Consider the following 56,843-nt stretch of genomic DNA (forward strand, 5'->3'; position numbering starts at 1 on the left):
TTCGTGCCCCGCCCGCGCATGATGGCCGCCGAGGCCATGGCTTTCAAGGCTGACGCCGCACCTGTGCCGGTCGAAGCCGGCAAGGCAACCGTGACCGTCACGGTGTCCGGGTCGGTCCAGTTGAAGTAATGACTCGCCGGGCCAGGGGCTCGCGGCCCCGCATGGCCTCGCTATTGCGCGGTCCAGCCGCCGTCCATTGCCCAGGCCACCCCTCGCACCTGGTCGGCTGCGGGTGAACACAGAAACACTGCGAGCCCGCCGAGTTGCTCGACCGTGGTGAACTGCAGCGACGGCTGCTTTTCCCCCAGCAGGTCTTTCTTGGCCTGCTCCACGCTGATGGCTTCGCGCGCGGCGCGGTCGTCGATCTGCTTTTGCACGAGCGGCGTCAACACCCACCCAGGACAGATGGCGTTACAGGTCACGCCCGTGGTCGCCGTCTCCAGCGCCACTGCCTTGGTCAGCCCGACGATGCCATGCTTGGCCGCCACATAGGCGGACTTCTGCGCCGAGGCCACGAGCCCATGCGCCGAGGCGATGTTGATGACGCGCCCCCAATTGGCTTCACGCATCGCAGGGATGGCCAGCCGGGTGGTGTGGAAGGCGCTGGTGAGATTGATGGCGATGATGGCGTCCCACTTTTCGGGCGGAAAGTCCTCGACCTTGGCCACGTGCTGAATGCCGGCGTTGTTGACGAGCACGTCTACACGACCGAACTTGCTCGCGGCAAAGGACATCATGTCCTCGATCTGCGCGGCCTTGCTCATGTCGGCGCCGTGGTACTCGGCTTTCACGCCGAGGGCACGGATCTCGGCCAGCGGGCCATCGGCATCGCCGAATCCATTGAGCACGAGGTTCGCACCTTGCTGCGCCAGGGTCTTGGCGATGCCGAGTCCGATGCCACTGGTCGAGCCTGTGACGAGCGCTGTTTTGCCTTGAAGCATGGTGGGCTGTTCTCCGCGATCAATTAGGATGGACGCGAGCATTATCCCCAGCGCCACGGAGACGTTTGCATGACAGAGCCCATCCTTGACTTCGTGGACTGCGCGGACGCGGGTGGTGGCCATCGCATGGCCTATTGGCAGTGGGGCGACCCGAGAGCGGAACATGTGGTGCTGTGCGTGCATGGCCTCACGCGCCAGGGGCGGGACTTCGACGCGCTGGCACAGGTGCTGCTGGCGAAGGCGTCGCGGCCGGTGCGCATCGTCTGCCCCGATGTGGTGGGACGCGGCCGCAGCGATTGGCTGCCCGAGCCATTGCACTACCAGTTTCCGCAGTACGTGGCAGACATGATGGCGCTGCTTGCGCAGTTGCATGCACGTGCACCTCTCACGCAGTTCGACCATGTGGGCACCAGCATGGGCGGCCTCATCGGCATCTTCCTTGCAGCCCAGCCGACGCTGGCGCCGGTCCCCGTACGACGTCTTGTGCTCAACGATGTGGGGCCTGCTGTTGAATTCGACGCCATTGCCCGCATCTCGAGCTACGTGGGACAGGCCGGTGTCTATGCCACTGTCGACGAGGCAGCGCAGATGCTGCTTGCGATCTCCGCGGGCTTCGGCCCCCACTCGCGCGAGCAGTGGCAGGCGTTGACGGTACCGATGCTGGTGCCGGCTCGTGAGCGCAGCGCCGATGGCCGGCAGCGGCTGGATATGGCCGCGGAGCGTGTCGACGTGGCATCTGGCCCCTACCGGTTGCATTACGACCCGGCCTTGTCGGTGGGCCTTCGTGCTTTGACGCGCGAGCAGGCCTTGCAGGGTGAAGCCGTGGTGTGGGCCGCCTACGATGCCGTGAAGGCGCCAACCCTGCTGCTGCGCGGTGCCGATTCCGATCTGCTGTCGCGCACCACGGCGCAGGCGATGACGCAGCGCGGGCCGAGGGCGTCGCTGGTCGAGTTTGCTGGTGTGGGCCATGCTCCGACGCTGGTCGATCCCGCACAGTCCTCGGTCGTGGCGTCCTTCCTGTTCGAGCGCTAGTGCCCATGAAGAATTTGCGAGTGAGAGTTGTCAGTGTCCGAGCCAGCCGTTGTTGAACATGCCTTGTCCGCCGCCACCGCCCAGGTGGCACCCGGGGTGGAGGACATGCTGGCCAGGGCCCGCGCATTCGCGGCGCCGCTGATCGAAGGCGAGACGCTCGATACGGGTGAGAACACGCTCGCCCATGCCGATGCAGTGGCTGCCATCGTGGCCTCGATGGGCGGCTCGGAGGCCATGCAGGCGGCCAGCTACCTTGTCTACGCATGCCCACACCTCAACCGCCCGCATGAGGTCATCGCCAAGGTATTCGGCGACAACTATGCGTCGCTTGCGCTGGAGACCACCAAGCTGGTCCAGGTCCAGAAGCAGACGCGCGGCGTGGTGCAGATGGCCGACGGCAGCGGCGCGCAGACCGAGACGGTGCGCAAGATGTTGCTCGCCTTCTCCCGTGATCTGCGAGTGGTGATGCTGCGCCTGGCGTCCCGTCTTCAGACCCTGCGCCATGCGGCGGCCGTCAAGCAGCCCGTGCCGGAAAGCATGGCGCGCGAATCATTGCAGGTGTTTGCGCCGCTGGCCAACCGGCTGGGCATCTGGCAGGTCAAATGGGAGATCGAGGACCTGTCCTTTCGCTTCCTGGAGCCGGACACCTACAAGCTCATCGCCCAGCTGCTCGACGAGAAGCGCGCCGAACGGGAGGTGTATGTCGAGCAGCTGCGTACCCGGCTCGAGCGCGATCTGGCCAGCCAGGGCATCGAGGCCAAGGTGCAAGGCCGGCCCAAGAACATCTACAGCATCGTCAAGAAGATGCGCGGCAAGTCGCTCGACTTTGGCCAGGTCTTCGACATCCTCGCCCTTCGAGTGATCGTGGGCGACGTGAAGGACTGCTATGCGGTACTGGCCTGGGTGCATTCGCATTTCCAGCCGATCGTGGAGGAGTTCGACGACTACATCGCTCGTCCCAAGCCCAATGGCTACCAATCGCTGCATACGGTGGTGCGCGACGTGGTCGGCGGCCGCCCGGACAAGCCGATCGAGATCCAGATCCGCACAGCGCAGATGCACGAGCATGCCGAACACGGCGTGGCTGCGCACTGGGCCTACAAGGAGGCAGGCCCGAAGGGCTACGCCGGCGTGTGGGCTGGGGGTGAGTACGACGCCAAGATTGCGGTGCTGCGCCAACTGCTGGCGTGGGAGCGCGATCTCTCGGGCGGCGAGCAAGGACGTGGACTCTTCGACGACCGCATCTACGTGCTGACGCCCGACGCAGCAATCGTCGAACTGCCGCAAGGCTCGACGCCGGTGGACTTCGCTTATACCGTGCACACCCAGCTGGGGCATCGGTGCCGTGGCGCAAGGGTGGACGGCGCCATGGTCCCGCTGAATACGCCTCTGCAGAATGGTCAGACCGTCGAGGTGATCGCCACCAAGGAAGGCGGCCCTTCTCGCGACTGGCTCAACACCGAACTAGGGTACCTGGCCAGCCATCGTGCACGGGCCAAGGTGCGCGCCTGGTTCAATGCCCAGGCTACCCACGAAACCGTGGCGCGAGGCCGGGAGGCGGTGGAGAAACTACTGCAGCGAGAAGGCAAGACGGCGCTTCGCCTGGAAGACCTGGCGTCGCAGCTCGGCTTCCGCAGCGCCGATCACCTGTTCGAAGTGGTGGGCAAGGATGAGTTCTCCCTGCGCAACATCGAGAACCTGTTGCGCCCGCAGGAGCCGCAGCCTCAGGTCGAAGAAGCGCCCTTGATCCGCAAGTCGCGTGCGACTGATGGCTCTGGCAAGGGTGGGGTGCTGGTGGTGGGCGTGTCATCGCTGATGACCCAGTTGGCCAAGTGCTGCCGACCTGCGCCGCCGGATGCCATCCGCGGCTTCGTGACGCGCGGCCACGGCGTCAGCGTTCACCGCGCGGACTGCAGCAACTTCCGGACGATGGCCACCAAGGATGCCGGTCGCGTGATCGAGGTGGAGTGGGGCGCCTCGCGTGCAGGCAGCGAGATCGTCTACGCGGTCGACGTGGCCGTGGAAGCGACTGATCGTCAGGGACTTCTGCGCGACATCTCGGATGTCTTTGCGCGCGAGAAGATGAATGTGATCGGCGTGCAGACGCAGTCCGTCCGGGGCACCGCATGGATGACCTTCACCATTGAAGTGGCCGATGCTGCGCGGCTCACTCATGTGCTGGGCATCGTCGCCTCGGTCCAGGGCGTGCGCTCGGCCCGACGTCGCTAGGGCCGGACGGTCCAGTGGTTGCCAAGATGAGGCCCGGTGTGGCCATGGCGTCGCGCCATCAGCGCGGTGCGTGACGGCTGCCCCGGACTTCTGTCCACCGCGGCGCCGCAGGCAAAAAAATAGCCCCTTGCGGGGCTATTTTTGGTGTGTGCCTGGTTGACACACTGCGTTTGGTAGGCGCGATTGGACTCGAACCAACGACCCCCACCATGTCAAGGTGGTGCTCTAACCAGCTGAGCTACGCGCCTGTGTTTGTTCGAGAGGGTAGAGTATAGCACGCAATTTTTGGCGCTGTGAAGCCCCTGTGCCATGCTGCCCGAATGCCAAAGAAAAGGTGGTTGGCGCGGCAGCGTCGAATCCTTCGCGCGCGGTAGGAGAAACAGCGCTCGACCAATCGCGCAAGACTTGCTTCCAAGCGCCACCATCCATCGCCCGCACGATTGATGCAATTTGTTGCGCTGTGTGATACCTTGCCGCGCACACAACACCACCCCGCTTCCGAGAGATCCTGATGAGCACGCCCCCTGTCCTGACCGATGACGTTGCTTCGCGCCGCCGGACCGCCATGCTCCTCCATCAGGCGCCACTCGAGTTTGCGCGGGCCGTGTATGGCATCAACGACCGGGCGAGTGGACGGGTCGGGACCATGGCGGCACAGGATGTCGCACGGGCGGAAGGGATGGGGGTGCTCGTTACACGGGAACGTGTCCAGCAGCGAGCGCGGTCGTATCTCCCGATGGAGGGGCGGGAGCATTGCCCCCGGTGCTGGGTATTTGCCAGCACCCGTACGCTGCTGTCTTTCCATCGTGCCGAAGAAGGTCACGAAACCGCTCGCTGCGCGAGCTGCGGTGCCGAGTACCCGAACGCCTGAGCGGCAGACCGGGCAGGGTAAACCTTGCGGGGCACTTCGGATGCCCTCCCTAGAATGGGTCGCTCGTTGATCGCGAGGTGTGTGGTTTGAAGGAATCTCCAGTGCAGGGCAAGAAGACAGCGGCCAAGCCGTCGTCTGAGCGGGTGATCAAGAAGTATCCCAATCGCCGTCTCTACGACACTGACTCTTCCGCCTACATCACGCTGGCGGACGTCAAACAGCTGGTGATGGACCAGGCGACGTTTGTGGTCCGCGATGCAAAGACGGGCGAGGACATCACCCGCAGCATCCTGTTGCAGATCATTCTTGAAGAAGAAGCCGGTGGCGCGCCGATGTTCACCGAGCAGGTGCTGGCCAGCATCATCCGCTTCTACGGACACGCCATGCAGGGTTTCATGGCGCCCTACCTCGAGAAGAACATCCAGGCCATGGCGGAGGTGCAGGCTCAGATGGCGGACAAGGCGCAGGGCTTCACACCGGAGATGTGGGCGCGCTTCATGACCATGCAGTCCCCCATGCTGCAAGGGTTGATGGGCAGCTACGCCGAGCAGTCCAAATCCGCGTTCCAACAAATGCAGGAGCAGATGCAGAAGAACGCCGACCAGGTGCTGGGCGCGTTTGGACTGAAGCGGCCCTGAGCGGTGCCGGGGGGCATGTGGCGAGTCAATCGCTGTTGTCTGACGCGGCGTGCGACGGCGCCGAGTTAACTTCGGCGGCATCCAAAAGCATCCCCGGGCAACCCGTGACGCGTCCAACTCCTTCTCGCCAGGCGCTCCGCCGCATTCTCATTTCTGGTGCCGTGGCATTCGCCGTCGTGGGGCTGGTGGGTTGCGCGACGACCAAGCCCAGCATCGACCGGATGGAGACCGTGGACCTGCGTCGCTTCATGGGCGATTGGTATGTCATTGGCAACATCCCGACCTTGCCCGAACGGGATGCGTACAACGCGGTGGAGTCCTATTCGCTTGATGGCGACGGCCGCATCCGTACACGCTTCCGCTACCGGGAAGGGGCGTTCGATGGCCCGTTGCGTACCATGAATCCCATCGGGACCGTCGTACCGGGTTCAGGCAATGCCGTGTGGGGAATGCAGTTCATCTGGCCTATCAAGGCCGAGTATGTGATCGTCGATGTCGACCCGGCCTATTCGCTGACCATCATCGGGCGCAGCGCACGGGACTATGCCTGGATCATGGCCAGAGATCCTTCGATTCCAGACCAGCGCTACGACGCTGCTGTCGCCCGTTTGCAGGCGCTGGGCTATGACGTTTCGAAGCTCCGTCGCGTGCCCCAGCGGTGGCCGGAGCGCTGAAGGTTCGACTCCTTTGGAACGATGGGGCCCAAAGGCCGACAATCGCTGCCTCTGCGAAAGTGCTCCCGATGAATGAAATTCAGTGGTTTGTCCGCATCTGCGAGATCGACGGTCTTGAAGCCGGCCTGCGTGAGCTCAACGCGCGTGTGCCGCACCGGTACACCGGCGTATATCGATTCGAGGGCAACCTGATGCGCAATCTCGCGCTCGTCGACAAAGCGGGCGAAGCGCGTCCCGAGCATCTGGCGGCAGTGCCTTTCCAGGACAGCTTCTGCCAGTATGTTCTGCGTGAAGGTGAGTTCCGCAGTGGCGACACCGCGACGGACCATCGCCTGGATGGGCACGTCTACCAAGGCGTGCTGCTCAGCTATCACGGCGTGCCCGTTCTCGACGACAGCGGCCAGTTGTTCGGCTCACTGTGCCATTTCGACCCAGCCAGCAAAGAACTCAACGACACGGAGTTCGCCACCATGCAGCGCGTCGCGCGGGTGATACCCGCCTTCCTGCGCTCGCGCTCGGCGGGCGTGCCGGTGCCCGCGGCCTGAATCAGCGCTGAAACGGCGGCGCGCCGCGCAGGCGCCGCCACATCAGCAAGGGCAGGCGGAGGACGAATTCGATCATCAGCCGCGTGTGCATCCACGTCAGCAGCACGTTGTCGCGGCCGTACCGGAAGTGGGAGACGCCGCCCTCGTCGGCGCTCAGATACTTCACCGGCGCATCCACATTGATCGGTTTGACGCCACGCCAGGCCAGGCGCACGACCGCCTCCGTGTCGAAATCGAAACGCCGCATCCAGGGTTGGCGTTCCATGATCACGAGCAGATCCGCGATGGGGTAGACCCGGAAGCCGTAGAGAGAGTCCCCGATGCCGGCGAACAGCGTCTCGAGCTGTGTCCAGCCATTCGAGATGCGTCTGCCGCGCACGCGCAAAAGCGGGGCGCTGGCGTCGAACACAGGCTTTCCCAGCACCATCGTCTCAGGTCGCCGGATCGATGAGTCCATGAAGGTGGGGATCAGCGAGGCCGGATGCTGACCGTCCGAATCCATGGTGAGCGCATGCGTGAATCCTTCCGCAGCTGCGGTGCGCAGCCCCTGCATCACGGCTGCGCCCTTGCCTTCGTTCTTCGGGAGCACCCAGACGCGCAAGCCGGTGTCCTGAGAGGCCATCTGCTTCAACACCTCTGCCGTGCCGTCGGTGCTGCCATCCACGACCACCCACACCGGGTTCCACTGGGCCCGAGCCTCGCGCACCGTGTCGAAGACTTTGGGGCCTGTGTTGTAGCTGGGAATCAGGACAAGGTGGGTGCGCGAGGACTCTGGCATTCGGCAGCAGCCGCCTCGGGGGTGGCCCCGGGCGTCAGGTGTTGTTGGAAGTATTGTTCGAGCCGTGCCGTCAAGGCATTGCTGTCCGCCATCGGTGAGAAGCGCTCGCCGAGCCGAAGATTGAACACGATGGGCAGTGGTGGCACGCGCCAGATGGGCCAACCCTTGCCGAGGTACGGGGAATCGGTGTCGATGAATACGGTCTGGATCGGGGCGTCGGCCAACCGCGCGATCAGCGTGACGCCCGGCCGGAAGGCATTGAGTCTTCCGCCCGTGGTGCGCGTGCCCTCAGGGAAGACGACCAGTTGACCTCCCGCCCGCAGGTCGTCGACCGCTAGCCGAACCATCGCACGAGCGGAATCATTCCGGATGTAGCGCGCCAGGCGCGCACCGGCGCCGAGGAATACGTTCTTCATCAGCGCCGCCTTCATGATGCACGCACTGCGCGGGAGGTGGGCCACCAGCAGCAGTGCGTCGAGCATCGTCGGGTGGTTGGCAATGATCACCAAGCCCCGTTCGTCGCGCAGTGCCGAGAGGCAGCGGGCGTCGATGCGCATCAGCCCGCATGCGCAGGCCACGGTCCAGAACAGACGGTAGCCATAGGCGATGGCTGCCCGACCCACCGCCCGGCCAGAACGCGCAGGCAGCAGCGGATACAACAGCATGGCCATCAGATTCCATGCGAGCGACATGAGACCCAACCCCAACAGCATCAGATAGAGCGGCGGCGCGAGCAACAACGCCTTGGCGAAGCGCAGGACCACTCTCATGACGGACAGTGGCAGGGTAGGGCGATCGGGCGGAAAGGGTCAGCGCTTGGTGTCATCCGGATGCGGGAGCTGCCCAGGCTGGGCGCCCGCGCCGGCCTCGAGGGGCAGCGTAGGAGGGGCGCAGCGATCGGCGATGCTCATGTGGGTTTCGATTTCTAGCAGCAGATCGCGACGACAGATGTCGGCATGCAGGAACACTGCGCGACGGACGAAGTGGCTGTCCGGACCGATGGCAACAGCGAGCCGATCGTGCAGTTCGGTCGCGTCGGCAGGGTGGCGAACGTACACCACGGCATCGCAATCGGCCAGAGCGAATCCACCGCCGCCATGCCGGTTGGCTTCGGCCATCACGGCGTCAAGATTGCGCAGCGTCTCCGCAAGTTGGGCGTGCAGGTCGTCCACATGGACAGTGGCGTGCCCAACGATGCTGGCGGTGCCCGAGACGAACAGCTGCTTCGTTCCCCCCGGCTGGTGCACCACGGCCGCGCGCGAAAAGGTGGGTGCGCGCGGACCGTAGTCGGCGGGGTAGCGCCAGGCGGGCGTTTGGCGTGGGTTCTCGATCGGCTGGGGTGGAAGCTTGCCGGCCAGGAAGCGCAGCACCAGTCCGCCGCGGTGCAGGCCCAGCGCACAGGCTGCGGGCGATCCTTCGAATGCAGGCTGCCTGGCATCCAGAAAAGCCTGCTGGCGGCCAGCGTTGAACTGACGGTAACGCTCCAGCCCGCCCCCATCGTCGTTGATGCGCGGAAGGTAGTTCCAGAGTCGATGCAGGTGCACAAAGCCCGTCTGGGCCAGACAGGCGAACAGATCGGCATAGGCGCGTCGGGCAAGCGCTTCGAGTCCGCTGCTGTCTTCGGCCAGATCGATGGTGCCGAACAGGTGCTGGCCATCATGACGCCAGCGGACGCAACCCGCGCGTCCGGACTCCACCGAGCCGGCTGCCAGCCACACGTCGGCAGACACCTGCCGGTGCAGCAACACCGCCGCTGGCACTGTGGCGAATCCCTTGGGCAGGGCGTCTGGTTCGTCGACGAGGCCGTAGACCAATCCCCCCAGCACGCGGCCGGGCTCAACGGCGGCCGCATCGCTGAGAGGCCAACGTTGAAAGCCCGGCGCTGGGGATGGTCCGAGTTCCGTGTCGGCGCCGAGGCTCCCCCGGGCGCCGGGGAGGGCGTCAGCAATGGGCAACGAAGCAGTGCTCATCGGCGCTCGAGTACGTTCTCACCCGCCAGCGGGCCCAGGTCGCGGATGTTGCGACGGCGTCGCTGCCAGGCATGCCATGTGCGTCGCGGGTGGGCAGCGGAGACGGCGTAGTACATGGTCTTGAGGATGCGCAGCGACCGCCAGATGGGCGTGCCTTTGTGGATGTCGCCCGCCAGCAGCGACATCAGTGCTTCCTTCACCCGGAAGGGGTTCTGCGGATACATGAAGAACTCCCGCATCGTCGGGTTGGTGACGCGGAAGATGAACCAGGAGAACTCCTTCGGGCCCTTGCGCATGTAGCGCTCGAAGGCCCGCCGCGCGGCAGGGGCGCGCTCCGGCTGGTCCAACGCGGTGGCCACGAGCCCGGCACCTTCGAAGGCGCTGTGCATCGCCAGATACACGCCTGACGAAAAGACCGGATCGATGAAGGTGAAAGCATCCCCCAGCATCAGGTAGCGCTCGCCGGTGCAATGGGTGCCGCTGTAGGAGTAGTTTCCGGTCGCGTAGACCGCGTCGTCGACCAGCTCTGCGTCCTTGAGCCGCTCGGAAAGCTCCGGGCTCATGGCGATGGTGTCGGCGAAGAACTCCTTGAGCGGCTTGTCCCTCGACTTGAGGTAGTAGGGCCAGCATACGGCCCCGACGCTGACGGTGCCGTCGGCCAGCGGGATGTACCAGAACCATCCGTGCTTGAACCAGAAGATGGTGATGTAGCCCTCGTACATGCCCTCGGCCCGCCAGGCATTGCGGAAGTGGCCGAACAGGGCCGAGCTGTTGTGGCGCGGGTTCTTGAGCTTGGACTTCAAGCGGTTGGCCATGAAGGTGTCGCGGCCGGATGCGTCGATCACGAAGCGAGCGCGCCATTGGCGCGAGCTGCCGTCGTCCAGCGTGGCCTGGACAGTGGCCCCCTGGTCGTCGAAGGCGACCTCCCGCACGCGGCATCCCTCCAGCGTCGTCGCGCCTTCCTTCGCTGCATGGCGGAACAGAATTTCGTCCAGGTCGGACCGGCGAACCTGCCAGGCGTGGGTGAGCTTCTTGTCCCATCCCTCGCCAAAACCGAGGCGGACGCTGCGCCCGTGCTCCTGCGAGACGAACTCCGCGCCCCACTTGGCCATGCCGACGCGCTCGACCTCTTCGCGCACGCCGAGTCGGTCGAACAGTTCCGCGTTGGCGGGCAGCAGCGATTCGCCGATGTGGAAGCGCGGGTGGTGCGCCTTCTCGGCCATCACCACCCGCCGGCCCTGGCGCGCCAGCAGCGCGGCGGCCGTGGCCCCGGCCGGGCCGCCGCCGATCACGAAGACGTCGCAGCTGTCCGAGTCTGCGGTCGCCATGCCGGCGCTGGAGGATTCGGTGCTCATGGAACGGTCGGTGTGTCGTGAAAAACGCGGAGTATGCCGTCCCGCCGGGGGGACGCTTCGTTGCGGACGGTAAAATTGCCCACCCGTAACGACAGACAAGAAACGCGAGCATCAGGTCATGGCCGGACACAGCAAGTGGGCAAACATTCAACACAGAAAAGGCCGGCAGGACGAGAAGCGCGGCAAGATCTGGACGCGCGTCATCCGCGAAATCATGGTGGCCGCGCGCACGGGCGGCGGTGACCTCACGGCCAATCCGCGGCTTCGCCTGGCTGTGGACAAGGCCAAGGCGGCGAACATGCCGGCGGACACCATCAAGCGCAACATCGACAAGGCCACGGGCAACCTCGAAGGCGTGCAGTACGAGGAAATCCGCTACGAAGGCTACGGCATCGGCGGTGCCGCCATCATCGTCGACACCATGACCGACAACCGTGTGCGCACCGTCGCCGAGGTCCGGCACGTGTTCTCCAAGTACGGCGGCAACATGGGCACCGAGGGCTCGGTGGCTTTCCAGTTCAAACACTGCGGAATGATTCTGTTCGCGCCGGGGACGGACGAGGACAAGGTCATGGAGGTGGCGCTGGAAGCCGGTGCCGAGGACGTGGTCAGCGACGACGAGGGTGCCATCGAGGTCATCACCGCGCCCGGCGAGTTCGAGGCAGTGAAGAATGCGCTCGAGGCCGCCGGCCTCAAGGCCGAACTGGCAGAAGTCACCATGCGTGCAGAGAACACCATCGAACTCGGTGGCGAGGACGGCGCCCGCATGCAGAAGCTGCTCGATATGATCGAAGACCTGGACGACGTCCAGGAGGTCTACCACAACGCGTCCATCGCGGAGGCGTCCTGATGAAGGTTCTGGTCATCGGCGCCGGCGGACGCGAGCATGCGCTGGCCTGGCGCCTTGCGCATTCCGAGCGCGTCACGCGGGTCTATGTGGCGCCCGGCAACGGCGGCACGGCCGTCGACAAGCGTTTCGTGCAGGTGCCGCACACCGATCCGGCCGCGCTGCGCGAATGGGCGCAGCAGGAAAAAATTGCATTGACGGTCGTCGGCCCGGAAGGTCCGCTGGCGGCTGGCGTGGTCGACGAATTCCGCGACCATGGCCTGCGCATCTTCGGCCCGACCAAGGCGGCGGCGCAGCTCGAAAGCTCCAAGGCCTTCTCCAAGGCCTTCATGAAGCGGCACAAGATTCCCACCGCGGAATACGACACCTTCACCGATGCCACGGCCGCCCATGCCTATGTGGACGCCAAGGGCGCGCCCATCGTCATCAAGGCCGACGGCCTGGCGGCGGGCAAGGGCGTGGTCGTGGCCACGTCGCTGGCCGAGGCGCACGAGGCCATCGACTTCATGCTGCTCGACAACAAGCTGGGCATCAGCCACAACGAGGGCGGGGCCCGCGTCGTCATCGAGGAGTTCCTGGCCGGCGAAGAGGCGAGCTTCATCGTGCTGTGCGATGGCAAGAACGTCGCGGCCCTTGCCACCAGCCAGGACCACAAGCGCCTGCTCGATGGCGACCAGGGCCCGAACACCGGCGGCATGGGCGCCTATTCGCCGGCGCCCGTGGTGACGGCCGAGGTGCATGCCCGCGTGATGCGCGAGATCATCCTGCCGACCATCCGCGGCATGGAGCGCGACGGCATTCCCTATACGGGTTTCCTCTACGCCGGGCTGATGATCGACGCCGCCGGCCATCCCAAGACGCTCGAATTCAACTGCCGCATGGGCGACCCCGAGACGCAGCCGATCATGATGCGCCTCAAGTCCGACCTGTTCGACCTGCTCTGGCATGCCACCGACGGCACGCTGGACCAGGTGGAACTGGAATGGGACCGCCGCACGGCGTTGGGTGTGGTCCTGGCCGCACACGGTTATCCGCTGGACCCGCGCAAGGGTGACGCCATCAGCGGCGTGCCGGCGGAGGCTGCCGATGCGGTGGTCTTCCATGCCGGCACCACGCTGGAGGACGGCAAATTGCTCACCAGCGGCGGTCGCGTGATGTGCGTGACGGTGCTGGCCGACAACGTCAAGCTGGCCCAGCAGCGCGCCTACGAGGTGGCGGCGCAGGTGCGGTTCGACGGGGTCCAGTACCGCAAGGACATCGGCCATCGCGCGATGCCTGCGCGCGGGCAGGGCGCCTGATGCAGGCCGAGCCGCAGGCGGTCGGCGACTGGCTACGCGGTCTGCAGGCTCGCATCATCGAGACCATCGAAAGGGCGGACGGCGGGCGTGCCGTCCGCGATGCCTGGCGCAAGCCGCCCGATGAGCCGCTGCAGGGTGATGGGCTGACCTGCATCCTGGAAGGCGGCGATCTGTTCGAGCGCGCGGGCTGCGGCTTCTCGCATGTGCGGGGCCCGCGGCTGCCGCCTTCTGCCACGCAGCATCGCCCCGAACTGGCCGGTGCGCCCTTCGAGGCCATGGGCGTCTCGCTGGTCTTCCATCCGCGCAACCCGTATGTCCCGACGGTGCACATGAACGTGCGCATGATCGCGGCGCTGCCTGGCGACGCTGATCCCGTGTGCTGGTTCGGCGGCGGCATGGACCTCACGCCCTATTACGGCTTCGAGGAGGACGCGGTCCACTTCCACCGCAGCTGCCGCGATGCCCTTGCGCCATTCGGCGAGGACAAATACCTCCGTTTCAAGGCCTGGTGCGACGAGTATTTCTGCCTCAAGCATCGGGGCGAGCAGCGCGGCATCGGCGGCATCTTCTTCGATGACTTCTCCGAGCTGGGCTTCGAGCACAGCTTCGGCATGCTGCAGGCGGTTGGCGATGCCTTCCTGCCTGCTTACATGCCCATCGTGGAGCGCCGGCGCGCCACGCCCTGGGGCTCGCGCGAGCGCGATTTCCAGCTCTACCGTCGGGGTCGCTACGTGGAATTCAACCTGGTGTGGGACCGCGGCACGCACTTCGGTCTGCAGTCGGGCGGTCGTACCGAGTCGATCCTGCTGTCGATGCCGCCGCAGGCCAGCTGGTCCTATCGCCGCGAGGAAGCACCCGATTCGGCCGAGGCGCGGCTCTACACCGACTTCCTGCCGCGCCGCGAATGGCTCTGAAACCCCGCGTGGGCGTGTTCGGCGGTGCCTTCGATCCACCGCACAACACGCATGTGGCGTTGGCGCGCGCAGCCCTCTCCCAGTTGCGTCTGCGCGAGCTCCGGGTGCTCCCCACCGGCCATGCCTGGCACAAGGCGCGCACGCTTAGCGATGCGGCGGACCGGGTGGCCATGGCACGGCTCGCTTTCGAGCCGCTGGGTGTCGTGAAGGTCGATGCGCGGGAGACCTTGCGCAGCGGTCCGACCTACACGCTCGATACCCTGCGAGAATTGCGGCTCGAACAGCCCGAAGTCGAGTGGGTGCTGATGCTCGGCACCGACCAGGCGGCGGCACTGCCCACCTGGCATGGCTGGCAGCAGATCCTGCAGATCGCCACGGTGGCGGTGGCCGAACGCATCGATGATGCGGGCCAGCCCATCGTCTTCGATCCGCGCAGTCTTCCCGGGCTGCCGGCCGAAGCCCGTTTCGAATCCCTTCGCATTGCGCCTGAGGACACCAGTGCCACCCTGATCCGCCAGCGCGCAGCGCAGGGGCTGGACGTGGCGGCGCTGGTTCCTCCTGCCGTTGCACGCTATATTGAACAACACCACCTCTACAGCCCGCCTGATGAGCACTGACGCCTCCGCCAAGAAAGACATCCAGAAACTCCAGCGGGCCATCGTCGATGGCCTGGAGGACGTCAAGGCACAGGACATCCAGGTCTTCAACACGGAGCACCTGTCCCCGCTGTTCGAGCGGGTGATCGTCGCCTCCGGTTCGTCCAACCGCCAGACCAAGGCCCTCGCCGCCAGCGTGCGCGAGGCCGTCAAGGAGGCCGGCTTCAACAAGCCGCGCATCGAAGGCGAAGACAACGGCGAATGGATCATCGTGGACTGCGGCCCCGCCGTGGCCCACATCATGCAGCCCAACATCCGCGCCTACTACCACCTCGAAGAGATCTGGGGCGACAAGCCGGTGCGCGTGAAGTTCGGCGCGCCCAAGCCGTCGGCGCGCGTCTCTTCGGACGAATCCCCGGCACCGGCCAAGAAGGCGCCGCGCAAGCGCGCTGGCGCCAGTGGCGGTGCCGAACCCGCCGCGTCGTCGGCCCGCAAGCCTGCGGCCAAGAAGGCCGCGTCCAGACCCGCAGCCCCCAAGGCGCCGGCATCCAAGGCGCCCGCACGCAAGAGCGCCGGGAGCGTGGCCGCAAAGTCAGCCCGGAAGCCGGCTGCCAAGAAGGTGGCCCCGAAGAAGGTCGTGGTCGGCGCACCGGGTGGCAAGGTGGCTTCCAAGAAGGTGCCGGCCCGCAAGAAGGCATGAAGTTGCTGGTGGTCGCCGTCGGGCAGCGCATGCCCGACTGGGCGCAGACCGCCTGGGACGATTACGCCAAACGCTTTCCGCCGGAGCTCAAGCTCGAGCTCAAGGCCGTCAAGACCGAGCCGCGCGGCTCCAAGTCGCTCGAGACGCTCTACGCGGCTGAGCGCGAGCGCATCGAGGCGGCCATTCCTCGGGGCACCCGCATCGTCGCGCTCGACGAGCGCGGCACCGCGCTCACCACCAAAGCCTTGGCTTCCCGCCTGTCGTTCTGGCAGGGGGAGGGCGACGACGTGGCGCTGGTCATCGGCGGGCCCGACGGGCTGGAGCCGGCCTTCAAGGCGGCCGCACACGAGCGCATCCGGCTTTCCGACCTGACTCTCCCCCATGCCATGGCGCGCGTGCTGTTGGTCGAACAGCTCTACAGGGCGTGGTCGGTCAACGCCGGCCATCCTTACCACCGTGAATAAACCTCGCACAGACTTCGTCTACCTGGCCTCTCAGAGCCCTCGCCGGGCCCAGTTGCTCGACTTGCTGCATGTCCGGCACGAGCCGCTGCTGGCCGACGCGGAAGAGGACGCCGAGGCGCTGGAGGCGATGCTGCCGCGTGAGGCTGCCACCGCCTATGTGCAGCGGGTGACCGGGCTCAAGCTGGACGCGGCCGTCGCCCGCCTGCGCCGGCGCGGATTGCCCATGGCGCCCGTGCTGTGCGCCGACACCACCGTGGCGTTGGGCGGCCGCATCCTGGGCAAGCCGGCCGATCCGGCCGATGCGCGTGCCACCCTTGCCGCACTCTCGGGCCGTACGCACCGTGTGATGACGGCCGTCGCCGTGCAGGCAGGGCGACGCCGGCTGCAGGCGCTGAACATTTCGCGGGTCCGCTTCGCCGAACTCACGCGATCTCAGATCGAGGCCTACGTGGCGACGGGCGAGCCCATGGGCAAGGCTGGCGCCTATGCCATCCAGGGACTGGGCAGTGCGCTGGTCGCGCACATCGCCGGCAGCCATTCGGGCATCATGGGCCTGCCGGTCTTCGAGACGGCCCAACTGCTGCGTCAGGCAGGCTGGCACATCCCCTGAACGGCCAAGTCCATGCAAGAAATCCTCATCAACTGGGCCCCCCAGGAGACCCGCGTCGCCGTGGTCGAGCATGGCGCCGTGCAGGAATTGCACGTGGAGCGTACGCTGGAGCGCGGCCTCGTCGGCAACGTGTACCTGGGCAAGGTCTCCCGCGTACTGCCCGGCATGCAGTCGGCGTTCATCGACATCGGGCTGGAGCGCACGGCCTTCCTGCACGTCGCCGACCTCGTGGCGCCGTTCACCCCGGGTTCGCGCACCGCACCGATGCCCGAAGCGCGTCCGGCCACCAGCGAAGGCGGCCGCCCGCAGCAACCCGTGGTGCCCATCGAGCGGCAGGTGTTCGAGGGTCAGTCGCTGCTGGTGCAGGTGATCAAGGATCCGATCGGCACGAAAGGCGCGCGGCTGTCCACGCAGATCAGTATTGCCGGACGCATGCTCGTGTTCCTGCCGCAGGACAACCACATCGGCGTTTCGCAGAAGATTCCGCCTGAGCAACGTGACACGCTGCGTCGCCGCGTGCAGACGCTGGCAGAGGCCGCCGTCCAGGCACCGGCCGGGCAGGGGACGCCGCCCCGCGACCATGGCGGCTACATCCTGCGCACCAATGGCGAAGACGCCAGCGACGCCGAACTGGCCGATGACATTGCCTACCTGCGAAAGACCTGGACCCGCATCCACGAGCGCGCTGGCAAGATGCCTCCGGTGTCGCTGCTGCACCAGGACCTGAGCCTCCTCCAGCGTGTGCTGCGGGACCTGGTGGACGATCACACGACCACCATCCGCATCGATTCACGGGAGCAGCACGACAAGCTGGTGCGCTTTGGCGCCGAGTTCATGCCCAAGGCGGTCGAGAAGCTGGCTCTCTACACCGGCGAGCGGCCGATCTTCGACCTGTTCAACATCGACGAGGACATCGTCCGTGCGCTCGGCCGACGGGTGGACCTCAAATCCGGCGGCTACTTGGTGATCGACCAGACCGAGGCACTCACCACCATCGACGTCAACACGGGCGCCTTCGTCGGCGCGCGCAACTTCGACGACACCGTCTTCAAGACCAATCTGGAGGCGGCGCTGGCCATTGCGCGGCAGCTGCGTCTTCGCAATCTCGGTGGCATCGTGATCGTCGACTTCATCGACATGAGCCGCAACGACCACCGCGAGCAGGTGCTGGCCGAACTGCGCAAGCAACTCGGCCGGGATCGGGTCAAGACGACCGCCAGCGGCTTCTCGCAACTGGGATTGGTGGAGATGACGCGCAAGCGGACGCGCGAGTCGCTGGCCCATATGCTGTGCGAGCCCTGCGTCGCCTGCGGGGGGCAGGGCATCGTCAAGACCGCACGTACGGTGGCTTACGAGGTGCTGCGCGAGATCCTGCGCGAGGCGCGGCAGTTCACGCCACGCGAGTTCCGCATCGTCTCTTCGCCGGCGGTGATCGAGCTTTTCCTCGACGAGGAAAGCCAGCATCTGGCAGGGCTGTCGGACTTCATCGGCAAGCCGATCTCCCTGCAGGCGGAGTCCGCGATGGGGCAGGGCCAGTACGACATCGTCCTGCTCTGATCCTGCAAGGCCCGGCAAGGGGGCTCGACAGAGACGCAGCCTAGTGCGTCATGCTGAAGGTCAGGGCGTCCTGCAGGGCCAGTGGTCTGGCCAGGAAGTAGCCCTGGGCGCAGTCCACATCCAGCCGCTGGAGCATCTCCAGTTCGGCCCCCGATTCCACCCCTTCGGCAATGACCAGACTGTCGATCTCGTGCGCGAAGCTGGTCAGGCCCTTGGCCAGAGCGCGGCGCTTGCCGTCCTCGTGGATGTTGCGCGTCAGGCTCATGTCGAGCTTGATGATGTCCGGGGCCAAGTTGAGGATGTGGCGCATGCTCGCGTAGCCCGCACCGGCGTCGTCGACGGCCACGCCGATGCCGAGAGCGCGCAATGGTGCGAGGGCGGCGGCCAAAGCCGCATAGTCCTGGACGATGGCGTGTTCTGTGATTTCCAGCGTCACCCGGGATGGCGTGTTGAGGGCCGACAGCACGGGCTCCAGACGTCCCGAGAGCACGAGGCTCGGTGAGCAGTTCACGCTGAGCGAACAGTGACCGGGGAAGTCATCCAGGCTTGTCAGGGCCTTCTCGATGGCATGGAGCTCCAGCGGCAGGCCGAAGCCTGATTCGTCGGCCACACGGAACCATTCGTCCGGCGGACGTTTGGGGGCGATGTCGAAGCGCGACAGACACTCGAACGCCCGCACTGCCCGCTGCGCGATGCTATAGACCGGCTGGAAGACGATGCGCGGCGCGCCCTGTGCCATGGCCTGCCGCACTTCGCGCGCAGCGCTCTCACGCGCCCGCTGAAGGGCAGAGCGCTCATCCATGCGCAAGGCGACCACCTCGGCAAAGGCATGCATCAGGCGCATCTCCCGCTCGCCGAGGGCCGGGTTGGGCAGGTAACTGAAACAGCAGAGGGTGCCGTAGATGCTGCCGTCCTTCAGCCGTACCGGCACGCTCAGGTGCGAGCCGATGGGCACTGCCGCGGTCTGCGGAATCTGGAGGGCGGCCTCGAGCTTGGAGGTGTCTGGGATGCACTCGGGCAATTCGCCGCGGACCACCTTGAGGCAATAGCCCTCCGAGAGCGGCATCCGCTGATTTGCACGCAGGGGGCCGTTGGGCGCACAGTCCACGTACTCGAACGCCCGCTCCTCGGTCTCGAAGTGCGAGATGAACGCCACATCCATGCCCAGATGCCGCCGCACGGCCGCAAGCACGCCATGGATTCCTTCTGCAGCGGGGTCCACTCTGCCGAATTCACCAGGAGCACCCAAGGCACCGGCAGGTGCTGCTGTCGGGAGCTGCATTGCCAATCCTTCGTATCTCGTCATCGTCTCCATGTGTCGGCCCGACCGGCACACCACTGAAGCGTCAGATTAACATTCTGTTAAGTTTCCGCCACTTCGTAGATCACCTGAGCCCTTTGGTCTGCTCCATTTGGTCGAGACGTAGGACAAACACCTGGACGCTGTGGCGCGTGCGCTGCGTATCGCGAAGTCCCGCATGGGTCGCGCAAGAAGACAGGCCGCGGCAGGCGGTCCTCAGGCTTCGGCAGGTGTCGAGGCGCGAGGCGCCTGAAGGCGCGCATAGAGGCCATCGCGCACCATCAGCTCCGCGTGGCTGCCCTGCTCGACGATGCGGCCACGGTCCATCACCACGATGCGGTCGGCATGCTGGATGGTGGACAGGCGGTGCGCCACGATCAGCGTCGTGCGTCCCTGCATGAGGCGCTGCAGGGCGTCCTGCACCAGCCGTTCGGATTCGGTATCGAGCGCGGAAGTGGCCTCGTCCAGCAGCAACACCGGCGCGTCGCGGTAGAGCGCACGGGCGATCGCCAGCCGCTGCCGCTGCCCGCCGGAGAGCTCCGTGGCGTTATGGCCCAGCACCGTGTCGATGCCTTGCGGCAGGCGCTCCACATGCGACGCGAGATTGGCCGCCTCGACGCATTGCAGTACGCGGGCCCGGTCGATCCGAGCGGCGCCCAGGGCCACGTTGGCGGCCAGCGTGTCGTTGAGCATGACCACATCCTGGCTCACCAGCGCAAACTGGCTGCGCAGGCTGCGCAGCGTCCATTCGGCCACGTCGTGGCCATCGAGCAGGACCTGGCCCGCACTCGGATGAACGAATCGCGGCAGGAGGTTGACCATCGTCGTCTTGCCGGAGCCTGAAGGCCCGACCAGCGCGACGATTTCGCCTGGGGCCACACTCAGGTCGATGCCGTCGAGCGCCATGCCGGCATCCTCGCGGTAGCGCACCTGGACGCCGCGCAGTTCGACGCGGCCCTCTGCCCGCGCCATCTCGAAGTGGCCGTCGGTCTCGACCGGGGTGCCGTCCATCAGCCCCAGGCCGCGCTCGAGCGCGGCGAGTCCCCGGGTGATGGGATTCGCCATGTCCGCAAGGCGACGGATCGGCGCAATCAACATCAGCATGGCCGTGATGTAGGCCACGAAACCGCCGACCGTCAGCCCGCGGTCGCCGCTCTGCCAGAGCGCGATCATGACCACCACCGACAGCGCGACCGCCGCGAAGAGCTGCGTCAGCGGCGTCATGGCGGCCGAGGCGATGGTCGACTTCACCGCCAGCCGGTTGAGGCTGTGGCTGAGCCTGTCGAAGCGCGCCGACTGGCCGGCCTGTGCGCCGTGCAGACGAACCATGCGGTGGGCCAGGACGTTCTCCTCCACCACGTAGGCCAGCTCGTCCGTGGCCTGCTGACCCATCAAGGTCAGGCTGTAGAGCCGTCGCGACAGCGCCTTCATGATCCACGAGACCCCTGGCACCAGCACTGCCACGACCAGCGTGAGCTTCCAGTTCAGGAAGAGCAGGTAGAACAGCAGCGCCACCACGGTGAAGCCATCGCGAGAGATGCTCAGCAGCGCCTGCACCAGCAGCATGGCGCCGGTCTGCACTTCGTAGACGATGGTGTTCGACAAGGTGCTGGCCGACTGGCGCGAGAAGAGTCCGAGATCGGCCGCCAGCATGCGCTCGAACAGCACGCTGCGCATGCGCTGCATGCCTTCGTTGGCGATGCGTGCCAGCGCGTACTGCGACACGAACTGCGCCACGCCACGCACCGCAAAGAGCAGGATGATGGCCGTGGGCACCATCCACAGGGCCAGCTGGCCACGTGCGAAGCCCCGGTCCAGCAGGGGCTTGAGCAAGGCGGGCATCAGGGGTTCGGTGACGGCGGCCATGACGGACATCACCAGGGCCAATACCCACCAGCGACGCGAACCGCCGAACCACGTCATGAGCCGGGCGAGCCGGCGAGTCAAGGGTGCTCGCGCAGGCGCGTCGGCAGGGGAGGTCGACATGGCGGTGGATTCTACGGGCGCCGCTTGCAAGGGCCTTGGGGGCTGTAGGACAGATTCGAAATCGGCGCGCAAGCCCGGGTTTGCGCGGAGAGCCGAGGTGTAACATCGCTTGCTTCGCGCCTGGGCCAGCGACCCGGATTTGAAACTTTCCAGGCGCACATTCCTCCGAGCTGCATGAATACTTCGTCGCCGTCGCAGTCTTCCCCCGCCTTCCCGACCCTCGCCCGCCGCACGCTGATCACCGCGTTCGCCGCCGTGCCGGTCCTTCCCGCCCTGGCTCAGTTCCGCGTCGAAGTCTCGGGTGTGGGCCTCACCCAGCTGCCCATCGCGCTGGTGCCCTTCCGGGGAGAGGAAACGTCTCCTCAAAAGATCTCCACGATCGTCCAGGCCGACCTCGAGCGCAGTGGCCAGTTCCGCGGCGTCGATGCGTCCGGCCAGGCGCTGGACGAGAACAGCCGCCCCGATCTGGCCGTCTGGCGTCAACGGACGGCCGACTCGCTGGTCGCGGGCAGTGTCACGCGGCTGGCCGATGGCCGCTGGGACGTGCGCTTTCGCCTGTGGGACGTGGTGCGCGGCCAGGACCTTGGCGGCCAGAGCTACACCGTGCCCGAGGCCGACCTTCGCCTCGCCTCGCACCGTATCGCCGACTATGTGTACGAGAAGCTGACCGGCGAGAAAGGTGTCTTCTCCACCCGCATCGCCTACGTCACCCGCGCCTCGGGCCGCTACACGCTGTGGGTTGCCGACGCCGATGGCGAGAACGCCCAGGCGGCACTGGCCAGTCCCGAGCCGATCATCTCGCCTGTCTGGTCGCCGAGCGGCGGCGAACTGGCCTATGTGTCCTTCGAGTCGCGCAAGCCCGTGGTTTATGTGCACACGGTGGCGAACGGACAGCGGCGCCTGGTGGCGAACTTCCGCGGTTCCAACAGCGCGCCAGCCTGGTCGCCCGACGGCCGCAGCCTGGCCGTGACCCTCAGCCGCGATGGCGGCTCGCAGCTCTACACGATTCCTGCCTCCGGCGGCGAGCCGCGGCGCCTGACGCAGAGCAGCAGCATCGACACCGAGCCCACCTACACGGCAGATGGCAGTTCCATCTACTTCGTCAGCGACCGGGGCGGTGCACCGCAGATCTACAAGATGCCGGCCAGCGGTGGCGCGCCGGTGCGCGTGACCTTCTCGGGGTCCTACAACATCTCGCCCGCCATCAGTCCCGACGGACGGTGGTTGGCCTACATCTCGCGCGTGGGCGGAGCCTTCAAGCTCCATGTGATGGAACTCGCCACCGGCAACGCCACGGCCATCACCGACACCGCGAACGACGAGAGCCCCAGCTTTGCACCCAATGGAAAGCTGCTCGTCTATTCGACCCAGATTCAGGGCAGAGAAGCGCTGATGACCACCACACTTGACGGCAAGATCAAGGCGCGACTGGCGGGGAAGGCGGGGGACATCCGGGAACCGGACTGGGGCCCCTTCCAAAAGCAATGATTTTTTGTCCGCACTGAGGAGTGTTCGTATGTTGAAGAAATCGATTTTTGCCCTTGCCTTCGTTGCCCTTGTGGCAGGTTGTTCGTCGGGCACCAAGCTCAATGAGGCGCCCGTCAGCACCGCTGGCGGCATGGGTGGCAGCACCGGCTCCGGCGCTGCCAGCGGCGTGGCACCGGTCACCATCGACCCTAACGCGCAGACGCGCCAGGGCCCCGTGGGCGTTGCCCGCATCATCTACTTCGACTTCGACAGCTACACGATCAAGCCCGAGTTCCAGCAGTTGATCGACGGCCACGCGCGTTTCCTGAAGGCCAATCCTTCGCGTCGCATTTCCATCGAAGGCCATACGGATGACCGTGGCGGCAGCGAATACAACCTGGCCCTCGGTCAGAAGCGTTCCGAAGCCGTGCGCCGTGCACTCACGCTGCTTGGCGTGAACGACAGCCAGATCGAAGCGGTGAGCTTCGGCAAGGAAAAGCCGGCCGTCCAAGGTTCGGGCGAAGATGCCCGCGCCCAGAATCGTCGCGCCGAGATCGTGTACCGCTAATGCAGCGACTGCAGCACCTCGTGCGTCCGGCGGCCCTTGCGGCCGCTTTTCTGTGCTTGTCTGCGGCGTCGCACGCGGCGTTGTTCGAGGATGACGAGGCGCGCCGCGCCATCCTCGATCTGCGCCAGCGCGTCGAGACGGTCCGCCAGCAGTCGGAGAACACGACGCAACGCCTGGCTGACGAGAACGGGCAGCTGAGGCGCAGCCTGGTCGACCTGCAGCAGCAGATCGACAACCTGCGCGGGGACATGGCACGCATGACCGGCCAGAACGAGCAGCTCACGCGCACGCTCACCGAGCTGCAGCAGCGGCAGACCACGATCGACGACCGCCTGAAGCAGAACGAGCCTCAGCAGGTGTCGGTCGATGGCAAGGACTTCACTGCCGACCCGCGCGAGAAGGCCGACTTCGAGGCGGCACTGGGCGTGTTCCGATCCGGCCAGTTTCCCCAGGCGCAGGCGGCGTTCGCCGACTTCGTCAAGCGCTACCCGCGCAGCGGCTACAACCCGTCGGCACTGTTCTGGCTGGGCAACGCGCAGTACGCCACACGCAACTACGCCGAGGCCGTCGCCAACTTCCGCTCCATGCTGTCGCTGGCGCCGGACCATGCCAAGGCACCGGAGGCCGTGCTCTCCATTGCCAACTGCCAGATCGAGTTGAAGGACACGCGCGCGGCCCGTCGCACGCTGGAGGATCTGGTGAAGGCCTATCCGCAGTCCGAAGCGGCCTCGGCTGCGCGCGAACGGCTCTCGCGACTGCGTTGAGCGTAGGCATGCAGGCGCTGCCGTCGGTGTCGGGCGACACACTGCCGTCAGAGCTGGACCTGGACCGCCGTTTTGGCGGCATGGAGCGGCTCTATGGCGTGCAGGGTGCAGCCGCAGTGCGACGGGCGCATGTCGTGGTCGTCGGAATCGGCGGCGTCGGTTCCTGGGCCGCCGAGGCGCTGGCGCGCAGCGGCGTTGGTGCACTGACCCTCGTTGATCTCGATCACGTGGCCGAATCCAACATCAACCGGCAGATCCATGCGCTCGACGACACGGTCGGGCAGGCCAAGGTACTGGCCATGCAGGATCGGATTCGCCACATCAATTCGCGGTGCCAGGTGCTCGCACTCGATGAGTTCGCCACGGCCGACAACTGGCCTTCACTCATCGGGCAGGCAGAGCAGTCGCTGGGCCCCGTGACTGCGGTGCTCGACGCCTGCGACCAGATGTCCGCCAAGACGGCCATGGCGGCCTGGGCGTTGTCAGAAGGCAAGCGCATGCGCTTCGTCACCGTCGGTGCGGCAGGCGGCAAGCGGCACGCACACCGTGTGGAGGTCGACGATCTGGCACACGCCACGCACGATCCGTTGATGGCCCAACTGCGGCAGCGCCTGCGCAAGCATCATGGTGCGCGGCGTGACGGCAAGGCCATGGGCGTGCAGTGCGTCTTCAGCCGTGAGCCGGTCGCCCCGCCTGACGCCTCCTGCGCCATCGACGGCGATGGCTCCCTCAACTGCCACGGCTATGGCTCGATGGTCAGCGTGACAGCGACCTTCGGCCTGTGCGCCGCAGGCTGGCTGATCGACCAGATTTCACAGAAATCCACGCTATACTCATAGGCTTTGCTGCACATCGCACACCAGTGCGAACGTGAAGCGGGACGTTAGCTCAGTTGGTAGAGCAGCGGACTTTTAATCCGTTGGTCGCAGGTTCGAATCCTGCACGTCCTACCACCCATTCCCCGTTGGCGAGCCCTCGGCTCGCAACGCTTCAAAGCCCGCCACCCGCGGGCTTTTTTGTTGCCCGATCGCGTCTCAGTTTGATGCGCCCCAGTGGCTCAGCACCGCGTCGGTGTGTTCCCCCACGCCGGGCAAAGCGCCCCCTCGCCGGGCCTGCCCGTCCATGCGAAAGGGAAGACCGGGCAGGGCCATCGGCGGGCCGTTCGGCCGGTCGACCGGGACGAACAGGTCCGATGCCACGCCGCCGTGGCCCGCGCGCACCTCGGCCATGGTCCGCACCGCGCCGACCACCACGCCTGCCTCGGTCAGCAGACGCCCAACCGCCGCGGAGTCCAGGTGGCCGATGCCTTCGGCCAAGGCGGCGCGAAGCGCGGCGCGGTTGGCCACGCGGGCGGCATTGGTCGCAAAGCGCGGATCGCTGGCCAGCTGCGGCTGGCCGAGCGCTTCGCACAGTCTCGCGAAATGCGCCTGCGTGTAGGCCGAGACGACCACGAGCCCGTCCGCCGTCTCCACCAGATCCGCCGCGGGCGCCGCATGGGGCTGGCCGTTGCCGCAGCGCAGCGGCATGTGGCCCGTCAGCCTGTACTCGGCCCACGCGTTGGCGAGCGCCTCGACGGCGACGTCGATCAGCGACACGTCGATCTGGGCGCCCGCGCCGGTGCTGCCGCGCCTCACCAGCGCCGCCAGCACCCCGCTGCACAGCGCATGGCTTGCCATCACGTCCACCGCCGTGAATCCCAGTCGCGTGGGCTCGCCATCGGCGGCACCGTTGAGGCTCATCATCCCGCTCTCCGCCTGGGCCGCGATGTCGAAGCCCGGCCGTCGGCCATCTTCACCTTCCTGTCCAAAGCCACTGACCTGGCCATAGACCAGTCGCGACGACAGGCTGCGCAGCACGCCGGCCCCCAGGCCTGCCTTGTCCATGGCGCCGGGCCGCATGTTGTGGATGAGTACGTCTGCCTGCAGCGCCAGTTGCAGAGCCTGCGCGCGCCCAGCCTCGGTCCGCAGGTCCAGCACCACCGAGCGCTTGCCGCGGTTGTAGGCGCTGAACATGGGCCCGAACTCATCGCGGGACCAGCCCACCTGCCGCGCCGCATCGCCGCCGGGCGGTTCCACCTTCACGACGTCGGCGCCCAGATCGGCCAGCGTCTGGCCAGCCGCCGGTGCCGCGATGAACTGGCCGAACTCCAGCACCCGCAGGCCGGTCAGGGGCAGCGTGTCGGCGTCCGAGGTCATTGCACTCATGGGCGTGGCCGGCCGAACACGGGCGCCCGCTTCTCGAAGAAGGCTGCGGCACCTTCACGGAAGTCGTCGCTGGCGAACAGCGTGGGCGCGTGGGCCACCTGGAAGGCGAGGGCTTCTTCCAGGCCCATGGGCGCCTCGCGCAGGCCGAGCTTGATGCGCGCCTGGGCCTGCGCCGGTCCGCGGGCAAGCCGCTCGGCCAGTGCCAGGGCGTCAGGCAGGGCCGACCCCCCGGCGGCCATGCGGTCGGCCAGGCCCATGGCCAGCGCCTCGGACGCATCGACTTCGTCGGCCAGCAGCATCATCTGGCGCGCGCGCGTGCGGCCCACCCGCCCGGGCAACGACCAGAAGAGGGCGGCATCGGGCATGGCCCCCACACGCACGAAGGCGCAGCAGAAGCGTGCACTCTGGCCGGCGACCACGAGGTCGCAGCAGGCCGCCAGCCCCAGTCCCGCGCCGAAGGCAGGACCGTCGACGGCCGCGACCACCAGCTTGCTCGCCGTCGCAATGCCGCGATAGAGCGCGGCATTGGCCGTCATGCGGGCGCGGGTTTCGTGCTCCGGGGCATGCGCCAGTTGCCGCAGATCGCCGCCCGAACAGAAGGCACCGCCGGCGCCAGTGATCACCGCGCAGCGCAGCGTCTCGTCTTGCTCCAGGTCCGCAAGGCCGGCCAGCAGGCCTTCGAGGACACCCGGCGCGGACAGTGAATTGCGGTTGGCGGGCGCGTTGAGCGTGAGCTGCAGCACCGCCCCATGGCGTTGCGTGAGAACGGCGGAAGGTTCGGACATGGAGGTGCTTTCTTCAATGTGAGGCGTGCAGAGGCAAAGGACCCAGGCTGGCGTCGGCCAGCCGGGCCAGGTGGTGGGCCTCGGTGCCATGCTGGACGCTGGCCAGGGCCAGGCGCCGGACCAGCGGCGCCGCCTCGCATTCCTGCGTGATGCCGATGGCGCCATGCAGTTGCACCGTCTCCTGCCACACATGACGGGCGGCGGCCGCCAGCGTGGCGCCAGTTGCCGCAAGCCAGCGCGGATCGTCGATGCCGGCATCAACGCGCTCAGCCGTGGCCTGCACCAGTGCATCGGCCTCTTCGATCTCGACCAGCAGGTCGACCAGACGATGCTGGACCACCTGGTTGCGTACCACGGTCTGGCCGAACTGTCGGCGCGTGCTCAGGTAGTCCTGCGTCAGCGTCCTCGCACGCCGCATGGTCCCGACACCCATGGCCGAATGGGTCAGCAGGGCCAGCGCATCGGCCCGCGCCACCGCGGCGCGCCACGCGTCGGCGCTGCCCCGCCAGAGCGGCGCCGGCACCGTCACCGACTGTGCAGAGAGCCGCACGGCGCGCTGGCCGTCGATGAGGGTGCAGGCCTGGGCCTGCAGTCCGGGCAGGTCGCGCGCCAGGGCAAACAGCGTGACCTCACCCGCTTCGGCGCGGGCCCACAGCCAGGCATCCGCGCCGGCACCGCCCGGCACGACGTCACTGCGGCCCGTGATTTGCCCCTCTTGGCAGGCGTTCCAGTCGCGAGCCGCACTCGCGGCAATGCACGCCAGCCGGATCTCGCCCGCCATTGCCGCGGCAAGCAGGCGTGCGCCAGCGTCGTTCGTGTCCGGCAGCGCGGCCAGCAGCGCAGGAGCGCGCACGCCGGCTTCAGCGAAGGGCTCGTTCAAGCCCGCCATCCCCAGGGGTTCGGCCACGGCGCACAGGTCGGCGGCGCGTCCACCGAAGCCGCCCAGGTCTTCGGGCACGGCAAGCGCCAGCCAGCCCAGCTCGGCCAACTGGGCCCACACGCCGGGCACGCAGCCTTCGGGGTGCGCCAGCGACGCCGCGCGCACGTCCGCGCCGTAGCCACGTTCCGCGAATCGCCGGGCGCTCTCGGCCAGCATGTCCCGCGTCTCGCGCAGGGCTTCGTCTGAAGCGTTGGATGTCATAGCCCGAGCACCTGCTTGCCAAGGATGTTGTGCTGGATCTCGCTGGAGCCACCCGCGATGGTGTAGCCGCGCGACAAAAACCGGCGGGACGACGCCGTGCCGCCGATGGCCTGGTGCAGGGCCTGTGAATCCTCCGCCTCCAGCGGTGCACCGCCGAATGCCCGCTCGTCCAGCGCCCAGGCCTCGGGCCCCAGCGCCTCGACCGTCAGTTCTTCCCACAGCTGGATCAGCTGACTGCCGCGCAGCTTGAGCATGGAGACTTCCGCGCCGATGCGCTCCCCGGCCTGCGCGCGTGCCAGAAAGCGCGCGGCATGGGCTTCGAGGGTCAGCAGACGAGCTTCCAGCGTGGCGAAGCGCTCGCGGAACCAGGGCGCCTGCGTGAGTCCGCGTGGCTCGGCGATGGCCAGGAGGCGGGCACGCCGCCGCTTGTTCTCGCCGATGCGCGCCAGCTTCAGTCGCTCGAATTCCAGCAGCGCCTTGGCGATGGTCCATCCTTGGTTCTCCTCGCCGACGCGTTGCGAGACCGGCACGCGCACACCATCGAGGAACACCTCGTTGAAGACCACCCAGCCATGGATGCCGACGATCGGTCGCACGGTCACGCCGGGAGAGCGCATGTCCAGCAGCAGGAAGCTGATGCCTTCCTGCGGCCGGCTTTCATGGCTTGTGCGCACCAGGCAGAACATCCAGTCGGCGTACTGGGCGTAGCTGGTCCAGATCTTGGAGCCCGTGACGAGGTAGTCGTCCCCATCGCGGACGGCGCGAGTGGCCAGCGAGGCCAGATCCGAGCCGGCGTTGGGTTCGGAGTAGCCCTGGCACCACCACTGCCGGCCCGATGCGATGGCCGGCAGGAAGCGTGTGCGCTGCGCGGGCGAGCCGTAGCGCACCAGCACCGGCCCGATCATGTCGAAGGTCACGGCGTTGAGTTCTGGCGCGTCCTCGGTGCACAGCACCTCGTCGAAGGCCAGCTGCTGCGCCACGGACCAGCCGCGGCCTCCCCATTCCTCTGGCCAATGCGGTACCAGGTAGCCGGCGCCCGCCAGGATCTCGTTCCAGGCGATGCTGCGCTCCCGCGCAATAGGATGGCCGGCGCGCACGGCGGCGCGGATGTCGGGTGGCAGGTGCTCTTGCACGAAGGCGCGGATCGTGTCGCCAAATGAGGAGTCGTCGTCAATCATGCGCAGCGTAGAAGAGCAGGGAATGTGGAATGGCAGCCAAGTGGCCGGCGGTGCATGCGATGCGCATTTCAGGGTCGCAGCCGCCGCGTGAACGCGCGGCGCGCGATGGCGGCGCGGTGCACTTCCGACGCGCCGTCGTAGATGCGGAACGGCCGCACCATGCGCAGGATCATCGACAGCGGGAGGTCTTCCGACACGCCCAGCGCGCCGGTGATCTGCACGGCCGAATCGGCCACGCGGCACACCGCCTCCGACACGAAGACCTTGGCCATCGACGAGCTGTGGCGGATGGACCGGCCGGCATCCAGGTCGCGCGCCACTTCCCGCGTCATCAGCCGCGCGGCGTAGAGGTCGATGTGCGCATCCGCCACGTGGGCCTGCACCATCTGGTGCTCGGCCAGCGGCACGCCTTGCGACTCGCGCGTGGCGGCATGGTCCTGCGCCATCGCCATGGCCCGGGAGGCCAGGCCGATGAAGCGCATGCAATGGAAGAGGCGCGCGCCTTCCAGCCGCAGCTGGGCATAGGCCAGGCCCTGGCCTTCCTCGCCGACGAGGGCGTCGGGCCCGACGCGGCAACCCTCCAGCCGGATCTCGCCATGGCCGCCCAGCGCAAAGGGCTCGATGGTGCGGATGGCGCGCACGCGTTCGAAGCCTGGCGTCGTCGTGTCGACCATGAACCACGACGGCCCCGCCTCGGTGCGCGCGACCACGATGGCCACGTCGGCCGCTTCAGCGCCGGTGATGAACCACTTGTGGCCGTCCAGCCGCCAGCCCTCGCCATCGCGCACCGCGGTGCTGCGCAGCATGCGCGGGTCCGAGCCGACACCGGGAGCCGGCTCGGTCATGGCGAAGCATGAACGCAGCCGGCCGGCACGCAGTGGGGCGAGCCATCGGGCCTGCTGCGCGGGCGTGAGCAACTGTTCCAGTGCCGCCAGATCGGGCTGACCCGGCGGCGCGCACTGCAGTGCCAGCGGTCCGAGGAAGCTGCGGCCTGCCTCTTCGAGCCAGACGCAGCACTGCTCCCAGCTCAGGCCGAGTCCGCCTTCGGCGACCGCCGTGCGCGGCGCGCCGAAGCCGAGCGCCTGGGCACGTGCGCGCAACTGCGCGGCCGTGCGCTCGACGGCCTGCGCATCATGGGCCGTGCCGAGGTCCTCCCCCGGGATCACCTCGTCGTCGATGAACTGGCGCAGGCGCTCGACGAGCGCGTCGAAGGATGCAGCCTCGCGTCCGGCCCCGCTCATCTGCGGATCGCCTTGACCATGCGCTCCCAGCGCTGCGCGTCCGACTTCAGGAAGGCCTGGAACTCCTCCTGCCCCTGGAAGGCCGCCTCGCCGCCGGCGTTGACCAGCCGCTCCTTGACCTCGTCGGTGGCCAGGGCGGCCCGCACTGCCTGCTCGATGCGCTGCATCACGGCCGGCGGCGTTCCGGCCGGCGCATGGAACGCGTACCAGGACAGTGCGGTCACTTCGGGATATCCGGCTTCGGCGATGGTGGGCACGTCGGGCAGCTGCGCGGAGCGGTTACTGCTGATATTGGCCAGCGCACGGATGGCGCCCGACTTGACGTGCGGATAGGCCACGGTGGACGGCAGGATGGCCATGGCGAACGCGCCGTTGATCAGGTCGGGCACCATCGGCGGCGCACCTTTGTAGGTGACCGCCTCCAGCCGGATGTTGGCCGCGATCTTGAACATCTCGTTGGCCATGTTCTGGGTGCTGCCGACGCCGCCGTCGCCAAACTGCAGGGTGGTCGGTGACTTGCGGGCCATCTCCACGAAGTCGCGGACCGAGCGCGCGGGCGACGACGCGGGCACCACGAAATAGCTCGGCGAGAGCGTGAAGCGGGCGACCGGCACGAAGTCCTTGGGCGCCCAGCGCAGGTGGTCTTCGAGCAGCGGGTTGTTGATGAGGAAGGGCGCCGACACCAGCAGCGTGTAGCCGTCGGCGGGCGCGCGCGCCACGAACTCGGCACCGATGTTGCCGTTGGCGCCCGGCTTGGCCTCGACCACGATGGGCTGACCCAGTTCGACCGCCATGCGTGCGGTCACGGCACGGGCCTGCACGTCGACCACGCCGCCAGGCGCATAGGGAACGATCACCCGGATGGGCTTGGTGGGGTAGCTCTGCGCCAGCGCAGGCAGCGCGGCGGCAAGAAGCAGGCCGGCCAGCAGGCCGCGGCGGGGAAGGGCAGGGGCATTCACGGCAGGTGTCTCCTCGAAGTGGTCCGCATGATGCCGCCGAGCTGTCATAACAGGTAATGGGTGCATACCCTATACCTGTTATGATAGGTCGCATGAACGACCCCGCCGCTCTTCCGCTGTTCGCCCGCATCGAGGCGAGCCTTCGCGACCGCATCCTACGCAACGAACTGGCGGCTGGCAGCAAGCTGCCTTCCGAGGCGGCGCTGGAGGCGGAGTTCGGCGTGAGCCGCATCACCGTGCGACAGGCGCTGGCCTCGCTGGAGTCGAGTGGGCTGATCCGCAAGGTCAATGGCCGGGGCAGCTTCGTCACGCGCCCGTCGGATGGGCCCGACCTGGGGCCGCTCACCGGCTTCTACGAGCACATGCGCGCGCAGGGCAAGGCGGCGCGGGGCCGGCTGGTCTCGGTGCGCGACACGCCGGCGACCGCCATCCAGGCCCAGGCCCTGGGTGTCGAGGCAGGCACCGCCCTGCGCACCGTCACGCTGGTACGGATGGTCGACGGCCGCCCGCTGGCGGTCGGCACCACGAGCGGCACGCCTTCGCTCATCGAGGCCCTGGTGCGCGAGGACCTCGAGACCAACGACGTGATGGTCGTGCTTGAGGACCGTCTGGGCGTTCGCCTGCGCAACACGCACATCGAGGCCGGCGCGGTGCTCGCCGGTGCCGCGCGCGCACGGCAACTGGCCTGCGCGGCGGGCGACCCCCTGTTGCGCATCCGCTTCACACCGCACGACATGGAGGACCGGGCGCTGTGCTGGTCCGAGATGCATTTCCGCGGAGACGCCTTCAGCTACCGCGCAGTAGTCAAGCGCTGAGCACCGCAGGGGCCAGGGCAGCGGTATGTCTCAGGCGTGCAGGACGAGCCGACCGAACAGCAGCACCACCACGGCCATAAGCGCTGCGGCCACCGCCTGCCAGAAACGCACCGGATCGCGCTGCGCCAGCGGCACGGCTCGCGCATGCCGCACTTCGGGGGAGGGCGAGCGCAGCTCATGCAGCAATTCGGACACGGCTTCGTGGCGCCGGGCCGGCTGCGGGCTCAGGGCCTTCTGTAGCACGGTGTCCAGCCAGGCCGGCAGATCGGGCCGGTGATGGCGCAGCGGCACATAGCGCAGGCGTCGCAGGTCCTGCGGCTGGCGAACGCGCGTGGCGGTCAGGCCATAGGGCAACTGGCCCGTGAGCGTCTGGTAGCCCAGGGCAGCGAGTGCAAACAGGTCCGACCGGGCGCTGCCGCCCTGGCCGAGCAGGTACTCCGGCGCCATGTACTGCAGCGTGCCCGGCGCATCGGCCGCCAGCGGCCCGCGGCCCTCCGCCAGGCCGGCCACATGGGCCGAGGCCAGGTCGATCAGCCGCGCGGTGCCGGCGCGGTCGATCATCACGTTCTCCGGCCGCAGGTCCTGGTGCAGCATCTCGCGGCCGTGCAGGGCCTGCAGGCCGCGGCCGATCTGGTCGAGCAGGGCGCGCACCTCGTCGAGCGAAGGGCGCGGATGGTCGACCATCCACTGGGCCAGCGTCTGGCCTTCCACGTAGGCCATGGCCACGAAGAGATGGCGCCGCGCGCGCTGGCCCGGCCAGGCCTTGAGCACATGCGGATGGTCGATGCGCCGGGCCACCCATTCCTCCAGCACGAAGCGGTCGAGCGCCGCGGCGTCCTCGCGCAGGTCCGGCCCCGGCATCTTGAGCGCCACGGGCACACCGCTTTCGTCGTCGGTGGCCAGCCAGATATGGCTGCGCGGGCTGACCTTGAGTTCGCGCACCAGCGTGAAGCCTTCGAAGGCCATGCCGACCGAAAGCAACGGCGGCAACGCCAGGCCTTCACGGCTGAGCTGGGGCAGCGGCTGGCCGGGCGCGGGCAGGGCGTCGATGCGCAGCAGCAGGACGGTCGCGTCGTCGTCGCTGCCGCGCTCGCGGGCGCGCCGGGTGAGGGCGGCGGCCGCGGCATCGAAGTCGTCGGCATGCAGGCGTAGCGCCTCATGCATGTCCGCCGCCGCGAGGTGGGCATGGGCGCCGTCGGTGGCCAGCAGGTAGACCTCGCCGGGCTCGGCCTCCCAGTGGCGGTAGTCGATCTCGACCTGGGCGCCGGCGCCGAGCGCGCGCGCCAGGTAGGACTCGGCGGAGGACACCTGCACGCGGTGGTCCTCGGAGAGCGGTTCCAGCGTGGCCGCATGCAGCCGGCACAGCCGCGCGTCGCCCACATGCAGCAGGTGCAGCTCGCAGCCCTTGAGCACCAGCGCCGTGAAGGTGCAGACATGGCCGCGGTCTTTGTCGAAGCGGGCATCGCCGCGCATCGTCTGCGCATGCAGCCAGGCGTTGGTGGCGGCGATCACGCGCTGCCCCGCGCGGCGCACCGACCAGCTCTCGCTCGTCGCGTAGTAGTCGGCGAGGAAGGCGCCAACGGCGGTCTGCGCGGCCTCCTGGCTTACCGGGCTGCTGCTGATGCCGTCGGCGATGGCCAGCGCGATGCCCTTGCTGGCCAGCAGGTGGCCGGTGGGCAGCATCGCGCCGTGGAAGTCCTGGTTGGGCCCGCCCGGCGCGGCCAGCGAGTGCTGGCCCAGGGTGATGCGCGGCAGCGCCTCGGATGGGCCCGTCACGACGGCCGAACGTCCTTCCAGCGTGCCACCGGGCTCAGGCCTCAGGCGCGCACGCGCTTGGGCGCCGTCTTGTAGTGGGTGGAGTAGAGCGTCGCGCCGACGAAGGTCAGGCCGCCCACCAGGTTGCCGAGCACGGTGGGGATCTCGTTCCAGATCAGGTAGTCCATCAGCGTGAAGTGGCCGCCCAGCAGCAGGCCCGAGGGGAACAGGAACATGTTGACCACGCTGTGTTCGAAGCCCATGTAGAAGAACACGGTGATCGGCATCCACATGCCGATGGCCTTGCCCGACACCGAGGTGGACATCATGGCCGCCACCACGCCGGTGGAGACCATCCAGTTGCACATCACGCCGCGGATGAACAGCGTCAGCATGCCGGCGGCGCCGTGGGCGGCGTAGCCCACCGTTCGGCCCTCGCCGATGTGGCCGATGCGCTGGCCGATGGCGTTGGGCGCCTCGGACCAGCCGAAGGTGAAGATGATGGCCATGAACACGGCCACCGTCAGCGCGCCCGCGAAGTTGCCGACGAACACCAGCCCCCAGTTGCGCATGACGCCGCCCCAGGTGGCGCCGGGGCGCTTGTCGAAGACGGCCAGCGGTGCGAGCGTGAACACGCCGGTCAGCAGGTCGAAGCCCATCAGGTACAGCATGATGAAGCCGACCGGGAACAGCATCGCGCCGACCAGCGCGTTGCCGGTGTTGACGGTGATGGTGACGGCGAAGGCCGCCGCCAGCGCCAGGATGGCGCCGGCCATGTACGAGCGGATCAGCGTGTCGCGGGTGGACATCAGCAGCTTGGATTCGCCGGCGTCCACCATCTTGGTGACGAATTCAGCGGGGGCAAGGTAGGCCATGGAATTCCTTGGAAGTGCTTGAAAAGGGGGAAGAGGGGGTCAGGCGAGGGCGACCATCACGCGGCCGCCGTCCACGCGCACGGCATAAGCGCGCACCGAGTGCTGGGGCGCCTCCAGGCATTCGCCGGTGGCCAGGTCGAAGTGGTTCTTGTAGAGCGGCGAGGCGACAACGGTGCGCCCGCCCAGGCTGCCGGTGAGCCCGCGCGAGAGCACGCTGGCGCCCGACTGCGGGTCGATGTTGTCGATGGCATGGAAGCGGTCGTCGCCGATGCGAAAGATGGCGACATGCCGGCCGTCGATGCGGGCGCAGACGCCGGTGTCGGGCAGGATGTCCGAGACGGCGCAGACGGCCATCCATTCAGGGGCGAGGGTCGTGGTCATGGCGGGGCTCCTCAGGCGGGCGTGGCTTCGATGGCGGGCTCGTCGGCTTCGCGCGCCGGCGGTGCGGCGTCGGGGGCGCGTTCCTCGGCACGGGCTGGGCGGATCTGCCCACGCTCCTTCACGAACACGATGCGCTCATCGGGCAACTCGCTGTTGACGAAGCTGCGGAAGCGGTTGCGCACGGCGGGGTCCGTCACGGCTGTCTTCCACTCGCACTGGTAGGTGTCGACCACGGCCTGCATCTGCGTCTGCAGCTCGTCGGCCAGGCCCAGGCTGTCCTCGATCAGCACCTTCTTCAGGTAGTCGAGGCCGCCCTCCAGGTTGTCGCGCCACGTGCTCGTGCGCTGCAGGCGGTCGGCCGTGCGCACGTAGAACATCAGGAATCGGTCGATCAGCGCGATGAGCTGTGGCTTGGTCAGGTCGCTGGCGATCAGCTCGGCATGGCGCGGCTTCATGCCGCCGTTGCCGCAGACGTAGAGGTTCCAGCCCTTCTCGGTGGCGATCACGCCCACATCCTTGCCCTGGGCCTCGGCGCATTCGCGGGTGCAGCCCGAGACGCCGAACTTGATCTTGTGCGGCGCGCGCAGGCCCTTGTAGCGGTTCTCCAGCTCGACGGCCAGGCCGACCGAGTCCTGCACGCCGTAGCGGCACCAGGTGCTGCCCACACAGCTCTTCACGGTGCGCAGCGACTTGCCGTACGCATGGCCGCTCTCGAAGCCGGCGGCGATCAGTTCTTCCCAGATCAGCGGCAGCTGCTCCAGCCGGGCGCCGAACATGTCGACCCGCGCGCCGCCCGTCACCTTGGTGTAGAGGCCGTACTTCTTGGCCACCTGGCCGACGGCGATCAGGCCGTCGGGCGTGACCTCGCCGCCGGGCATGCGGGGCACGACGGAGTAGGTGCCGTCCTTCTGGATGTTGCCGAGGAAATAGTCGTTGCTGTCCTGCAGCTTGGCCAGCTCGGGCTTGAGCACGAAGTCGTTCCAGCACGAGGCCAGGACGCTTGCCGCGGTGGGCTTGCAGATGTCGCAGCCCAGGCCCTGGCCATGCTTGGCCAGCAGTTCGTCGAAGGTCTTGATGCCGCCCACGCGCACCAGGTGGTACAGCTCCTGCCGCGAATGCGGAAAGTGCTCGCACAGGTGGTTGTTGACGGCCAGGCCGCGGCGGCTCATCTCGGCCTTCATCACCTGCGTGACCAGGGGCACGCAGCCGCCGCAGGTGGCGCCGGCCTTGGTGCAGGCCTTGAGCTGGCCGATGGTGCAGGCGCCGTCGCCCACCGCGGCGCAGATCTGGCCCTTGCTCACGTTGTTGCACGAGCAGATCTGCGCCGTGTCCGGCAGCGCGTCCACGCCCAGGCCGGGCTTGGCCTGGCCGTCGCTGGACGGCAGGATCAGGAACTCCGGCGACGCCGGCAGGGCGATGCCGTTGAGCGCCATCTGAAGGAGCGTGCCGTATTCGTCGGCATTGCCCACCAGCACCGCGCCCAGCAGCTTCGTACCGTCGGCGCTGACCACGATCTTTTTGTAGACCTGCTTGATCTCGTCCACGTACTGGAAGCTGCGGCTGCCGGGCGTGCGGCCGTGGGCGTCGCCGATGCTGGCCACGTCCACGCCCATCAGCTTGAGCTTGGTGCTCATGTCGGCGCCGGCAAAGCTGGCTTCGGCGTCGCCGGCCAGGTGGCGGGCGGCCACGCGGGCCATCTCGTAGCCGGGCGCGACGAGGCCATAGAGCTGCTCGTTCCACGAGGCGCACTCGCCGATGGCATAGATGTTTCGGTCGGCGCTGCGGCAATGGGCGTCCACGGCGACGCCGCCGCGGGGCCCGACGGCCAGGGCGCTCTGGCGGGCGAGGGCGTCCTGGGGCCGGATGCCGGCAGAGAACACGATCATGTCGCATTCCAGCCATGTGCCGTCGGAGAAGACCATGCGGTGCCGGGCGGTGGCGCCGTCGGTGATCTCCACCGTGTTGCGGCCGGTGTGCACCTGCACGCCCAGCGCCTCGATCTTGCTGCGCAGTACACGGCCGCCGCCTTCGTCCACCTGCACTGCCATCAGGCGAGGCGCGAACTCGACGACATGCGTTTCCAGGCCCAGGTCGCGCAGCGCCTTGGCGCATTCCAGGCCCAGCAGGCCGCCGCCGACCACCACGCCGCTCTTCGACTTGGCACCGGAGGCTTTCATGCCTTCCAGGTCCTCGATGGTGCGGTAGACATGGCAGTGCGGCCGTTCGCGGCCTGGTACCGGTGGCACGAAGGGCACGGAGCCGGTGGCCAGCACGAGCTTGTCGTACGTCAGCACCTCGCCATCGGCGGTGGTGACGGTGTTGTTGCGCCGCTCGATCGCCGCCGCGCGGGTGCCCAGGCGCAGCGAGAAGCCGCTGCGCTCGAAGAAGCCGGCCTCGACCAGCGTGAGCTGCTCGGCCGTCTTGCCGCTGAAGTACTCGGACAGGTGCACGCGGTCATAGGCCGGCCGCGGCTCTTCGCACAGCACGGTGACGTCTGCCTGGGAGAGGGAGGACGCGGCGAGTTCTTCGAGGAACTTGTGGCCGACCATGCCGTGGCCAACAACGATGATTTTCATGAGGGGTCCTGCGCGCACCCTGCGGGCGGGAGGAGCCTGTGCCGGCCATTCAGGACCGGGGACGCCGCCGCCAGAGCGAGGATGCAGATCGTGTGGGAACAACCGCGAGGGGCAGGCGCCGACAGTGGCGTCGCTTGCGCGGGGTTCCGCCGGCATTGGCGGGGCGCTGGAGCCGCAACGGCAGCTTTACCGGGGCTCCGCGGGATCATAAGCAAGCGACGTGCCAAAGGAAAAGGCCCCGCGAGCGGGGCCTTTGAGGCGATTCCACGGGTCCGACGCCCCGGTCTGGGACGTCCGGCACCATCCTGGCGTGCGCCAAGGTGAGGCCGGCGCCGGCCAGGTCCCAGGGGCCGGTCCGCTCAGGTGCTCGGCGCCGGGGTGGGCGTGGTCGTCTTGTCGGCGCAGCCGCCCTGGCCGGCCCGCAGGCCGCGAACGTCGTCGCAGATGGTGCCGCTGGTCGTCCAGACCATGTTTGCGGCGCCGTCGGTCTGGCTGGGCGTGAGCGTGATCGTCATCGCCTTGCCATCCCGGGTTGACGCCCCCGTGGTGGCCTTGATCACGCCGTCCGTGATGCTGAAATCGCCGGTCACGTTCTTGGTGGGGGTGAAGGTCGATGGAATTCCGTAGGCGCCGGCATTGCAGCCTTTGAAACTCCCGGCTTCGGAAGCGCAACCGAGCACCGAGGATTTCAACGGCGTCAATTCCATGAGCGCCGCCGAGGCGCGCGCACGTGATGAATAGTCGGTGTATTGCGGAATGGCCACCGAGGCGACGATTCCGAGAATGGCGATGACGATCATGAGCTCGATGAGGGTGAACCCCCGCGAGCGGCCAAAGCGGCGCGATGCATGGATATGCATGATGAACACTCCCTGAATTGATTTATTCCGACCCATCCCTCATGGGTCGGAGCAATCAGGATATCAGTGGAGCAATTCATGCATCAGGAATTTATCGGCACGAAATTTTTAGATTGCCAACTAGTTGGTCAATTTAATTTGTTGCCATGCAATTTTTTATTGACCATTGTTTTTGAATTCTGCGCTGGCCCGGTGGTGCCCAGGGCGCCTGATGTACGAGGCGCCCCGGCGGCGACCGGGGCAGGTCACCCCGCAGGCAGCGCCGCGGTGTGACCCTGCCGCGCGGCGATGCCGCAGAGCGCAAGGCGTCAGCGCCCGTCCGCCTGCTCAGAAGAAGCCGAGCGGCTGCTGGCTGTAGCTGACCAGCAGGTTCTTGGTCTGCTGGTAGTGGTCGAGCATCATCTTGTGGGTCTCGCGGCCGATGCCCGACTGCTTGTAGCCGCCGAAGGCGGCATGCGCGGGGTAGGCGTGGTAGCAGTTCGTCCAGACCCGCCCGGCCTCGATCCCGCGGCCCATGCGGAAGGCCCGGGCGCCGTCGCGCGTCCATACACCGGCACCCAGGCCGAAGAGCGTGTCGTTGGCGATCTCCAGCGCCTCTTCCTCCGTCTCGAAGGTGGTGACCGACAGCACGGGGCCGAAGATCTCTTCCTGGAAGATGCGCATCTTGTTGTGGCCCTTGAAGACCGTCGGCTCGACGTAGTAGCCGCCGGCCAGGCCGCCCTCGAAGGCCTTGCGCACGCCGCCGGTCAGGCATTGCGCGCCTTCCTGCAGGCCGATCTCGATGTACGAGAGGATCTTGTCCAGTTGCTCCTGCGAGGCCTGGGCGCCGATCATGGTGCTCTTGTCCAGCGGATTGCCCTGCTTGATGGCCTTGACCCGCTTGAGGGCCCGCTCCATGAAGGCGTCGTAGATCGAGGCCTGGATCAGCGCCCGGCTGGGGCAGGTGCAGACCTCGCCCTGGTTGAGGGCGAACATGGCGAAGCCTTCGAGCGCCTTGTCGAAGTAGCCGTCGTCGGCCGACATCACGTCCTCGAAGAAGATGTTGGGGCTCTTGCCGCCCAGCTCCAGCGTGACCGGGATCAGGTTCTGGCTGGCGTACTGCATGATCAGCTTGCCCACCGGCGTCGAGCCGGTGAAGGCGATCTTGGCAATGCGCTTGCTGGTGGCCAGCGCCTTGCCGGCCTCGGTGCCGAATCCGTTGACCACGTTCAGCACGCCCGGCGGCAGCAGGTCGCCGACGAGTTCCATCAGCACCAGAATCGAGGCGGGCGTCTGCTCGGCGGGCTTGAGCACGATGCAGTTGCCGGCGGCCAATGCCGGAGCCAGCTTCCAGGCGGCCATCAGCAGCGGGAAGTTCCAGGGGATGATCTGGCCGACCACGCCCAGCGGCTCGTGGAAGTGGTAAGCCATGGTGTCGTGGTCCACTTCGGCGATGCTGCCTTCCTGGGCGCGCACGCAACTGGCGAAATAGCGGAAGTGGTCCACGGCCAGCGGCACGTCGGCCGCCAGGGTCTCGCGCAGCGGCTTGCCGTTGTCGATGGTCTCGGCGACTGCCAGCGTCAGCAGGCTGGCCTCCATGCGGTCGGCGATCTTGAGCAGCACGTTGGCGCGGTCGGTGGCCGAGGTGCGACCCCAGGCCTTCTTGGCGGCGTGGGCAGCGTCCAGCGCGGCCTCGATGTCCTTCTCGTTGGAGCGCGGGATGGTGCAGAACACCTGGCCGTCGATGGGCGAGACGTTCTCGAAGTACTGCCCGTCCACCGGCGCGACCCAGCGGCCGCCGATGTAGTTGCCGTACTGCTTCTTGAAGGGGTTGGCCACGCCGAGGTGGGCGATGTCTGCCATGTCCATGGTGCTTGTCTCCGGTTGGGTTGCCGCGCCGGGGTGGGCGGTAGGCGGAGTGGGGCAAGCCATGTGCCAGCGCGAGGGGCTGGGCCGCAACGCAAGAAAGTTGTTTGGTGACAGTCACTTGCCGGCGTAGCCCGGCAAGACGCTTGGTCTCTCGGGTGTTCACGGACTGTGCCGCAGCGGCACAGCTGTGCCGTTGCGGCACAGACAGCCGGGCCGCGGCAAGCGCAGAAGCCGCGCGGCCCTCCGCTCGGCTATCTGCCGCGCGGCGGCATGAAGGATGTGCTGTCGGGGCGTCCTTCGACGAAGAGCCGAGACGTCGCCGCCGGGGATGTCGCCAGCAGCCTGCCCTTGCGATAGACCGCAAGCCGTGCGGCACGCAGGCGGATCGCCTCCACCGGGTCGCGCGCCTGCAGCAGCACGAAGCTCGCGTCGCAGCCCGGCGCGATGCCGTAGCCGGGCAGGTGCATGAGCCGCGCCGCATTCGTGGTCACGGCCTCGAAGCACTGCTGGATGCCGGTCTGGCTGGTCATCTGGGCCACATGCAGGCCCATGTGGGCCACCTCCAGCATGTCGCCCGAGCCCATGCCGTACCACGGGTCCATCACGCAGTCGTGGCCGAAGGCGACGTTCACGCCGGCGGCCATCAGCTCGGGCACGCGGGTCATCCCGCGGCGTTTGGGGTAACTGTCGTGGCGGCCCTGCAGCGTGATGTTGATCAGCGGGTTGGCGATGACGCTCACGCCTGCCTCGGCGATGAGCGGCAGCAGCTTGCTGACGTAGTAGTTGTCCATGCTGTGCATGGAGGTGCAGTGCGAGCCGGTGACGCGGCCCTGCAGTCCCAGGCGCTGGGCGTGGAAGGCGAGCGTCTCGATGTGGCGCGACAGCGGATCGTCCGATTCGTCGCAGTGCATGTCGACCAGCTTGCCTTCCTCGGCGGCGATCTCGCACAGCAGGCGCACGCTCTCGGCGCCATCGGCCATGGTGCGCTCGAAATGCGGAATGCCGCCCACGATGTCCACGCCCTTGCGCAGCGCGCGACGCAGGCTGTCGACGCCGCCGGCCGTGCGCAGCACGCCGTCCTGCGGAAAGGCCACCAGTTGCAGGTCGATGTAGGGCGCGACGCGGCGCTTGACCTCCAGCAGCGCATCGACGGCCAGCAGGCTGGGGTCGCTGGTGTCCACATGGCTGCGGATGGCCAGCAGGCCCCGGGCCACGGCCCAGTCGCAGTAGGCCAGGGCGCGTTCGATCAGCGCCTCGGCCGTCAGCAGCGGCTTGAGCTCGCCCCACAGCGCGATGCCTTCGAGCAGCGTGCCGCTCTGGTTGACGCGCGGCAGGCCGTAGCTGAGCGTGGCGTCCATGTGGAAGTGCGGGTCGCAGAACGGGGGCGCCACCAGCAGGCCGTCGGCATCGAGCGTCTCGTGCGCCGGCGCGTCGAGGCCGGTCGACACTTCGACGACGCGGCCGTCCTGGACGGCGATGGACTGGCCGGTGCGGCCGTCGGGCAGGGTGGCGTGGGTGATGAGCAGGTCGAGCATGGCGGGATGGTCGAAGTCGTGGCGGGAGCATACGGGGCGACGTCCGCTGAACGCCTTGTCAGCGCTCGCCCTTGCGATAGGGCTTCATCAGGGCCTGCGGATAGCTGGCCTTGCGCGCCACCAGCACCAGCGCCAGGATCGACAGCACATAGGGCAGCATCAGGTAGACCTGATAGGGCAGGGCCGCGTCGCCGGCCTGCTGCAGCCGCAGTTGCAGCGCATCGAAGAAGGCGAAGAGCAGGGCGCCCAGCAGCGCCTTGCCCGGGCGCCACGAGGCGAAGACCACCAGCGCCACGCAGATCCAGCCGCGGCCGTTGACCATGTTGAAGAAGAAGGCGTTGAAGGCCGACAGCGTGAGAAAGCTGCCCGCCACGCCCATCAGCGCCGAGCCGCCCACGATGGCCAGCGTGCGGGTCGCAGCCACCGACACGCCCTGGCTTTCGGCGGCCTGCGGGTTCTCGCCCACCATGCGCAGTGCGAGGCCGGCCGGCGTGCGGTAGAGCAGCCAGCCGACCAGCGGCACGAGCAGCAGCGCCAGCAGCGTCATCGGGGTCTGCGCGTCCAGCACCGGAATCGGCATCCAGTCCATGGGCGCGAAGGGCGTCACGGTGGGCGGCGTGCTCACCTTGGGAAAGCTCACCCGGTAGCCGTAGTAGGACAGCGAGGTCGCCAGCAGCGTGATGCCCAGCCCGCACACGTGCTGCGACAGCGCCAGGCCCACGGTGAGCCAGGCATGCAGCAGCCCGAAGGCGGCGCCAACCAGGGCTGCCACCACCACGCCCAGCCACAGCGGCGCGCCGGCGTACACCGCCAGCCAGCCGCCGAAGGCGCCGGCCACCATGATCCCTTCGATGCCCAGGTTGAGCACGCCGGCCCGCTCGCACAGCAGCACGCCCAGCGTGCCCAGGATGAGCGGCGTGGCGATGCGCAGCAGCGCCACCCAGAAGGAGGCCTGCGCCACGATGTCGAACACGTCGCTCATCGCGACCACCTCAACCGGAACTGCGTGAACAGCGCCGCCACCAGCACCGAGAGCAGCGAGGCGGCCACGATCACATCGGCGATGTAGGTCGGCACGCCCACGGCGCGGCTCATCGAATCGGCGCCGACCAGCACGCCGGCCACGAACACCGCCGCGGCCACCACGCCCAGCGGATGCAGGCCCGCAAGCATGGCGATCACGATGCCGCTGTAGCCATAGCCGGGCGACATGTCGAGCGTGAGGTAGCTGGTGCGGCCGGCCACTTCCACGGCGCCGGCGAGCCCGGCCAGTGCGCCCGAGAGCAGGGCGGTGAGCACCACCGTGCGCGTGACCGGCACGCCGGCGAAGGTGGCGGCACGTGGGTTGGCGCCCAGCGCGCGGATGTCGAAGCCCAGCACGGTGTGCTTGAAAAGCAGCCACACGCCCACCGCCAGCACCAGCGCGCCGAGCAGGCCGCTGTGCACCCGCGTCTGCGGGATCAGCTTGGACAGTTCCAGGTCCGACTGCAGCGCCACGCTCTGCGGCCAGCCCATGGCGTTCGGGTCCTTCATCGGGCCGTCGAGCAGGGCGCCGACGGCCAGCAGCACGATGAAGTTGAGCAGCAGCGTGGTCACGACCTCGTCCACGCCCAGGCGGCTTTTCATGAGCGCCGGGCCGAGCAGCAGCAGCGCGCCTGCCAGCGCGGCGGCCAGGAACATCAGCGGCAGCAGCACCGCCACCGGCCATTCCAGGCCCGTGCCGTCGTGCACGCCGCCGATGGCGACAGCCGCCAGTGCGCCGGCATAGAGCTGGCCTTCGGCGCCGATGTTGAACAGCCGCGCGCGGAAGGCCACCGCCGCCGACAGGCCGGTGAGGATCAGCGGGATGGCCCGCGTCAGCGTCTCGCTCAGCGCGAACACCGAGCCGAAGCCGCCCGAGAGCAGCAGGCCGTAGGTGCGGCCCACGGGCGCGCCGGCCCACAGCACCAGCAGGGCACTGACCAGCAGCGTGAAGGCGACCGCGCCCACCGGTGCCAGCACCAGGGCCGTGCGCGAGGGCTGGGTGCGTCGTTCGAGCCGCATCGTCATGCGGGCGTCCTTTCCGTTTCGCCGGCCATCGCCAGGCCGATGGCCTCGCGTGTCCAGGCCTCGGCCGGCCGCGCGGGCGTGAGGTGGCCGCCGTGCATCACGGCGACCTGGTCGCCCAGCGCCAGCACCTCGTCGAGGTCGTCCGAGATCAGCAGCACCGCCGCGCCGGCGTCGCGCGCCGCGATCAGCTGCCGCTGCACATAGGCCACGGCGCCGATGTCCAGGCCCCAGGTCGGCTGGTGCGCGACGATCAGGCGCGGGACTTCGTTCGACGAGGCATCGGGCGCCGTCAGCGCCCGGCCGAGGATGAGCTTCTGCATGTTGCCGCCCGACAGCGAGCGGGCCGGTACATCCAGCCCGCCGCCGCGCACATCGAAGGCCTGCTGGATGCGCGCCGCATGGGCGCGGGCCGCGGCGCGGCGCACCCAGCGCAGGCCTGGCAGCAGCCGGCGTGAGAAGGCCGGCGTGCGCAGGCGCTCGGCCACCGCGTTCTCCCACACCGGCAGGTCGCCGACCACGCCGACGGCGTGGCGGTCTTCGGGGATGCGCGCCACACCTTGCGCAACCAGCCGGGTCGGCTGTACCACGAGCGGCGCACCGAGCAGGTGGACCCGACCGGACCGCGCCTTGCGCGTGCCGCAGAGCAGCTCGGCCAGCGCGACCTGGCCGTTGCCCGATACGCCGGCAATGGCCGTGATCTGCCCCGCGCGCAGCGTGAGCGGCACCCCGTGCAACGCGCCCGCGGCGCCTTCGGTGCTCACGCCGTCGAGCACGCACATCTCGGCGCCGGCAGCGGATGCCTGCTGCCGCACCGGGGCCTCCACCGCATGCCCCACCATCCATTGCGCGAGTTGGGCCTGCGTGGTGTCGCCCGCCCGGCCCTCGGCCACGAGCCGACCCTGGCGCAGAACGGCCACGCGGTGCGACACCCGCAGCACCTCGCCCAGCTTGTGGCTGATGAAGATGATCGACAGGCCTTGCGCCACCATCTGGCCCAGCGTGTCGAACAGCGCCTCGCTCTCCTGCGGCGTGAGCACCGCAGTGGGCTCGTCCAGGATCAGGATGCGGGCGCCGCGGTACAGCGCCTTGAGGATCTCCACCCGCTGCCGCTCGCCGACCGATAGCGTGGCCACGCGCGCATCGGGCGCAACCGGCAGGCCGAAGCGACGGGCCACCGCCTCCAGTCGCTCGCGCGCCGCCGCGCGGCGGGTGAAGGGCTGCCACAGCGGCTCGCTGCCCATCACGATGTTGTCGAGCACGCTGAGGTTGTCGGCCAGCGTGAAGTGCTGGTGCACCATGCCGATGCCCGCCGCCAGCGCCGCCTGCGGATGGCCGGGCGGCAGCGCCTGGCCGAAGGCCTCGATGCGGCCTTCGTCGGCCACGTAATGGCCGAACAGGATGGACATCAGCGTGGACTTGCCGGCGCCGTTCTCGCCCAGCAGGGCCAGCACTTCGCCGGCGTGCAGCGTGAGCGAGATGGCGTCGTTGGCCACCAGCGGGCCGAAGCGCTTGGTGATGCCCGAGAGCCGCAGCACCGGCGCGCCGCCGCCCGCCGGGCTCAGGGCTTCCATTGCGCCAGGAAGGCCATGAGCACCTGGGCCGAGTTGTCGGCCGCCAGGCGCATGAAGGTGCCCATCTCGTTGGCACCGTCGCCACCGCCGGCCAGGTCGCTGAGCGAGCGGAAGGCGAGGTAGGGCACGCCATTGGCATGGGCCACCATGCCCACCGCCGCCGTCTCCATGTCCAGCACGTTGGCCTGGAAGGTGGCGTAGGTGTATTCGCGGAAAGCCTTGTTGTCCATGAAGGCCTGGCCCGACACGCCGTTGCCGCCCACCACCAGCCGCGGCGGATGCCGGAGGCACGTGCCGGCGGCGCAGGCCGCCAGGTCCACCTTCAGGGTGCGCGCGGCGGCCAGCATGCCCGGGTCCACCTCGAACCAGAAGCGCCGCGTGACCCGTGGCTGCGCCGCGGAGCGGAATTCCACCGGCCGCGGGAACATCATGCCGAAGTTGGGCAGCGTGGCGTCCTGGATGAAGGGCGGCTTCTCGTAGCGGCCGGGCGCCACCTCTTTCGCCATCAGCACCTCCAGGTACTGGCCCCACTGGGCCGGCACCGTGACGTCGCCGATGGAGAGGTTGGGATTGACGCCCCCGGCGATGCCGCTGAACACCACATGGCTGACCTTGAAGCGGTCCAGCGCCAGCTGGGTGTTCATGGTGGCGTTGGTCATGCTGATGCCCGACAGGAACAGCACCACGGGCCGGCCCTGCAGCGTGCCGGTGTGGAACTCCACGCCGTTGATGCGCGTGGTGCGCGCGTCCTGCAGCTTCTGGCGCAGCAGCACGAGCTCGGGCTCGAAGGCCGACATGACGGCGATCCGCGGCGTGCTGTCCGCCTGCGGCGCGACGGTCATGCCGGCACAGCCGGCCAGGGCGGCGCTGGCCGCCAGGGCCAGCAGGAGTCGGCGGAGGCGATTCATGCGCGCGATGGCTTCACTTGGAAGACTTTGGCTGGCGGTCGTCGATCTTGACGCTGTACTTGCCGGACAGGATCTCGGCCTCGCGGGCCTTGACCTTGGCGACCAAATCGGCCGGCACCTTCTTCTCGAAGGTGCCCAGCGGCGACAGCTCGGAGCCCTTGTTCTGCATCTGCGAATAGGGGCCGTAGTCCTCGGCCTTGAAGGTGCCATCCTTTACCAGCTTGATGGCGCGGTCGATCGAGGGCTCCATGTTCCACAGCGCCGACACCACCACCGTGTCGGGGTACTGCGGCTGCGTGTTGATCACGTTGCCGATGGCCAGCACCTTGCGCTCCTTGGCCGCGTCGCTCACGCCGAAGCGCTCGGCGTACATGATGTCCGCGCCCTTGTCGATCATGGCGAAGGAGGCCTCCTTGGCCTTGGGCGGATCGAACCAGCTGTTGATGAAGCTCACGCTGAATTCAACCTTCGGGTTCACTTCCTTGGCGCCGGCCATGAAGGCGTTCATCAGCCGGTTGACCTCGGGGATCGGGAAGCCACCCACCATGCCGATCTTGTTCGACTTGGTCATGCCGCCGGCGATCATGCCGGTGAGGTAGGCGGGCTCCTGGATGTAGTTGTCGAAGACGCTGAAATTGGGCGCCTGCGGCTTGCCAGACGAGCCCATCAGGAACATCGTCTTGGGGAAGTCCTTGGCCACCTTGCGGGCTGCGGCCTCCACCGCGAAGGCCTCGCCCACGATCAGCTGATTGCCGCCCGTGGCGTACTCGCGCAGCACGCGCTCGTAGTCGGCATTGGCGACGTTCTCGGTGGCCTTGTATTCGATCTCGCCGCGGGCCTCGGCGGCCTTCAGCGCCTTGTGGATGCGGCCCACCCATTGCTGCTCGAAGGGCACGGTGTAGACCGCGGCCACCTTGAGCTTGGACTGGGCGAATGCGAACTGCGGCAGCCCGACCGCGACAAGCCCCGCCAGGGCGGCGGCACTCAGGATCAGGGGACGGCGCTGGATCATCTTTCTCACTCCTCGTTGATGGGTGTTGGACAAGCAGGATTGGTGCCGGCTGGGCCGGGTACGCATGGCATGAAGGCCAGGCTGGGCCAGTGGGGCGGTGCGTCCCGCAGTTACGGCTGAATCTATCTGCCGTTCGGGCTGAGCCTGTCGAAGCCCTGCACCGCGCTTCGACAGGCTCAGCGTGAACGGTTTGAAGGGCATCCGTCCGAGCAACGCAAGCAGGCCACTCCATCACCACCGGCCCGGAAGTACCCCAACACAAAAGGCCGCGGAGCAGGCCACGCCAGCAACACGCGCGGAACCGGCTTTGCCGGGCCGCTGCGTGTGCCCCCGGAGGGGGGTGGGCGGAGCGGGCCCCAGCCCGCGCAGCCTGGGGGCGAGCCTATTTCGTACCGAAGATCCGGTCGCCCGCGTCGCCCAGGCCCGGCAGGATGTAGCCGTGCTCGTTCAGCTGTCGGTCGATGGCCGCCGTGTACACCGGCACATCCGGATGCGCCTCGTACATGGTCGTCAGGCCTTCGGGGCAGGTCAGCAGGCAGACGAACTTGATGGACTTGGGCGACAGCTCCTTGAGCCGCTCCACGGCCGCCACGGCCGAATTGCCGGTGGCCAGCATCGGGTCGACCACCACGATGTCGCGCTCCTGCATGTCGCTGGGCATCTTGAAGTAGTACTCGACGGCGGTGAGCGTCTTGGGGTCGCGGTACAGGCCGATGTGACCGACCCGCGCGCCAGGCACCACGCTGAGCATGCCGTCCAGGATGCCCGTGCCGGCGCGCAGGATCGACACGAACACCAGCTTCTTGCCGTCGATCACCTGGCCGCGGGTCACTTCCAGGGGCGTCTCGATCTCGATCTCCGACGTCGGGATGTCGCGGGTCACCTCATAGGCCATCAGCGAGGCCAGTTCGTTGAGCAGGCGGCGGAAGCTGTTGGTCGAGGCGTCCTTGCGGCGCATGAGCGTGAGCTTGTGCTGGACGAGCGGATGGGTGATCAGGTGAGCGTTGGGCGTCGTCATGAATCGTTCTTGTCAAAAACAGAAGGCGTGCGATGGTAGAGGAGGCGGGCTCAGAACACCGTGCCGTCGCTCTCGATGCGAAGGGGCGGCAAGCCACCGCGCAGACGCTGGGCCACGGCCCTGCCTGCGGCCCAGGTGCCGCCTTCGAGGATGCAGGCCAGCGGCATCTCCTCGGCGCTGCGGCCAGCATGACGGCGCACGATGGATGCCAGCTCGTCCAGCAGCGCCACCGTCAGCGCGCGCCATTCGACGATGAACTCGTCGCCCGGCTGCCAGCTGCGTTCGAGCAGCGCTGGATCACGTGGAACGATGACGCCCGTGTCCAGCAGCAGGCCGCCATTGCGGTACTCGGGCAGGGCGGTAAGGGCATCCAGCCCCTCGACCTTCACGCCCGCCCACTCGAAGGGCTCGATCAGTGAGTAGGTGAGCCATTGCGACAGTTTGTGGAAGGGCACCCAGCCATGGGTGCGGCCTTCGCCGCCGACACCACTGTGCGCCCAGCAGTCGCCCAGGGCCAGCGCCGGCTCGCCCGGGCCGGGCAGGGCGGTGGGCTGCCGGTGCAGGTAGTTGGCTGACGGCCAGATGGCCGAGAGCGAGTCCAGCAGCAGCGTGAGGATGTCGTGAACCTGCACCGTTGCCGTGGGCGGCACGGCCACGCCTTCGGGCGCGATGAGCATGTCGAACAGGCCGCCCGGCCGCTGCACCTCGGTGCCGAAGACGGCCGGCTGCTCGGCCAGCACCTCGCCCAGACGGCGCAGCAGCGTGACCCGGCCGTCCAGGCCGACGAGCGGGTTGTCGCTGTGCACCTGGAAGGCCTGCGCCAGGCGGTCGGCGACCAGGCCGCGCAGCCCGGCCGCGTCGGCCTGCAAGGGGCGTTCGGGGTCGGAAGAGAAAAGCCCCGTCTTGAAGGCATGGAAGCTGGCCACGCCGAGGCCTTCGGAGCGGGTGAAGCGCTGGTCGGACGCGGACTCGTGGTAGGCCCAGTCCGCCCCGGCGCCGGCGTCGAGCAGTACGCTCACCACGGCCAGGTCGATGCGCGCCTTGGCCTTCTCGCGGGGTGTCGCCTGCTCGCCCAGCAGCTGATCGAGTTCGGCCGCCCGGTCGACGCCGCCGGCCTCGAAATGCCGCCAGCGGCTGTGGTAAGGGATCGGCCGCCAGGCGTAGCGCGCCTGGGTGGCCTGGGCCACTTCACGCGCGGCGTCGTCCAGCTTGGTCTCATCACCGATGGTGAAGAAGGCCGAGTCGCCACGGCGGGCGCGGTCCAGCAGTTCGGCCGCACGCTCGCGCACGGCGACCGTCGTGCGCAGCCAGGCAACGGCGGCCTCGGGTTGGTTGAGGTCGGTGGCGGGAAGCACGTGTTGGCTGTCCGTCATTCGCCCAGCTCCCGTCCACGGGTGGCCTTGAGTTCATCGGCGCCGGGCACCTTGCCGGGCGTGAAATAGCCGGCGGCCATCTTGGCGTCGATCTCGACGCGCGCATCCGCGGGGATCAGATCGTCGGGGATGTTGACGCGCACGCCCACCTCGATGCCGGATCCGGTGATGGCGTCGTATTTCATGTTGCTCATGGACACGAGGCGATGGATCTTGCGGATGCCCAGCCAGTGCAGCACGTCGGGCATCAGCTCCTGGAAGCGCATGTCCTGCACGCCGGCCACGCATTCGGTGCGGGCGAAGTACTGGTCGGCGGTGTCGCCGCCCAGTTGGCGCTTGCGCGCGTTGTAGACCAGGAACTTGGTCACCTCGCCCAACGCGCGGCCTTCCTTGCGCGCATAGGAGATGAGGCCCACGCCGCCGCGCTGCGCGCCCTGGATGCACTCCTCGATGGCATGCGTGAGGTAGGGGCGGCAGGTGCAGATGTCGGAGCCGAACACGTCCGAGCCATTGCACTCGTCGTGCACGCGGGCGGTGAGCTCGACCTCGGGGTTGGCCAGGTCGCGCGGGTTGCCGAAGATGTAGATCGTCTGCCCGCCGATGGGTGGCAGGAAGACCTCCAGATCCGAACGCGTGACGAGTTCGGGGTACATGCCGCCCGTTTCCTCGAAGAGCACGCGCCGCAGGTCGGTCTCGGAGCATCCGAAGCGCTTGGCCACACCCGGCAGCCACCACACGGGTTCGATGGCCGCCTTGGTGACCAGCGCCGCGCCACCGGCGGTGAGGAACTTGCCGTCGGCCTTCAGGCGGCCCTTCTGCAGCGCATCGATCACCTCCGGCAGGATCACGTGCGCCTTGGTCACGGCGATGGTGGGGCGGATGTCGTAGCCCGCAGCCAGCTCCTGCGCGAACACGTCGGAGACGACGGCCCCCCAGGGGTCCATCGAGACGATCTTTCCCGGCTCGCTCCATTGCGGATAGGGCCCGATGACGTCCGTCGGCGAAGTGTTGGTGAGGTCGGCGCGGTGCTCACGCTTGAGCGCGCCGGCGGCCACGGCCAGCGCCCGGTACACGCTGTAGCTGCCGCTGTGGGTGCCGATCACATTGCGATGCGCCCGCTTCGTCGTCGTGCCGACAACGGGGCCGCGCTCGGAAGGGGTGGCCGCGTCCCAGCGGATGGGGAGGGAGCCGAGCCCGCCGGCGTGGGAGGTCAGGCGGATGTGGTGGCGGGCGGAGGGGCAGGTGGCAGGGGGAGACGTGGTGCTGTCAACAGACATTGCAGGCCCTCAAAAATGTCAATGTAGCGAGGGGTCGCATCGCTGGCAAGAAAGGGGTTCGGCTGCCGAGCTCTCACCCAAACGGCTGAGCCACGTCTGTCATATCAGATATCCGTTACCTTTTGCAATATAGTGAAGAAGCCATGTCTTGGTTCACCTTTGCTGGCCTTTCCGCCGAGCCTTTGCTCTGGCAGCTTCACGACTTCCGCCTAGTGGCGCTGGCGGCCGTGCTGGCGATCTTCTCGTCCGCCCTGGCCGTGCACATGGCCTCGCTCGGCTGGAGTGCGCACCACGCCCTCATCCGTCATCTGAGTGCTGCGGGCGGCGCGCTGGCCCTGGCCTGCGGCATCTGGGCGATGCATTTCATCGGCATGTTGGCCTTCGCCGTCAGTGCGTCCGCACCGATCGGACTGGGCATGACGGCGCTCTCCCTGTTGCTCGCCTTTGCGGCCTGCTGGGTCGCGATGCTGCTGCTCACACGCCCGCAACTGGCGTCCGCCGCGATTGCCTGGGGCGGCGTGGCGGTGGGCGCCGGGATCGGCGCCATGCACTACACGGGCATGGCGGCGTCGGCCGCCGCGGGCGGAATGCGCCACGATCCGAGAATGGCCACGCTCTCGGTGGTGCTTGCCATCTGCCTGGCCACGCTGGCGCTGTGGGTGTGCGCGCGTCTTCGGGCGCGGGCGACGAGTTCCTGGGCCGTCGCGATGGTGGCGGGGACGGTGCTGGGGCTGGCGATCCTCTCGATGCATTTCACGGCCATGGCGGCGCTCAGGTTCGACATCGCCACGACGTCCGCCTCGACCGGCCGCAACGGCTGGCTGGCGGTGGTGATCGCAGGCTTCGTCGCGCTGATCGGCCTGCTCGCCATCGCCTTGCATGTGGGCCTTCGCCAGCGCCAGTTGCTGGAGCAGGCAAGGCGCAGCGAATCGCGCCTGCGCGCCCTGGTGGACACCGCCGGTGACGGTGTGGTGCTGTTCGACGTGCAGGGCACCATCCAGTCCTTCAACGGCGCCGCAGAGCGGCTGTTCGGGTGGCGGGCCGACGAGGTTTTGGGGCGCAACGTGGCGCTGCTGATGTCCGACCCCCTGCCTCCGGAGGCCAACCGCGATGCGAGCAATGCCGTGGCGCAGACATGGGCCACCTTCATCGGTGTGGGCCGCGAGTTGGACGCCCGCGACAGGGCGGGGGCTCCGGTGCCGGTCCGGCTGGCTGTCGGACGCGCCGGCGTGCAGGAGGAAACCCTCTTCGTCGCCTTCATGACCGACATCCGCGAACGGCGCGACATGGAGATGTCCTTGCGGCGCAGTGAGGAGCAGTTCCGGTCGCTCATCGCCAACATTCCCGGGGTGACGTTCCGCTGCCGCTTCTCTCGCGACTGGCGCATGCTGTTCGTCAGCGATGCGATGGCCGGACTGTGCGGCTTCCCCGCGGAGGACTTCCTGGCGGGACGCATCAGCCTCGCCGAGCTGATCCACCCGGACGACGCCGAGCGCATCTGGGAGCAGGTGTCCCATGCCCTGGTGCAGGACCTGTCGTACCACGTCGAGTACCGCCTGCGTCATCGCAACGGGCGGCTGCGCTGGGTGTCCGAGACCGGCCGGGGCGTGCGCGGCAGCGATGGCGAGATCCAGTGGATCGACGGCGTGATGGTCGACAACACGGCCATGCGTGCGCGCAAGGTCGAGTTCGAAGGAATCGTCGATGCCATCGGTCGGGCGCAGGGCATGTTGGAGATGGACCTCGATGGGCGGATCCTCCATGCCAACGAGCTGTTCCTGCAGTTCGTGGGCTATACCCTGGAAGAACTGCGCGGACAGCCGCATGCGGTGCTCTGCCGGGCTGATGAGGTGCAGAGCCCCGAATATGCCGAGCGGTGGCGGCGTCTGCGTGCCGGCGAGCAGCACAGTGGCGAGTACGCCCGTGTGACGCGTGGGGGCGGGGAAGTGTGGCTGCACAGTTTCTACAACCCGATCCTTGACGCCGAAGGTCGGCCCTTCAAGATTCTCAAGCTTGCCGCGGACTTGAGCGAGCGACGACTGATGGAGCAGGCGCTGCGGGATGCGAAGGAGCGTGCCGAATCCGCTGCAGCGGCGCGTAGCACTTTCCTGGCCAACATGAGCCACGAGATCCGCACCCCCATGAACGCCATCATCGGCTTCACGGAAGTGCTGCTCGACTCCCCGCTCGACCCCAGCCAGCGCCGGCATCTGAGCACCATCCACCAGGCATCCCATTCCATGCTGCGGCTGCTCAACGAGGTGCTCGACACGGCCAAGCTGGAGAAGGGCGCGATGACGCTGATGGAGGAGGACTTCTCCCTGCGTGCGTTGTGCGACCAGGTGGTCGCCTCGATGCGCATCAGCGCCATGCGCAAGGGCCTGGACCTTGCACTCGACTATCAGCCAGGCATGCCGTCATACTTCTGCGGCGACGCGTTGCGCGTGCAGCAGGTGCTGCTCAACCTGCTGGGCAACGCCGTCAAGTTCACCGAGCAGGGCAGGGTGGTGCTGCGCGTGCGCCATCATGGCGGTGAGCTCACGCTGGCGGTGGAGGACACCGGCATCGGCATCGAGCAGAGCATGCTGGAGCGCATCTTCGAGCCCTTCGCGCAGGCCGACGCCTCGACCTCGCGGCGCTTCGGCGGCACCGGACTGGGCACCACCATCTCCCGCCAGCTCGCGCACCTGATGGGCGGCACCATCCGCGTGACCAGCGTGCCCGGGCAGGGCAGCGTGTTCACCGTGCGCCTGCCGCTCCCGCTGGGCAGTCTCGGCAAACCGGCCGCTGCGCCCCATGGCGCGCCCGAGGCGCGGGAGTTGCCGGCCCTGCGTATCCTGGCGGTGGACGATGCGCCGAGCAACCTGGAGCTGCTCGAGATCCTGCTGGGCCGAAGTGGCCATCAGGTGGCATTGGCCGAGGGGGGCGAGCAGGCGGTCCAGATCGCCGCAGCCGAGCGCTTCGACCTGATCCTCATGGATCTCCAGATGCCTGACATGGACGGCCTGGCGGCGGCGCGCACGATCCGCAGGGCCGAGCGGACAGCGGGTGAGCGCCCTGTCCCGATCGTTGCCATGTCCGCCAGCGTGCTCGATGCTGACCGCCTCGCCGCAGAAGCGGCGGGGATGGACGGATTCGTGAACAAGCCGCTCGCGCCGCAGCAGTTGACGTGGGAGATGGCCCGGGTGCTCGGCATGGATCCTGCGCCGGGCCAGCCTGAGGCGGCCCCGGCGGGCGCGCCCTCCATCGACTGGCACCGTGCGCTTGCGCTCTGGCACCGGCCCGAATTGCTGCACGACGCGCTCGAACGCTTTCTGGCCGAACAGCGTGCGACCCCGGCGCGTCTGATGCAGTTGATGGACGTGCGGGATTGGCGGGGCATGGCCGCCGTGGCGCACCGCTTGGTGGGGGCCGCTGGCCACTTCGGCCTCAACACCTTGCAAGGGCTCGCCGGCCGGCTCGAGCTGGCCGCCCAGGGACTGGATGCCACCGAATGCGACCAGTGCATCGGGGCGCTGCCAGGCGAACTGCTGCATGCAGAACAGTCGCTGCGGGAGCAGCGTCTGCAGACGTCCGACGCCGTGTGGCTTGACGCGCCCGACGGTACCGACCCGAAACCCGACCTGTCGTGCGTGCTGGACCTGATTGCAAGAACGAGCACGCTGCTGCGCGCCGGCGAATGGCCGGATGCGCCATTCACCGCGCTGTCTGCATTGCTGCCCGGCGCAATGCTGGTGGACGTCAATACGGCGATTGGCAACTTCGAGTTCGACCGGGCACGCGCAGCCCTGGACCTTCTGGCGGACCGGTTGCGCCGCGCCGCTGCGGTCGACGGCTGAACGCAGCCGCGTTGACGGGAGCGATGCCGCGGGGGTCTGGCTGACGCTGAGGGCTGGTCCAGGGGCCACAACTGCGCGAGTGACTCCTGTGCACCGAGGTATTTGAACTATGCAATGTGCGTTATGTCAAATAACGAGTGCGCTTTGGGGCTCAGAAGTTCGACGATACGCGCCAAGCAAAAAAGGCGCCCTTTTCAGGACGCCTTTCACTTGCCTCGGTCGAAAGCAGCAGGCCCTTGAGACCGGCGGCCGACGCTGCCTCCGCATTCAATCGCGCGAGGATTCCAGCGTCTTGTTGATGTAGAGCGCCACCAGCGTACAGATCGCGCCCGACGCCAGATACACGCCCAGGAATGCCAAACCGAAATGGGCGGAAAGCCCCAGTGCCACCAGCGGCGCGAATGCGGCACCCACGAGCCATGCGAAGTCCGAAGTCAGCGCTGCCCCCGTGTAGCGGTACCGGGCACTGAAGTTCGAGGTCACCGTCCCGGAAGCCTGGCCATACGACAGGCCCAGCAGCACGAATCCGATCAGGATGAACACGTTCTGACCTTCACTCGACTTCAGCAGCACCGGCGCCACCAGACTGAACAGGCCGATCAGCGCAGCCAGCGTGCCCAGGGTGTTGCGGCGACCAAAGCGGTCGGCGATCCAGCCAGAAGCCAGGACGGCCGCGGCACACAGCAGGCCCCCGATCACCTGCACGCCCAGGAAGTCGGCAATGGACTGGTCCGAATAAAGCTGGATCCACGACAGCGGAAACACCGTCACCAGATGGAACAGCGCATAGCTGGCCAGTGCCGCGAAAGCACCGATGAAGATGTTGTAGCCCTGCGTGCGCAGCAACTCGCCGGCAGGTGTGGGTTCGAGCTCGCGCTGCTCGAGCGCCCTCTCGTACTCATGGGTCACCACCAGGCGCAACCGGGCGAACAGCGCCACCACGTTGATGGCGAAGGCCACGTAGAACGGGTAGCGCCAGCCCCAGTTCATGAAATCTTCCTGCGACAGACTGCCGTAGAGGTACATGAACAGCGCACTGGCGATCACGAAGCCGAGCGGCGCACCGAGCTGGCCCAGCATGGCATACCAGCCGCGACGATGCGGCGGAGCGTTCAACGACAGCAGCGAAGGCAGTCCGTCCCAGGAGCCACCCGTGCCCAGGCCCTGGCCGATGCGGAACAGGCCCAGCAGCACGATCGCCCAGACGCCGGCGACGTCATAGCTCGGAAGAAAGGCGATGCCCGCGGTCGAGGTTCCAAGCAGGAACAGCGCGATGGTCAGCTTGGTGGCGCGTCCGTAGCGCTTCTGGATGCCCATCGAGACGATGGTGCCAATGGGGCGCGCGATGAAGGCCAGCGAGAAAATGGCGAACGCGTAGAGTGTGCCCTCCAGGCGGTCCACAAAGGGGAAGAACAGCTGGGGAAACACCAGCGCGCAAGCGATGCCGAAGACGAAGAAGTCGAAGTACTCGGACGACCGCCCGATCACCACGCCAACCGCGATGTCGCCCGGGGCCACATCGTGATCATCTGCGTTGAC

Annotated in this window: 50 protein-coding genes and 2 tRNA genes (2 of these 52 only partly in view); 22 read left to right on the forward strand and 30 right to left on the reverse strand. The window is 67.8% G+C overall.

The features are described from left to right. On the forward strand, positions 1-129 hold the end of the coding sequence (locus BXA03_RS17450) for an SIMPL domain-containing protein (RefSeq protein ID WP_369822447.1). 588 nt of this gene lie to the left of the window's left edge; 129 of the gene's 717 nt are visible here — the last part of the coding sequence; its start codon lies beyond the left edge, outside the window; its stop codon occupies positions 127-129. 41 nt (positions 130-170) lie between these two features. Here BXA03_RS17450 and BXA03_RS17455 read toward each other — a convergent pair whose 3' ends face one another. Further along, positions 171-941 carry a 3-hydroxybutyrate dehydrogenase gene (locus BXA03_RS17455; RefSeq protein ID WP_076510154.1) on the reverse strand — a complete coding sequence of 257 codons (771 nt, stop codon included), beginning with the start codon at positions 939-941 and terminating at the stop codon, positions 171-173. A 69-nt stretch (positions 942-1,010) separates the two neighbouring features. Here BXA03_RS17455 and BXA03_RS17460 point away from each other — a divergent pair, with 69 nt between their 5' ends. Further along, on the forward strand, positions 1,011-1,973 hold the full coding sequence (locus tag BXA03_RS17460) for an alpha/beta fold hydrolase (protein WP_076510156.1): 963 nt from the start codon (positions 1,011-1,013) through the stop codon (positions 1,971-1,973). 63 nt (positions 1,974-2,036) lie between these two features. Then, the gene (locus BXA03_RS17465; RefSeq protein ID WP_369822441.1) at positions 2,037-4,202 is read left to right on the forward strand and encodes a RelA/SpoT family protein; all 2,166 of its coding nucleotides are present in this window, start codon (positions 2,037-2,039) and stop codon (positions 4,200-4,202) included. Positions 4,203-4,373: 171 nt separating this feature from the next. Here the strand turns inward: BXA03_RS17465 and BXA03_RS17470 are convergent. Further along, a tRNA-Val gene (locus tag BXA03_RS17470) sits at positions 4,374-4,450 on the reverse strand. A gap of 724 nt (positions 4,451-5,174) precedes the next feature. Here BXA03_RS17470 and phaR point away from each other — a divergent pair. From phaR to BXA03_RS17490, 3 genes are all read left to right on the forward strand, one after another. Further along, the gene (gene phaR, locus BXA03_RS17480) at positions 5,175-5,711 is read left to right on the forward strand and encodes a polyhydroxyalkanoate synthesis repressor PhaR (protein WP_200803396.1); all 537 of its coding nucleotides are present in this window, start codon (positions 5,175-5,177) and stop codon (positions 5,709-5,711) included. A gap of 161 nt (positions 5,712-5,872) precedes the next feature. Beyond that, entirely contained in the window at positions 5,873-6,385 is a 513-nt protein-coding gene (locus tag BXA03_RS17485) for a lipocalin family protein (RefSeq protein ID WP_369822442.1), read from the forward strand. 68 nt (positions 6,386-6,453) lie between these two features. After that, complete coding sequence (locus tag BXA03_RS17490; RefSeq protein WP_076510163.1) at positions 6,454-6,930, forward strand: GAF domain-containing protein; 477 nt, start codon at positions 6,454-6,456, stop codon at positions 6,928-6,930. Between the two features lies 1 nt (position 6,931). Here BXA03_RS17490 and BXA03_RS17495 read toward each other — a convergent pair whose 3' ends face one another. From BXA03_RS17495 to BXA03_RS17510, 4 genes are read right to left on the reverse strand one after another with little or no spacing between them, the layout of a single operon-like run. Beyond that, positions 6,932-7,708 (reverse strand): glycosyltransferase family 2 protein, encoded by a 777-nt coding sequence (locus BXA03_RS17495; protein WP_076510164.1) that lies wholly within the window; start codon positions 7,706-7,708, stop codon positions 6,932-6,934. Then, a complete protein-coding gene (locus tag BXA03_RS17500; RefSeq protein WP_076510166.1) occupies positions 7,675-8,478 on the reverse strand; it encodes a lysophospholipid acyltransferase family protein in 804 nt (267 codons plus the stop codon). The genes BXA03_RS17495 and BXA03_RS17500 overlap by 34 nt, the downstream gene beginning before the upstream one ends. A gap of 39 nt (positions 8,479-8,517) precedes the next feature. Then, positions 8,518-9,678, reverse strand: a complete 1,161-nt coding sequence (locus BXA03_RS17505) for a chorismate transformation FkbO/Hyg5 family protein (protein ID WP_143476351.1) — start codon at positions 9,676-9,678, stop codon at positions 8,518-8,520. Continuing rightward, positions 9,675-11,033, reverse strand: coding sequence for an NAD(P)/FAD-dependent oxidoreductase (locus tag BXA03_RS17510; protein ID WP_076510169.1), 1,359 nt, complete (start codon positions 11,031-11,033; stop codon positions 9,675-9,677). The genes BXA03_RS17505 and BXA03_RS17510 overlap by 4 nt, the downstream gene beginning before the upstream one ends. A 118-nt stretch (positions 11,034-11,151) precedes the next feature. Here BXA03_RS17510 and BXA03_RS17515 point away from each other — a divergent pair, with 118 nt between their 5' ends. The 8 genes from BXA03_RS17515 to rng are packed head-to-tail and all read left to right on the forward strand — an operon-like array spanning position 11,152 to position 18,019. After that, positions 11,152-11,883 (forward strand): YebC/PmpR family DNA-binding transcriptional regulator, encoded by a 732-nt coding sequence (locus tag BXA03_RS17515; RefSeq protein WP_076510171.1) that lies wholly within the window; start codon positions 11,152-11,154, stop codon positions 11,881-11,883. Then, positions 11,883-13,178: a phosphoribosylamine--glycine ligase gene (gene purD, locus BXA03_RS17520; protein ID WP_076510173.1), complete on the forward strand. Its 1,296-nt coding sequence runs from the start codon at positions 11,883-11,885 to the stop codon at positions 13,176-13,178. The genes BXA03_RS17515 and purD overlap by 1 nt, the downstream gene beginning before the upstream one ends. Next, a complete protein-coding gene (hemF, locus tag BXA03_RS17525; protein ID WP_200803397.1) occupies positions 13,178-14,092 on the forward strand; it encodes an oxygen-dependent coproporphyrinogen oxidase in 915 nt (304 codons plus the stop codon). Before purD ends, hemF begins: the two co-directional genes overlap by 1 nt. Next, a complete protein-coding gene (nadD, locus tag BXA03_RS17530) occupies positions 14,083-14,709 on the forward strand; it encodes a nicotinate (nicotinamide) nucleotide adenylyltransferase (RefSeq protein WP_076510175.1) in 627 nt (208 codons plus the stop codon). The genes hemF and nadD overlap by 10 nt, the downstream gene beginning before the upstream one ends. After that, positions 14,699-15,388: a ribosome silencing factor gene (gene rsfS, locus BXA03_RS17535; protein WP_076510177.1), complete on the forward strand. Its 690-nt coding sequence runs from the start codon at positions 14,699-14,701 to the stop codon at positions 15,386-15,388. The genes nadD and rsfS overlap by 11 nt, the downstream gene beginning before the upstream one ends. Next, on the forward strand, positions 15,385-15,852 hold the full coding sequence (rlmH, locus tag BXA03_RS17540) for a 23S rRNA (pseudouridine(1915)-N(3))-methyltransferase RlmH (protein WP_076510179.1): 468 nt from the start codon (positions 15,385-15,387) through the stop codon (positions 15,850-15,852). Before rsfS ends, rlmH begins: the two co-directional genes overlap by 4 nt. Then, positions 15,845-16,462 carry a Maf family protein gene (locus BXA03_RS17545; RefSeq protein WP_076510181.1) on the forward strand — a complete coding sequence of 206 codons (618 nt, stop codon included), beginning with the start codon at positions 15,845-15,847 and terminating at the stop codon, positions 16,460-16,462. Before rlmH ends, BXA03_RS17545 begins: the two co-directional genes overlap by 8 nt. 12 nt (positions 16,463-16,474) lie before the next feature. Then, positions 16,475-18,019 (forward strand): ribonuclease G, encoded by a 1,545-nt coding sequence (rng, locus tag BXA03_RS17550; RefSeq protein WP_076510183.1) that lies wholly within the window; start codon positions 16,475-16,477, stop codon positions 18,017-18,019. Between the two features lie 40 nt (positions 18,020-18,059). Here the strand turns inward: rng and BXA03_RS17555 are convergent, their stop codons facing one another. Both BXA03_RS17555 and msbA read right to left on the reverse strand, forming a co-directional pair. Further along, positions 18,060-19,334: a sensor domain-containing phosphodiesterase gene (locus BXA03_RS17555; RefSeq protein WP_234983726.1), complete on the reverse strand. Its 1,275-nt coding sequence runs from the start codon at positions 19,332-19,334 to the stop codon at positions 18,060-18,062. Positions 19,335-19,535: 201 nt separating this feature from the next. Then, positions 19,536-21,305 carry a lipid A export permease/ATP-binding protein MsbA gene (gene msbA / locus BXA03_RS17560; RefSeq protein WP_076510187.1) on the reverse strand — a complete coding sequence of 590 codons (1,770 nt, stop codon included), beginning with the start codon at positions 21,303-21,305 and terminating at the stop codon, positions 19,536-19,538. A 174-nt stretch (positions 21,306-21,479) separates the two neighbouring features. Between msbA and tolB the strand changes: the two genes are divergently transcribed. The 5 genes from tolB (at position 21,480) to BXA03_RS17585 (ending at position 25,057) form a co-directional block, all read left to right on the forward strand. After that, positions 21,480-22,793: a Tol-Pal system beta propeller repeat protein TolB gene (gene tolB, locus BXA03_RS17565; protein ID WP_076510189.1), complete on the forward strand. Its 1,314-nt coding sequence runs from the start codon at positions 21,480-21,482 to the stop codon at positions 22,791-22,793. Positions 22,794-22,821: 28 nt separating this feature from the next. Beyond that, positions 22,822-23,340, forward strand: coding sequence for a peptidoglycan-associated lipoprotein Pal (gene pal / locus BXA03_RS17570; RefSeq protein ID WP_076510190.1), 519 nt, complete (start codon positions 22,822-22,824; stop codon positions 23,338-23,340). Then, the gene (gene ybgF / locus BXA03_RS17575) at positions 23,340-24,104 is read left to right on the forward strand and encodes a tol-pal system protein YbgF (protein WP_076510192.1); all 765 of its coding nucleotides are present in this window, start codon (positions 23,340-23,342) and stop codon (positions 24,102-24,104) included. Before pal ends, ybgF begins: the two co-directional genes overlap by 1 nt. 8 nt (positions 24,105-24,112) lie before the next feature. Beyond that, positions 24,113-24,943 (forward strand): tRNA threonylcarbamoyladenosine dehydratase, encoded by an 831-nt coding sequence (locus tag BXA03_RS17580; RefSeq protein ID WP_076510194.1) that lies wholly within the window; start codon positions 24,113-24,115, stop codon positions 24,941-24,943. Between the two features lie 38 nt (positions 24,944-24,981). Next, a tRNA-Lys gene (locus tag BXA03_RS17585) sits at positions 24,982-25,057 on the forward strand. An 81-nt stretch (positions 25,058-25,138) separates the two neighbouring features. Here the strand turns inward: BXA03_RS17585 and BXA03_RS17590 are convergent. The 6 genes from BXA03_RS17590 to BXA03_RS17615 all read right to left on the reverse strand — a co-directional run bounded on the left by BXA03_RS17590 (position 25,139) and on the right by BXA03_RS17615 (position 31,612). Further along, the gene (locus tag BXA03_RS17590; protein ID WP_234983727.1) at positions 25,139-26,308 is read right to left on the reverse strand and encodes a CaiB/BaiF CoA transferase family protein; all 1,170 of its coding nucleotides are present in this window, start codon (positions 26,306-26,308) and stop codon (positions 25,139-25,141) included. Continuing rightward, positions 26,305-27,093 carry an enoyl-CoA hydratase/isomerase family protein gene (locus BXA03_RS17595; protein ID WP_076510198.1) on the reverse strand — a complete coding sequence of 263 codons (789 nt, stop codon included), beginning with the start codon at positions 27,091-27,093 and terminating at the stop codon, positions 26,305-26,307. Before BXA03_RS17595 ends, BXA03_RS17590 begins: the two co-directional genes overlap by 4 nt. 13 nt (positions 27,094-27,106) lie before the next feature. Continuing rightward, positions 27,107-28,234, reverse strand: a complete 1,128-nt coding sequence (locus BXA03_RS17600) for an acyl-CoA dehydrogenase family protein (protein WP_076510200.1) — start codon at positions 28,232-28,234, stop codon at positions 27,107-27,109. Beyond that, positions 28,231-29,412: an acyl-CoA dehydrogenase family protein gene (locus BXA03_RS17605; RefSeq protein WP_076510202.1), complete on the reverse strand. Its 1,182-nt coding sequence runs from the start codon at positions 29,410-29,412 to the stop codon at positions 28,231-28,233. Before BXA03_RS17605 ends, BXA03_RS17600 begins: the two co-directional genes overlap by 4 nt. Before the next feature lie 68 nt (positions 29,413-29,480). Then, positions 29,481-30,653: an acyl-CoA dehydrogenase family protein gene (locus tag BXA03_RS17610; RefSeq protein WP_076510204.1), complete on the reverse strand. Its 1,173-nt coding sequence runs from the start codon at positions 30,651-30,653 to the stop codon at positions 29,481-29,483. Then, on the reverse strand, positions 30,650-31,612 hold the full coding sequence (locus tag BXA03_RS17615; RefSeq protein ID WP_159444730.1) for a tripartite tricarboxylate transporter substrate binding protein: 963 nt from the start codon (positions 31,610-31,612) through the stop codon (positions 30,650-30,652). Before BXA03_RS17615 ends, BXA03_RS17610 begins: the two co-directional genes overlap by 4 nt. A 92-nt stretch (positions 31,613-31,704) precedes the next feature. On the opposite strand from BXA03_RS17615, the gene BXA03_RS17620 reads away from it, so the two are divergent. Next, complete coding sequence (locus tag BXA03_RS17620) at positions 31,705-32,427, forward strand: GntR family transcriptional regulator (RefSeq protein ID WP_143476353.1); 723 nt, start codon at positions 31,705-31,707, stop codon at positions 32,425-32,427. 30 nt (positions 32,428-32,457) lie between these two features. Here BXA03_RS17620 and BXA03_RS17625 read toward each other — a convergent pair whose 3' ends face one another. From BXA03_RS17625 to BXA03_RS17645, 5 genes are all read right to left on the reverse strand, one after another. Then, a complete protein-coding gene (locus tag BXA03_RS17625) occupies positions 32,458-34,203 on the reverse strand; it encodes a bifunctional protein-serine/threonine kinase/phosphatase (protein WP_200803398.1) in 1,746 nt (581 codons plus the stop codon). Between the two features lie 41 nt (positions 34,204-34,244). Then, complete coding sequence (locus BXA03_RS17630; RefSeq protein WP_076510208.1) at positions 34,245-35,057, reverse strand: formate/nitrite transporter family protein; 813 nt, start codon at positions 35,055-35,057, stop codon at positions 34,245-34,247. Positions 35,058-35,096: 39 nt separating this feature from the next. Then, a complete protein-coding gene (nirD, locus tag BXA03_RS17635; RefSeq protein WP_076510210.1) occupies positions 35,097-35,438 on the reverse strand; it encodes a nitrite reductase small subunit NirD in 342 nt (113 codons plus the stop codon). 11 nt (positions 35,439-35,449) lie between these two features. After that, the gene (gene nirB / locus BXA03_RS17640) at positions 35,450-38,014 is read right to left on the reverse strand and encodes a nitrite reductase large subunit NirB (RefSeq protein WP_076510212.1); all 2,565 of its coding nucleotides are present in this window, start codon (positions 38,012-38,014) and stop codon (positions 35,450-35,452) included. A gap of 359 nt (positions 38,015-38,373) precedes the next feature. Then, complete coding sequence (locus BXA03_RS17645; protein ID WP_076510441.1) at positions 38,374-38,874, reverse strand: pilin; 501 nt, start codon at positions 38,872-38,874, stop codon at positions 38,374-38,376. A 78-nt stretch (positions 38,875-38,952) separates the two neighbouring features. Between BXA03_RS17645 and BXA03_RS26590 the strand changes: the two genes are divergently transcribed. Then, positions 38,953-39,147, forward strand: a complete 195-nt coding sequence (locus BXA03_RS26590) for a hypothetical protein (protein ID WP_143476354.1) — start codon at positions 38,953-38,955, stop codon at positions 39,145-39,147. 54 nt (positions 39,148-39,201) lie between these two features. Here the strand turns inward: BXA03_RS26590 and BXA03_RS17650 are convergent, their stop codons facing one another. The 10 genes from BXA03_RS17650 to BXA03_RS17695 all read right to left on the reverse strand — a co-directional run bounded on the left by BXA03_RS17650 (position 39,202) and on the right by BXA03_RS17695 (position 51,465). Then, a complete protein-coding gene (locus tag BXA03_RS17650) occupies positions 39,202-40,722 on the reverse strand; it encodes an acetaldehyde dehydrogenase ExaC (RefSeq protein ID WP_076510214.1) in 1,521 nt (506 codons plus the stop codon). A 251-nt stretch (positions 40,723-40,973) separates the two neighbouring features. Continuing rightward, a complete protein-coding gene (locus BXA03_RS17655; RefSeq protein WP_076510216.1) occupies positions 40,974-42,257 on the reverse strand; it encodes an amidohydrolase family protein in 1,284 nt (427 codons plus the stop codon). Between the two features lie 58 nt (positions 42,258-42,315). Further along, the gene (locus tag BXA03_RS17660; protein ID WP_076510218.1) at positions 42,316-43,239 is read right to left on the reverse strand and encodes an ABC transporter permease; all 924 of its coding nucleotides are present in this window, start codon (positions 43,237-43,239) and stop codon (positions 42,316-42,318) included. Next, positions 43,236-44,300 (reverse strand): ABC transporter permease, encoded by a 1,065-nt coding sequence (locus BXA03_RS17665; RefSeq protein ID WP_076510443.1) that lies wholly within the window; start codon positions 44,298-44,300, stop codon positions 43,236-43,238. The genes BXA03_RS17660 and BXA03_RS17665 overlap by 4 nt, the downstream gene beginning before the upstream one ends. 2 nt (positions 44,301-44,302) lie before the next feature. Then, positions 44,303-45,877 carry an ABC transporter ATP-binding protein gene (locus tag BXA03_RS17670; protein WP_076510219.1) on the reverse strand — a complete coding sequence of 525 codons (1,575 nt, stop codon included), beginning with the start codon at positions 45,875-45,877 and terminating at the stop codon, positions 44,303-44,305. Beyond that, positions 45,865-46,785 carry a 5'-methylthioadenosine/S-adenosylhomocysteine nucleosidase gene (locus tag BXA03_RS17675; RefSeq protein ID WP_076510221.1) on the reverse strand — a complete coding sequence of 307 codons (921 nt, stop codon included), beginning with the start codon at positions 46,783-46,785 and terminating at the stop codon, positions 45,865-45,867. Before BXA03_RS17675 ends, BXA03_RS17670 begins: the two co-directional genes overlap by 13 nt. A gap of 13 nt (positions 46,786-46,798) precedes the next feature. Beyond that, positions 46,799-47,797 (reverse strand): BMP family protein, encoded by a 999-nt coding sequence (locus BXA03_RS17680; protein ID WP_076510223.1) that lies wholly within the window; start codon positions 47,795-47,797, stop codon positions 46,799-46,801. 382 nt (positions 47,798-48,179) lie between these two features. Then, a complete protein-coding gene (gene upp, locus BXA03_RS17685; RefSeq protein WP_076510225.1) occupies positions 48,180-48,815 on the reverse strand; it encodes a uracil phosphoribosyltransferase in 636 nt (211 codons plus the stop codon). Between the two features lie 50 nt (positions 48,816-48,865). Beyond that, positions 48,866-50,188, reverse strand: a complete 1,323-nt coding sequence (locus BXA03_RS17690) for a URC4/urg3 family protein (protein WP_076510227.1) — start codon at positions 50,186-50,188, stop codon at positions 48,866-48,868. Then, positions 50,185-51,465, reverse strand: coding sequence for a GTP cyclohydrolase II (locus tag BXA03_RS17695; protein ID WP_076510229.1), 1,281 nt, complete (start codon positions 51,463-51,465; stop codon positions 50,185-50,187). The genes BXA03_RS17690 and BXA03_RS17695 overlap by 4 nt, the downstream gene beginning before the upstream one ends. A 143-nt stretch (positions 51,466-51,608) precedes the next feature. Between BXA03_RS17695 and BXA03_RS17700 the strand changes: the two genes are divergently transcribed. Continuing rightward, positions 51,609-55,304, forward strand: coding sequence for a PAS domain S-box protein (locus BXA03_RS17700; protein WP_076510231.1), 3,696 nt, complete (start codon positions 51,609-51,611; stop codon positions 55,302-55,304). Positions 55,305-55,571: 267 nt separating this feature from the next. Here BXA03_RS17700 and BXA03_RS17705 read toward each other — a convergent pair whose 3' ends face one another. Next, positions 55,572-56,843, reverse strand: the 3' portion of a protein-coding gene (locus BXA03_RS17705) for an MFS transporter (RefSeq protein ID WP_076510233.1). Its footprint extends 66 nt past the window's final position; 1,272 of the gene's 1,338 nt are visible here — the last part of the coding sequence; its start codon lies beyond the right edge, outside the window; the stop codon is at positions 55,572-55,574.

The organism is Pseudacidovorax sp. RU35E (assembly GCF_900156165.1).
Lineage (GTDB): Bacteria > Pseudomonadota > Gammaproteobacteria > Burkholderiales > Burkholderiaceae_C > Xenophilus.

Coding starts and splice junctions, on each gene's coding strand:
- msbA (WP_076510187.1), bottom strand. CDS start 21,305: ATGTCGACCTCCCCTGCCGACGCGCCTGCGCGAGCACCCTTGACTCGC.
- BXA03_RS17605 (WP_076510202.1), bottom strand. CDS start 29,412: ATGATTGACGACGACTCCTCATTTGGCGACACGATCCGCGCCTTCGTG.
- BXA03_RS17700 (WP_076510231.1), top strand. CDS start 51,609: ATGTCTTGGTTCACCTTTGCTGGCCTTTCCGCCGAGCCTTTGCTCTGG.
- BXA03_RS17505 (WP_143476351.1), bottom strand. CDS start 9,678: ATGAGCACTGCTTCGTTGCCCATTGCTGACGCCCTCCCCGGCGCCCGG.
- BXA03_RS17495 (WP_076510164.1), bottom strand. CDS start 7,708: ATGCCAGAGTCCTCGCGCACCCACCTTGTCCTGATTCCCAGCTACAAC.
- hemF (WP_200803397.1), top strand. CDS start 13,178: ATGCAGGCCGAGCCGCAGGCGGTCGGCGACTGGCTACGCGGTCTGCAG.
- BXA03_RS17620 (WP_143476353.1), top strand. CDS start 31,705: ATGAACGACCCCGCCGCTCTTCCGCTGTTCGCCCGCATCGAGGCGAGC.
- BXA03_RS17555 (WP_234983726.1), bottom strand. CDS start 19,334: ATGGAGACGATGACGAGATACGAAGGATTGGCAATGCAGCTCCCGACA.
- purD (WP_076510173.1), top strand. CDS start 11,883: ATGAAGGTTCTGGTCATCGGCGCCGGCGGACGCGAGCATGCGCTGGCC.
- upp (WP_076510225.1), bottom strand. CDS start 48,815: ATGACGACGCCCAACGCTCACCTGATCACCCATCCGCTCGTCCAGCAC.
- BXA03_RS17490 (WP_076510163.1), top strand. CDS start 6,454: ATGAATGAAATTCAGTGGTTTGTCCGCATCTGCGAGATCGACGGTCTT.
- tolB (WP_076510189.1), top strand. CDS start 21,480: ATGAATACTTCGTCGCCGTCGCAGTCTTCCCCCGCCTTCCCGACCCTC.
- rsfS (WP_076510177.1), top strand. CDS start 14,699: ATGAGCACTGACGCCTCCGCCAAGAAAGACATCCAGAAACTCCAGCGG.
- nirB (WP_076510212.1), bottom strand. CDS start 38,014: ATGAAAATCATCGTTGTTGGCCACGGCATGGTCGGCCACAAGTTCCTC.
- nadD (WP_076510175.1), top strand. CDS start 14,083: ATGGCTCTGAAACCCCGCGTGGGCGTGTTCGGCGGTGCCTTCGATCCA.
- BXA03_RS26590 (WP_143476354.1), top strand. CDS start 38,953: ATGCATCAGGAATTTATCGGCACGAAATTTTTAGATTGCCAACTAGTT.
- BXA03_RS17630 (WP_076510208.1), bottom strand. CDS start 35,057: ATGGCCTACCTTGCCCCCGCTGAATTCGTCACCAAGATGGTGGACGCC.
- BXA03_RS17660 (WP_076510218.1), bottom strand. CDS start 43,239: ATGAGCGACGTGTTCGACATCGTGGCGCAGGCCTCCTTCTGGGTGGCG.
- BXA03_RS17670 (WP_076510219.1), bottom strand. CDS start 45,877: ATGGAAGCCCTGAGCCCGGCGGGCGGCGGCGCGCCGGTGCTGCGGCTC.
- rng (WP_076510183.1), top strand. CDS start 16,475: ATGCAAGAAATCCTCATCAACTGGGCCCCCCAGGAGACCCGCGTCGCC.
- BXA03_RS17675 (WP_076510221.1), bottom strand. CDS start 46,785: ATGAATCGCCTCCGCCGACTCCTGCTGGCCCTGGCGGCCAGCGCCGCC.
- nirD (WP_076510210.1), bottom strand. CDS start 35,438: ATGACCACGACCCTCGCCCCTGAATGGATGGCCGTCTGCGCCGTCTCG.
- BXA03_RS17680 (WP_076510223.1), bottom strand. CDS start 47,797: ATGATCCAGCGCCGTCCCCTGATCCTGAGTGCCGCCGCCCTGGCGGGG.
- BXA03_RS17590 (WP_234983727.1), bottom strand. CDS start 26,308: ATGAGTGCAATGACCTCGGACGCCGACACGCTGCCCCTGACCGGCCTG.
- BXA03_RS17500 (WP_076510166.1), bottom strand. CDS start 8,478: ATGAGAGTGGTCCTGCGCTTCGCCAAGGCGTTGTTGCTCGCGCCGCCG.
- BXA03_RS17510 (WP_076510169.1), bottom strand. CDS start 11,033: ATGAGCACCGAATCCTCCAGCGCCGGCATGGCGACCGCAGACTCGGAC.
- BXA03_RS17580 (WP_076510194.1), top strand. CDS start 24,113: ATGCAGGCGCTGCCGTCGGTGTCGGGCGACACACTGCCGTCAGAGCTG.
- BXA03_RS17665 (WP_076510443.1), bottom strand. CDS start 44,300: ATGCGGCTCGAACGACGCACCCAGCCCTCGCGCACGGCCCTGGTGCTG.
- BXA03_RS17455 (WP_076510154.1), bottom strand. CDS start 941: ATGCTTCAAGGCAAAACAGCGCTCGTCACAGGCTCGACCAGTGGCATC.
- BXA03_RS17690 (WP_076510227.1), bottom strand. CDS start 50,188: ATGACGGACAGCCAACACGTGCTTCCCGCCACCGACCTCAACCAACCC.
- BXA03_RS17645 (WP_076510441.1), bottom strand. CDS start 38,874: ATGCATATCCATGCATCGCGCCGCTTTGGCCGCTCGCGGGGGTTCACC.
- BXA03_RS17460 (WP_076510156.1), top strand. CDS start 1,011: ATGACAGAGCCCATCCTTGACTTCGTGGACTGCGCGGACGCGGGTGGT.
- BXA03_RS17515 (WP_076510171.1), top strand. CDS start 11,152: ATGGCCGGACACAGCAAGTGGGCAAACATTCAACACAGAAAAGGCCGG.
- pal (WP_076510190.1), top strand. CDS start 22,822: ATGTTGAAGAAATCGATTTTTGCCCTTGCCTTCGTTGCCCTTGTGGCA.
- BXA03_RS17655 (WP_076510216.1), bottom strand. CDS start 42,257: ATGCTCGACCTGCTCATCACCCACGCCACCCTGCCCGACGGCCGCACC.
- BXA03_RS17610 (WP_076510204.1), bottom strand. CDS start 30,653: ATGAGCGGGGCCGGACGCGAGGCTGCATCCTTCGACGCGCTCGTCGAG.
- rlmH (WP_076510179.1), top strand. CDS start 15,385: ATGAAGTTGCTGGTGGTCGCCGTCGGGCAGCGCATGCCCGACTGGGCG.
- BXA03_RS17695 (WP_076510229.1), bottom strand. CDS start 51,465: ATGTCTGTTGACAGCACCACGTCTCCCCCTGCCACCTGCCCCTCCGCC.
- ybgF (WP_076510192.1), top strand. CDS start 23,340: ATGCAGCGACTGCAGCACCTCGTGCGTCCGGCGGCCCTTGCGGCCGCT.
- BXA03_RS17595 (WP_076510198.1), bottom strand. CDS start 27,093: ATGTCCGAACCTTCCGCCGTTCTCACGCAACGCCATGGGGCGGTGCTG.
- BXA03_RS17650 (WP_076510214.1), bottom strand. CDS start 40,722: ATGGACATGGCAGACATCGCCCACCTCGGCGTGGCCAACCCCTTCAAG.
- BXA03_RS17600 (WP_076510200.1), bottom strand. CDS start 28,234: ATGACATCCAACGCTTCAGACGAAGCCCTGCGCGAGACGCGGGACATG.